This is a genomic window from Paenibacillus sp. FSL R7-0312 (assembly GCF_038004445.1).
In the GTDB taxonomy this organism is placed as follows: domain Bacteria; phylum Bacillota; class Bacilli; order Paenibacillales; family Paenibacillaceae; genus Paenibacillus_AQ.
On record NZ_JBBORE010000001.1, the window covers coordinates 2534231 to 2591901 of the forward strand.

Here is a 57671-nt window from a genome sequence, read left to right on the forward strand (position 1 = left end):
GAAGCGGGGATTATGCTGACTCATCTGATGCCGGCAAGACTGGCATTCCTGATTACATGTCTGGTGGTTGGAACTGCCGTGGTTATCATTTATCTGGTACTGTTGATTGTTCTGGGCGTACTGAGCAGCCAGGAAATCGCAGGTTACCCGCGTCCGCTGCGCAAACTGCTGAATCCTCTAATGAAGCTGCAGCCGGCGCATGTGCGTGCAAACGAATAAAGCTGTGATCATTGTCTTATTTTGTCTTTTTTATTTGACTTATTCCGTACATTTTGCTTCACTTAGAGAAGAGTCATGGGTAACGGTTAAATGAGAAAGGATGGTTAATAGATGGACAAAATTAGTTCTCCTGCTGAGTTTCAGGTGTCAATACAATCTCCGCGCTTAACGGTGGCGGTATTCAAGGCGGATTGGTGCTCGGATTGCAAATTCATGGATCCGTTTATGCCGGATGTGGAACTGAAATATAGTGACCGCCTCACACTCGTTGAAGTGGATGTCGATGCCGTAGGCGACGTCAGCCAGGAACAGAATATTCTGGGCATTCCGAGCTTTGTCGCGTATACCGATGGACGGGAACTGGTCAGATTCGTGAATAAGCTTCGTAAGTCCCGTGAGGAAATTGAGAATTTCCTGAATACGGCGCTGGATGTATACCTTAGCATCCACAAGTAATGAAGCAGCACCGCTTTCGCCCTACCCGAGCAGAAGCGGTGTTTTTTTTCTAGAATTGTCTGCGGGCGCTATCATTATACTAATTCATTCCTATAAAATGCGGGTGATAACATTGACGACCCTTCAATTAAAATGGCTTAGCTATATAACCTGCCTCGTTATGTTTCTGGCGCTGCTCGGCGGAGCGGTGGTTACTAAGACGGGTTCGGGGCTGGAATGCGGTAATGAATGGCCGCTGTGTCACGGAAAGCTGATTCCGGCTTATACCGTAGGCTCCCTGATTGAATATACCCATCGTCTGTTCAGCGGACTTGCGGGCCTAATGTCACTGGCTTCCATGTTTGCATTCTGGCGTTATGCCCGTAAGCGCAGGGATCTGCTTACCTATGCCTTGTTAACCCTTATATTCGTAGTGGTGCAAGGCGGAATGGGAGCGCTTGCGGTAATCAAGTCGCAGTCTGCTGGAGTGATGGCTTTACATATGGGATTCTCGCTGATTGCGTTCGCCAGCTCCCTGATGCTTGCGCTTGGAGCAGGGCGGATCTACCTTTCGGGGGAAGAAAATAGCACTGCAGAACCGAAAGTAAGCAGGGGCTTCCGTAACTTAACCTGGTTTACTGCGTTATATTCTTATATGGTCGTGTATATTGGGGCTTATGTAAGCCATACCGATTCGCAGGGGGGCTGTTCAGGCTGGCCGCTGTGCAATGGGGAATGGATTCCGGAGCTGTCTGGCGGGGTGGGCATTGTATTCATACACCGGCTTGCAGCGGCGCTGCTGTTCCTGCTGACTGCTATTCTGGGACATCTGGCTTTCTGGAAATACAAAGAGCTGACGGAGCTGAGGGCTCTGGGTGTTGCCGCAGTACTGCTCTGCCTGATGCAGGTATTCAGTGGAGCTGCTGTGGTTCATACGCTGTATAATGAACGACTGTACATCTTTACCGCGTTGTCGCATATTTTGCTGATTGCCGGCTTGTTTGGGGTTCTATGTTATATGAGTGTCCGTGTCTGGCAGTTAAGCGGAACAGGCAAGAAATTATAAGATTACCGTTAAGGGCATGGGTAAGGTTCGGGCCCGGTTCGAGGAGGAACGTTTAGTGGGATACGGTAATTTGCGACAATGGATCGAACAGCTCCGCAGGGACAAGGATCTTGCCGTGATTGATGCTCCGGTTGATCCGCATCTGGAGCTGGCCGAGATTCACCGCCGGGTAGCCGCTGAGGAAGGCCCGGCGCTGCTGTTTACAAATGTACAAGGAACGCCGTTCCCGGTTGCAACCAATCTGTTCGGTACTGTCCGCCGGGTGAATAAGGCCTTCGGGACCCGCCCGGAGCAGTTAGTGAAATCCATGACGGCAGCTATGGAGACGATGATTCCGCCATCAGCTGCCGGACTTTGGAGAGAAAAGGGCTTGCTGCTTGACCTGATCCGAGCAGGAACCAAAAATATACCGCAAGGTGAAGCACCGGTACTAGGCATCTGCCGCAGCAGTAATCCGCTACAGGAATTGCCCCGAATTACCAGCTGGCCTAAGGATGGAGGGCCGTTCATCACCCTTCCTGTGGTCTATACAGAGAGTATAACCAACCCCAAAGACCATAATCTCGGGATGTACCGGGTCCAGATTTATGATGACAGCACCACCGGCATTCATTGGCAAATTCATAAAGGAGGGGGCTTCCATCACCGTCAGGCTGAGCTGCTGGGGGAGACGATTCCGGTCTCTGTCTTTATCGGCGGGCCGCCTGCCCTGATTGCGGCCGCTGTTGCCCCGGTGTCAGAGCGCCTTCCGGAATTGATGCTGGCATCCCTTATGCAGGGCGGGAAGCTTCCTATGGTGCAGGACCCCCTAGGCGGTCACCGTATTCCATCAGAAGCCGAATTCTCCATCCGCGGGCGGGTGTCTCCGTTTGAGCGTAGACCGGAAGGCCCGTATGGCAGTCAATCCGGCTATTATTCGCTGCAGCATGATTTTCCCGTAATGCATGTGCAGCGGATGTGGCACCGCAAGGATGCGATTTTTCCGGCCACGATTACCGGCAAACCCCGACAGGAGGATTATTATCTGAAGGATTATCTGCAGCGGCTGCTGGCTCCGGCCTATCCGTTAATGATGCCTTCTGTAAAAGCACTGTGGGCGTACTCGGAATCCGGCTCGAACGCCTTGGCGTCTGCGGTGATGAGAGAGAGCTATCCGCGTGAGGGACTGGCTTCGGCCTTCCGTATCCTGGGGGAAGGCCAGCTCTCTTTAACGAAATTCCTGCTCCTGACGAATGAAGCGGTTGAGCTTACGGATTTCCCCAAACTGCTGGAAACCGTGCTTGAACGCTTTAATCCGGCATCAGATCTGGTGATCTTCGCTAACACCTCCATGGATACCCTTGACTATACCGGCCGCAAGCTGAATCATGGCAGTAAGGCTGTGATGATGGGCACCGGCAACCCGGTGCGTGAACTGCCTAGAACCTATACGGAGGGTCACCTTCCAGCAATCACCGACGCCGTGCCCTATTGCGGCGGATGTTTAGCCGTTTCCGGAGCATCCTATATAGAAGACCCTGAGCTTCCCGTCAGGCTGGCCGCTTCCTTCCAGGAGAAGGGCACAGCCTGGCCGCTGATTGTTCTGGTGGACGATGCTGCAGAAGCAGTGCGCACACAAACGTCCTTCCTGTGGACAGTGTTCAGCCGGTTTAATCCGGCGGATGATATTTATGCGGAGACCCATGTATTGCGTAACGCAATCAGCTATTCGCTGCCTATTGTAATAGATGCCCGGATGAAGCCGGGATACCCGGAGGAGCTGGTTCCTCATGAGGACACGGTTGAACTGGTGAACCGGAACTGGAATCGTTATTTCCCTCATTTTTAGATCTTAAGTATTCTGAGGAGGACAAATATGCTGCGGACATTACTGGGAGAGCCGCCCCGCGAGAATAGCGGGGTACTGGCCGAAGCCATGGACAACATGGCGAAGGTCGCCTCCATGCTGCGCAAGGAGATGAACGCACATGAAGACCGTGACCATGAATACCGCAAGCTGGAAATATGGACACGCGGTCTGATCTCATCGCTGGACGAGCTGGAACAGAGCTGGTTCGCCGCCGCCTTTTACCGGAGGTCGGTAGTTGCCGGTTATATGGATGATATGTCGCCCACGGAGCAGGGGGAGTACGCCAGGTATGTGTATTTTTATAAGGACGGCTTCATCCGGGTGTTCTCCCTGCTGGACAAGCTGGGTACGGTCCTGAACAGTCTGTATGATCTGAATACAGGGAAAGTCAAAGCACATTTCTCATACTTCACTGTGCTTCGCCAATTTCAGCTGCTTCAGGCGCACAACCCGCTGGCCAATGAGCTGGAGAGGATCAGGAACTCTTACCGCGAACCGATAGAGAATCTGCGCAAACGGCGCAATGCCGAGATTCACTACATGAACGCTGAGATGACGGATGATCTCTGGCAGCGCCATCAGGGGCTGCATGACAAAATCCAACTGGAGGATCTTGACAGCCATCTGGAGGATTTGAAGCAGAGCCTGGAGATGGTGTGCAAATCTTTGTCGGCTGCCTTCAGGTACAGCAATGAGCAGTGGCACAAGAATAAAGCTGCATCCAGCAAGCGTTCAGAGCACGTACAGCCGTAAAAACTTACCTTTGACAAAGAACCGGAAACTTAATATACTTATGCAAGTATTTACTTCTAACATGAAACGGCATATATAACTTCATACTATAATCTTATCGAGAGCGGCGGAGGGATAGGCCCGATGAAGCCCGGCAACCGATTTGTCACAGCATAGCTGCTGTTCTGCAAATGTCATGGTGCTAATTCCTACAATGCCGCTGAGTTTGCGGTCTTGGCAGATGAGACGGCATTGTTTACTTCACACACATGGCCTCTTCCGATCTGCACGGATCGTAAGAGGTCTTTTTTGTTATAAATTGCAGGGAAGAAGGAGGACGGGGCGATTGATAGAGCTGAAAGATTTGACGAAAGTATACGGTAAAGGAAGCAAGGCCGCGACGGCGCTTTCCGGACTAAGCCTGTCGATTAAGAAGGGGGAGATATTCGGTGTAATCGGTCACTCCGGTGCCGGCAAAAGCACGCTGATCCGCTGCATTAATCTGCTGGAGCGTCCGAGCGAGGGTGAAGTATGGGTAGATGGGGTGGAGTTGACGGCACTCAGCCAAGGACAGCTGCAGGAGCAGCGGCGCAAGATCGGGATGATCTTTCAGCATTTCAATCTGCTCTCCTCGGCAACTGTATATAACAATATCGCCTTTCCGCTGCGGCTGGCCGGAACCTCCAAGACGGAGATTGAGCGGAAGGTTCGGGATCTGCTGGCTCTAGTCGGACTTGAGGAGCACCGGAACAAATATCCGGCTCAGCTGTCCGGAGGCCAGAAACAGCGGGTCGGGATCGCCCGTGCTCTGGCGAGCGATCCTGATGTTCTGCTATGCGATGAAGCGACTTCAGCGCTGGACCCGCAGACAACGGATTCAATTCTGCGCCTGCTGCTGGATATTAACCGGAAATTTCACTTGACCATTGTGCTAATTACGCATGAGATGCATGTCATTCAGAGCATTTGTGACCGGGTGGCTGTCATTCATGGGGGTGGGATTGTGGAGCAGGGCGACGTTTCCCAGGTTTTTCTGAAACCAAGGCATGAGGTTACGAAAGAATTCATCCGCAGTGAAACTCAGGCAGACGGACCGCTGCGGCAAGCGATTGATGCTGTACATGCCGGATATACTAAGGCGGTCAAAATTACTTTTCTTGGGCAAAAGACGTACGAATCGACCCTTTCGCATGTGGCGCAGGGAACCGGAGTTAATTTCGCCATTCTCCAGGGAACCATTTCTACTATTAAGGATGTCCCTTATGGTCAGCTGATTGTGCGGTTTGAAGGGCCATCCGGTGCCGTGGAAGCAACACTTACCGAACTTGCGGCTCAAGGCCTTGATGTGGAGGTGATTTCTTAATGGGCGGACTGGATTTTAGCGCGATTAACTGGGAAGAAATGCTTGATGCCACGGTTGCAACAATGAAAATGTTAGCTTTTTCAGGAATATTCACAATTATCCTTGGTTTACCGCTCGGCATTGTGTTATATTTATGGGGCAGATCTAATAACACTATTATCAGGGCTGTTTACTCGGTATTATCGTTCGTCGTAAATATTCTGCGTTCAGTTCCCTTTATTATTCTGATGGTTGCCCTGATTCCGTTCAGCAAGTCGATTATGGGTACCTCGATAGGTGTACTTGGAACGATTCCGGCGCTGGTGATTGGCGCGGCTCCATTCTTCGCCAGACTGGTAGAGACCGCACTGCGGGAGGTTGACCGGGGGATCATCGAAGCGGCGCAGGGTATGGGAGCATCCACGCAGCAGATCGTTATGCGCGTATTGCTGCCGGAGGCCCGTCCGGGCCTGCTGGCCGGAGTAACCATAACCGTTGTTACGCTTGTCTCTTATACCGCAATGTCAGGGATGATAGGCGGCGGGGGTCTGGGTGACCTGGCGATCCGCTACGGCTATTACCGTTATGAGAAGGAAGTCATGATTATCTCGGTGGCCCTGATGGTCATTCTGGTGCAGCTGCTGCAAATGGCAGGCGACCGGCTGGTAAGACATTTTACACGGAAATAAGGTACGTCCATATAGCCTTATTCATACAAAACATACGGATTAGAGGGGGATTTACAAATGAAAAAAGTACTGCTCACATTCTTCAGCCTGACCATGATATTGGTGCTCGCGGCTTGCGGCAACAATAACACTGCGAATAATGCGGCAAACTCTGCGGCTACAACGGCGCCAACGGAAGCTGCTGCAGAACCGTCCACTGAACCTGCTGCAGAACCGGTAACCCTGGTCATTGGAGCTTCTCCTGTACCGCATGCGGAAATTCTGAAAGCTATTGCCCCGCTGCTTGAAGCACAAGGCATTACGCTTGAGATCAAAGAATTCACGGATTATGTCCTTCCGAATACACAGCTTGCCGAGAAGGGGCTGGATGCGAACTTCTTCCAGCACAAGCCTTACCTGGATGACCAGAATGCCAAGAACGGCACGGAGCTTGTATCTGTAACCGCGGTTCATGTTGAACCTTTCGGCGCTTACTCTAAGAAGATCAAATCGATCGACGAACTGGCTGATGGTGCCAAGGTTGCCATCCCGAATGATGCTACTAACGGCGGACGCGCATTGATCCTGCTGGCCAAGAATGGCCTGATTACACTAAAGGATGATACCAATATCGCTTCCACCAAAGCCGATATCACCGAGAACCCTAAGAAGCTTGAAATCATTGAGCTGGATGCAGCGATGCTGCCGCGTCAGCTGGACGAAGTAGATCTGTCGCTGATCAACACCAACTTCGCGCTGGAAGCGGGTCTGGTTCCAACGAAGGATGCTTTGTTCATCGAAGGAACGGATTCCCCTTATGCCAACCTGCTGGTAGCCCGTCCGGACAACAAAGATTCCGATGCGATCCAGAAGCTGGCTGCAGCCCTGAACTCTGCAGAAGCCAAAGCCTTCATCGATGAGAAATATGAAGGTGCAATTATCCCTGCATTCTAAGCTTGAATCTTAGCTGAATATCTAATAAGTGAAGACCGGAGGACGCCCGTAAGCCAGAAATGGCTGCGGAGCAGCTTCTGGTCTTTTTGCAAGCCGTATAGCAGAAACTGTTAATACATCTATTCTCTGCCTAGAGGTTGAACCTACATGAGAAATCCTCTATAATAAAAAAAATCCCGGCCTTCTCATCGGAGGCCGGGATGATCTATGATACGGGATTAGAATACTTGAATAACTTCTTCCACGCCTTCTACTTCTTCAACAAGAGCGCGTTCGATCCCGGCTTTCAGCGTGATCGTGGAGCTTGGGCAACTGCCGCAGGCACCCATAAGCTTCAACTTCACGATGCCGTCTTCTACATCGATCAGTTCGACGTCACCGCCATCGCGCTGCAGGAACGGACGAAGTTTATCGAGCACTTCCAATACTTCATCGTACATGGTTGCACTTTGTACATTCTCACTCATTTCTCAATCACTCCTTTCGTATGTTTATTATAGTACAAAAAGTTAAAAAATAAAATGGTTAGCGCAGAATAGGGAGATTATCATGAGACCAATTATAGAATTTTGTGCCAGTAATATCGGACATGGTACAGAAAAGCTCAAAAATAAGCTGGAGCAAAACCCCGAATACGATGTGGTGGAGTACGGCTGTCTGAACAACTGCGGACAATGTTATCTGCAGCCCTTCGCCATGGTCGACGGGGAGATTATTGAAGCCGAATCCGCCGACGGACTTGAAGAGGCGATTGAAGCAGCCATTAAAGAGGCTGAGGCATGGGATAGCCTTGAGATCGATTAAACCGCAGCCGTTTGTCCTACCCGAAATGACGCTTAGACATCCAGAGAACGCCGCTTTTGAGCAGGCGTGGAACACGGCCCATGACGGAGCGGCGGCCCATCAGGCCAAAGCCGGCATTTTTACCCAGTGAGCCGAGAGTGCCCTTAAGCTTGATCTTATGCAGCTTCGGGGTCTCACCACGCCATAGGGCCTGAATAATCTGTGCGACCTGTTCTCCTTGTGCACCTGCCGCCTGTGCGCTCGGTGCGAAGGGGAGACTGGCGCAATCTCCAATCACGTACACCTCCGGATAGTCGGCCACATTGTAATAATCGCCCACAATGATCCGTCCTCCACGGTCTTTGGGGAGTTCAAGCTGCTGGACCACCTGCACCGGCTGAATGCCGGCAGTCCAGACCGTAACATCAGCAGGAATTGCCTGGGTGCCATTGAAGATGGCATCCTTTTCTACATGGGAGACGGATACCCGTCCCATGGTCTCCACATGATGCTCATTGAACCACTCCTCCACATACTGTGACAGCTTGGCCGGGAAAGAAGACAATACCCGTTCCCCGCGGTCCAGAATGGAGATGTTCAGATCAGGCCGGCTCTCCCGCAGTTCTGAGGCAATCTCAACGCCGCTCAGTCCTCCGCCTACAATGTTGACCGTTCCGTAAGGCTTCACATCGTTCAGCCGGCGGTAGGTTTCGCGGGTCCCGGCAAAGCTCTGAATACTGCAGGCATAGTGCTCGGCTCCGGGGATGTTATGGAAATTATCGGTGCAGCCGAGCGCTATCGCCAGAATATCATAAGATATCGGCTCCCCGGTATCGAGGAATATCACCCGGCTCTCCAAATCGATGGAGCCCACCTGACCATAGCGGATCGTTAAGCGGGGATGAACCGGGAATTGAATCCGCAGATGATAATCCGTTACAGTTCCTGCGGCCAGTGCATAATATTCCGTCTTGATTCCCTGATACGGCATCCGGTCAACCAGGACGATTTCCACATCATGGGGGAGATGGTTGTTAAGAAGTTGCTGAATGAGGGCAAGACCGCCGTAGCCGCCGCCCAGGACAAGTAGAGTTCTCATGCGAACCGATCTTCCTTTCATGTATGGTGCGAGATGGGCAAGGCAGTTCCGCAGGGGTATAGGCTGGTGCGGTTAGTTGTTACTCGTATACTTTAATCTCGTTGTAGAAAGTATCCCGTTCAACCGGAATCCGACCGGCCCCTTTGACGAGCCAAATCAGCTCTTCACGTGTCAGACCTTCAGGGGTCAATGCGCCCGCGGCATGGCTGATCCGTTCTTTGAGAATCGTGCCATGCACATCTGAAGCTCCGAAGCTGAGGGCGACCTGGGTCAGCTGTGCCCCGATATTAATGAAGTAGGCTTTGATATGGTCAAAGTTGTCCAGCATCAGACGGCTTACTGCAATCGTCTTAAGATCCTCATAAGCAGAGTTCCGGCGCATAATGCCTGCATTCTTATTCTTAGGCTGCATGGAGAGCGGTATGAACACCATGAATCCGCCCGTTTCGTCCTGCAGGTCGCGGATTTGCAGCATATGGCGGATGCGGTCCTCGCGGGACTCAATGGAGCCGTACAGCATAGTCGTATGTGTTCTCATACCTATATTATGAGCAGTGCGGTGAACCTCCAGATATTCCTCGACATTGGCTTTGTCCACACGCATTTTTTTGCGGTACTGGTCGGATAGAATCTCCGCCCCTCCCCCGGTAAGTGTCTTCAGTCCGGCGGCGCGCAGCTGCTCCAGCACTTCACGGATGCTAAGGCCGCTGATGCGGGTGAAGAAGTCGATCTCTGCTGCGGTGTAGGCCTTGAGAGTGACGTCAGGGAAGTGCTCGTTCAAGGCCCGAAGCGAATCAACATAGTACTGGAAGGGCACGTTATCATTATGGCCTCCGACAATGTGGAACTCGCGTACGCCGGGATGGATATGCTGCTGCACATATTGCACCATTTCCTCGCCGGAAAGGGTATAAGCGCCGTCTTCTCCGTCATCCTTGCGGAAATTGCAGAATGCGCAGCGGGATTCGCAGACATTGGTGAAATATAGACTCATGTTTTCGATAAAATATACTTTATTCCCGTTTTTTCGCTGGTTAACCTCATTGGCTAATTGCCCAATCGTTAATAAATCATTGCTCTCATATAAATAAACGCCATCTTCCAAATTTAATCTTTCTCCGCCGCGGACCTTCTCAATGATGTTCGCCATCCGGGCATCCATGTGGGGTGTTATAAGGGTAGACATATAATTTCCTCCTGAAGGTTGGCGAGGCAGTTGCATCGCAGAATCGTGTGAATTGGGGTCAGAGACAACCTCGTGACAAATTTCCGAATTTTTACGTATATCGCTTTTCCTATTATAAACCTCTCCCGGAGGGTGAGCAACCGCCGAAAAACGCAGGCCATACGGTAGAAATTGCATCTTTGCGGAGTGCTTACGACTTGAGGGCAGAGGAATAGTGGAGTATACTTGATTTTATATAAGCAGTAAAATGATTTTCATCATATTGTTTTACCTTATATTACTCGTATTTTGCTCATTCCTTAAGGCCTGAAGGCTGGTTGATAAAAAAGCTTAAGCTTCCAAAGCGAGTTTCGTACGAAGTAATGCAAGGAAGCAGAAGCTAACAAAACTTTGGGGAGGTTAAAGTAATGATTAACATAAGTGAAACAGCAGCTGGCCAATTGAAGACCATGCTTGCTGAGCAGGAAATACCTAATATGTTTCTCCGTCTGGGCGTAACACCCGGAGGCTGCAGCGGTTTCTCTTACGCTATGGGCTTCGATGATAACGAAAGCGACCAGGATGTGTATATGGACATTGAGGGTCTAAAGGTGGTCGTAAGCAAAGACGATATCCGCTACCTCGACGGTCTGGAGATCGACTTCGAGGAATCCGGCATGACCGGAGGCTTCACCATCAACAACCCGAATGCCAGCGCTACCTGTGGATGTGGTTCATCCTTCCGCACGAAGGAAGAAGCAGGGAATCCGGCGGCGGAGCCTTGCTAAACGGCGCTGCATCAACGTTTTTACAACGCTGATCTGTACGGCAGCCGATGCGCCAGCCACCCGCGAACATGTTTGGAATTGCGGATTGAGCGGTGAAATTGAACGTTAACGACCCCGAAGGCCCGGAGTTAACAACCCGGAAAATGCCGTTTGTGGGTTGTGGATTACGACCTCTACCACGTTATTAGTCGCGGACTAATGCGTATTGGAGGTCGTTTTTGTAACGTTAAATAAACGTACGCGGCGCGTTCCCAAAGGAGCCCGCACGCTAAAGGAGTTTCCGAAGAAAATCAGCGGTCGGGCTAACCGATACAACGCCAACATACTGTTGCGGACGCTTAAGGGAAAAACCGAATACAATGTGCTGGCGCGAAGGTCATCGGGCCCAATGTATGCGAAAAACCACACACAATAGACTGGGGAACATTCATACTCCTCATGACTAACGCGGGAAGCCGTCAGAAAGCAGGCGGAGGGAGAAAAGTGAGGTATCGCTTAAGAGAGGCATAAGGGACCAACATCGTTCACCCGTCAGGGTGATTTATATTTGGCCCCGGGCGAGGGTACAAGCAAGCTCCTGTAATCATTGCAGGGGCTTTTTTTTATGCTCCAGGCACTCCTCCTGAGCACCCGAAATTGTCAGATTGGTGACTATATCCTATTCTCTCATAAAACATACTTGACTAGTGGGAATAATGGGATTATAGTATGAAAAAAGCTTGCTAAACAAAGAAAGATTTCCACAGAAATCTTTCATTTCATCCCGCATGGATCACATCAAACTGATCACTCCACACCGATCACCTATCACATCGCTAGATGTGAAGTGATTACATAATAATTGTATACAATTATACAATTGTCCGGGCGACCCGCAAATGAATGGCGAGGAGCAATGAACCTTATGGAAATGCGCTCACGAAGATTGTCTAAGGATAATACCTACTACGCACTCAAGCAAAAAATAATAGACAGCGAGCTGGAGCCGGACCAGGCGGTTAACGAAGAGAGTCTGGCGGCACTCCTCGGGATCAGCCGTACACCGCTAAGAGAAGCCATCCAGCGGCTGGAGAATGAGGATTTCCTGGTGCGCCAGCCAAACGGAAGGCTTCGTGTAGCTCCGTTAACGATTACGGAGGTTGAAGAAATCTTCCAGATCCGCAGCATGCTTGAAGGCCATATTGCCAGAAATGCAGCCAGGAACGCTACGGCTAAGGATATTCAGCGATTAACGCTGATTCTGGAGAAGCTGAAGCACTCCTTTCAGATGGGTGACAATCAGGATGTTGTTTCCTATGGTTTTGAATTCCATGATTATTTATCGGAAATAAGTGCTCTGAAGACCTTTGAGAAGGTGCTGAACCAATTAAGAGACCGTTCACTCCGTTATTGCCGTTATGTCTCGCTTCATGGGGACTGGAACACACAGGCGGATGAAGAGCATCTTGCGATTCTGCAAATGATCATAGCCCGGGATGAAGACGGTGCAGAGCAAGCCATGCGGGAGCATATCTTAAGCAGCCTGTCTGCTGCACTTGAACGGATTAGAGGAATTGAGCAAATGTAACGAAGGGAGAGTAGCAGACTTATGAAACCACTGCACGAGAGGGAAGAGGCTTTGGCAGCCCGGCTAACGGAAGTGCGGAGGAACCTCCACCGCGAACCGGAGCTTAGCTATCAGGAATTCAGAACCACAGAGAAGCTGCGCAAATGGCTGACCGAAGAGGGAATACATATCCTGGACCTTCCCTTGGAGACCGGACTTATAGCGGAGGTCGGACAAGGGGAAGGGAGCGTTGTGGCGATCCGCTGTGATATAGATGCGCTGCCGATTGAGGAGCAGACGGGGCTGCCGTTCGCCTCAGAGATTCCCGGAAAGATGCACGCCTGCGGTCATGACTTTCATACCGCAGTCATCCTGGGAGCCGCCATCCTGCTGAAGCAGCATGAGCATGAACTGCCGGGTAAGGTTAAAATTCTGTTCCAGCCCGCAGAAGAGACAGGTCACGGTGCAGAAGGCGTGCTGGCATCAGGGGGACTGGACGAGGTGGAAGCTATATTCGGCATACATAATTCACCGGAGCTGCCTACGGGAGCGTTCGGTACAAGAACGGGAGCCTTGACGGCAGGGGTAGACCGCTTTGAAATTACGGTAAAAGGTGTCGGTGCTCATGCCGCTACTCCGGAAAAGGGGGTAGATACCATAGTCACGGCTGCGCAGATTATTACCATGCTGCAGACTGTGGTCAGCCGCCAAAAGAATCCCCTGGAGCCTGTAGTGCTCAGTGTGACCCGAATCAACGGAGGCTTCACCTGGAATGTATTGCCGGAGAAGGTTGAGCTTGAGGGTACGGTACGCACCTACAATGAAGAAATCCGCAGCAGCATTCCGAACCAGATGACCCGGATCATTGAGGGAATTGCGGCAGCTGCCGGAGCAGAGGCGAAGCTGCATTGGTATCCCGGGCCGCCGGCTACGATCAATCACGGGGAATGGACAGACTTCACCAAAGAGGTCGCGGCCCATGCAGGCTATGATGTTCATGATATTCCGCCGCAAATGGGCGGGGAGGACTTCGCCTATTATTTGCAGAAGATACCGGGTGCTTTTGTGAACATCGGAGCCGGCCCGAACCATGCGCTGCATCATCCCGGGTTTGATGTAGATGAGGCGGCCATCCTGCCGGCTGCTAAGTATTTTGCTGCACTTGCGGAACAGGCCCTTGCGAAGCTGCAGGTACAAGCCCGAAGCCTGAATCCTAAATTAACAGATGATTGAGGGGAACAACCATGATTGAATTACGGGATGTGTACAAGACCTTCACCCGCAAAGAGGTGAAGATTGAAGCTCTGAAGGGGATCAGCCTGAAGGTAGACAAAGGGGATATCTTCGGTGTCATCGGCTACAGCGGTGCAGGTAAAAGCACATTGATCCGCCTGGTCAATTACCTGGAAAGACCGTCTGAGGGACAGGTGCTGGTGGACGGGCATGATCTGGGCGCGTACAGCGACAAAGAGCTGCGGGCTGCCAAGAAAAACATCGGCATGATTTTTCAGCATTTTAACCTTCTGGAGTCCAAAAAAGTGTTCGACAATGTGTCCATTCCGCTCGTGCTGCTCAAAAAGAACAAAGCTGAAATCCGCAAGCGGGTCGAGGAACTGCTTGAATTTGTTGGATTAAGCGACAAGGCCGGAAGCTATCCGAGTGAGCTGTCAGGCGGACAGAAGCAGCGGGTCGGGATTGCCCGGGCGCTTGCCTCGAATCCCTCTATTCTGCTCTGCGACGAAGCTACTTCTGCACTGGACCCGCAGACTACCAGATCTATTCTTCAGCTGCTCAAACGAATCAATGCGGAATACAACATTACAGTAATGATCATCACGCATGAGATGTCGGTGATTCAGGAGATCTGCAACAAGGTAGCCGTTATGGAAGAGGGACGGATTATCGAGCAGGGCAGCGTACTGGATGTATTCGGTCAGCCCAAGCATGAGACCACGCAGAATTTCGTGAAGACCGTCATTCAGAACAGCATGACTTCCAGCGTCCATAGAACACTCAGAGCAGAGCATGGAAGCCGGCTCTATAAACTGAATTTTGCCGGAGACAGCGCATCTGAGCCTGTTCTGTATGAGATCATCCGGGCCTATGGAGTCAAGGTCAATATTCTGTTTGCGAATACGACGGAGATTCAAGAAACGACGCTGGGTACGATTATCGTTCAGCTGCAGGGTGATCCGGCCCAGATTGAAGCGGCTCTGGATTACATGAAGCAGCATGAAGTGCGGATAGAGGAGGTGAAATCCCATGTTCTCGACATCGATCACAAGTGAGCAATTTCTTAAAGCCATTATCGAAACGATCCAGATGGTAGGCGTATCCCTTTTTGTAGGCTCGCTACTGGGCGTTCCTCTGGGCATCCTTCTGGTCATTACCCGTCCAGGCGGGGTACTGGAGAATAAAGCGCTCTATACCGGGCTTAATCCGGTGATCAACATCATCCGTTCGCTTCCGTTCATCATTTTGCTGGTAGCTATTATTCCGTTAACAAGGGCAATTGTTAATACATCCATAGGAACCAGTGCAGCCATTGTTCCGCTGATCATCTACATCGCACCTTATATCGCACGGCTGGTAGAGAATTCGCTGCTGGAAGTGAATCCGGGTATTCTTGAAGCAGCTGAAGCGATGGGAGCTACTCCGCTGCAAGTCATATGGTACTTCCTGCTGCCAGAAGCGATAGGGTCGTTAATCCTCTCCCTGACCACAGCAACGATCGGATTGATCGGGGCAACCGCGATGGCTGGAACAGTGGGCGGCGGCGGTGTCGGTGATTTAGCCATCGTGTATGGCTATCAACGTTTTGACAAGGTGGTCATGGTCGCTACCGTAATTATTCTCATCATTCTGGTGCAGGGCATTCAATCCTTGGGCAACACATTGGCCCGTAAAATTCGCCGTTACTAGATGTTACATATAGAAAAGGAGACTGGCAGATGAGTGTATGGAGTAAGCAGGACCGTTTTCAGGCGATATTATCCGGAGAGCTTGCGGATCGTCCGATTGTCAGCGGATGGCGTCACTTTATTGACAAGGAACAGAATGCAGAGGATTTGGCAGAGTCCACGATTTCTTTTACGGAGAAATTTGATTGGGACTGGGTGAAGATCAATCCGCGGGCGACCTATCTGGCGGAAGCCTGGGGGAATCAGTACGACTTCGCAGACTATAGGACTGTATTTCCGAGACAGCTGACTACGGTTATCCCGGAAGCCAAGAATCTCTGGGATCTGGATGTGAAAAAAGCAACCCGGACCGCTTCGCTGCTGGAGCATCTGGAGGCCGTCCGGAAGATCCGCCAGGGCTTGCCGGGTACCCCGCTGATCCAGACGGTATTCTCACCGCTCACGGTATTGCTGTTCATCGTGGGGCGTTCCGCTTATGTTACGACAACCGTATTCGGCATTGAGCAGCCGGTAACGCTGGAATCGCTCTTCAAGGAACACCGGGCAGCTGCGCACCACGCCCTGCATGCCATTGCCTTAACCTTAGCGGATTATGTCCAGGAGCTTAAGCACGCGGGTTCAGACGGCTTGTTCTACGCTGTGACAGGTACAGCACATCCCGGATTATTCGATGAAGCGATGTTCGACGAGCTGTCCAGACCCTATGATTCCATCGTCCTGGAGGCTGCCGGCGACGGCAAGAATATTCTGCATACCTGCGGTGCCTATTCCCAGCCGGAGAAATTCAATGATTACCGTATCGACGGGATTAGCTGGGATACGATAGCCGAAGGAAATCCCGGACTGGAAGCGAACCTCAAGGCCACGAAGGTGGGCGGAGTGGATCACGGGCTGTTTGCAGGGAACCATCTGGAACAGATTGGACTGCAGGCTGAGGAAGCCCTGAAGCAGATGAAGGATCAGCCGTTTAGTCTTTCGCCCAACTGTGCTATTCCGTTAACTGTAACAGACGAGGCGTTAGTGCATTTTAAAAACACAGTACTCAAATAGGAGATGAAGACAATGAAAAAATTACTGGTAGTGATGCTGATTAGTGCGATGGCGGTGCTGGCTGCCTGCGGCAATAATAAGGAAGCGGAAGGCTCCGGGGACAAGAAAGAGATTAAGGTCGGATTCGGTGTAGGTACTTATGAAGAGCAATTCCGTCAATCGATTCTGCCGATTCTGGAGGAGAAGGGCTATAAAGTAGACATCAAAACCTTCTCGCAGAATATGCAGGTTAACCCGGCGATGAAGGAGGGCTCGATTGACGCGAGTATTTTCCAGAGTACAGCCTATATGGAAGCTATCAATGAAGAAATCGGTGCAGATATGGTGGGGATTGCCTATGTTCCGGGTGCGCCTCAGGGTCTATATTCCGTAAATCATACAACGCTTGATGATGTGAAAGACGGCACTACCGTTGCTGTTCCGAACGATCCAGTCAATCAGGAGCGTGCGCTGCGTATCCTGGAGGAGCTGGGCTGGGTCAAAATCAAAGAGGGAGCCGGCGTAGCGGACTTCAATATTAACAGCATTGAGCCGGATAAGTTCAACATTGACATTAAAGTGCTGGACCCGGCGCAGATTCTGGTCTCGCTGCAGGATGTGGATTACGGCGTGGTTAACGGGAACTACATTGCCAATGCTCCGGACCGGAAGATTACAGATGCCCTTAAAATTGAGAATACGCCCATGCAGCACAGAATCATCGTATCGGTTAACAAAAAGGATACGGATACCCAGTGGGCCAAGGATCTGAAGGCTGCGTATGAATCCAAAGAATTCGAGGAATACATCCTGGGGCAAGAGAAATATGCCGGGTTCATTCTGCCGGAAGCCTGGGCAAATAATTAATCAGGGAGTGAGCCGAAGTGATTAAAGGAAAGATTCATTTCATTGGCGGCGGGCAGATGGCGGAAGCGATCATCCGCGCCTGCATCGCAGGCGGTACGCTGGCTGGGGATCAAATCAGTGTATCGGACATCAACGAGGGACGGCTTCAGCACTTGAAGTCTAAATACAGTGTAGACACGGAGAGTACGCAGGAACAAGGACTCCAGGCAGCAGAGCTGATCATCATTGCGGTTCGTCCGCAGGATGACCTGACCGCTCTTGGAGCCCAGGTCCGGCAATCCGCATCCCCTGCTGCCGCTATCATATCGATTGTGGCGGGGGTAACGATTGCCCGGCTGGGAGATTATTTCGGAGCGGAACGCCCGATTGTCCGGGTCATTCCGAATACTTTGACCGATACAGGCTACGGATATAGCGGTGTAGCTCTGAATACAGCCGCTTCCCTGGAGCAGGTGGAGGAATTCCTGCTTGGCTTCGGCAAGGTGCAGGTTCTGGAGGAGTCCTACATTGATATCTTCACCGGATTCGGGGTAGCCGGACCCAACTACATCTATTATTTCATAGAGTCGTTCACAGATGCCGGCGTTCTTGCCGGATTGCCGAGGGAACAGGCCTGGAAGGTAGCGCTGGAGAATATGCTGGGAGCGGTGGCGATGCTGCAGCAGACCGGACTGCATCCGAGACAGCTGCTGGATATCAACAATTCGCCTGGCGGGGTCGGCATGCACGGGTTATACGAGCTGAATAACAGTGATTTCGCGGCCGGACTGCAGCGGAGTGTGCTGGCAGCCGTGAAGCGGACCACAGAGCTGGGAGTGAAGAAATAATGGCGGTGCTGAAATGGGATCACCTGGTACACTATGTGAATGATCTGGATCAGCCGGTGCAGCTCTTCTCGGAGCATGGGCTGGTGGCCTTCCGGGGCGGCTCGCATAAGGCTTGGGGGACCTATAACGCCTTAAGCTACTTCGGGCTGACCTATCTGGAGTTCCTCGGAATCGAGAACCTGGAGCTCGCACGGGCGACTGAACATAATGTTGTCGTGCGGGATGCGGTTACCGTTCTGCCGGAGCATGAGGTCTTAAGCAGAGTGGTCCTGCGGACGGATGACATTGAAGCCGTTGAGGCCAGATTGAAAACAGCGGGGTTGATATTATCGCCCATCATTGACGGCCGGCGTCTCGATAACAAAGGCAGATTAATCGAGTGGCGGATGATGACCATTGACGGTGACTTCCAGGGACTGGTCTATCCGTTCATTATCCAGTGGAGCGGAACAGATGAAGAGCGGCTGGAGAGTCTGACCGCCGCCGGAATCAACCAGCCCCATCCTGCGGGTAATGTGGACATCGTGAGCGCGGTATTCCGTGTCAGCGATCCCGCTGCTGCAGCCAAGCATTGGAGTGAGCTGTTCAGCCTTCCCGTTACCGGACCTGTGGGCGGCAGCTTCATTCTTAAGGCGGGAGATCAGACCTTTGAATTCGTGCAGGGCGCGGAGAATCAATTCAGCCAGGTCATTCTCCGGACCGATTCGCCTCTGCTTAAGGGAAAGACCCTGCATGTGGGTGAAGGGGAATATGTGTTTGAATAGACGATTGCCAGAGTAATGATGGACAGATAAAACCTCTTGATTTGTGTAGGTGCTACACGTTTCAAGAGGTTTTTTTAAAAATATAAGAATTTATATGTTTCATACGATAACTTATCCTTCTATTTCTCGCTGAAACGGTACCATCCTTAAAAGGACGGCAAAGCCGTTTCTGCTTGCTTGCTCGCAGCATATTTGCTTATCTGATACGTCTTGAACCCACCTGTCAGATTCTTAACCTTGAAGCCCTTTTGCATTAGAATCCGGGATGCTGTGTAGCCTCTCAAGCCGACCTGGCAATAGACCCATATCTCCTTGCTGAGATCTAGTTCGTCCAGACGGGCACGCAGCTCATCAACAGGAAGGTTAATAGAACCCTCAATATGTCCATTCGCATGCTCTAGTTCACTACGTACATCCACCAGTATTGTGGTGTCCCTATTCCGGCCGGATAAATCCCCGGGTACAAAGACTTCAGTCAATCCGTTAATTACATTCTCGGCTGTATATCCGGCCATGTTAACCGGATCTTTGGCTGAGGAATAGGGGGGAGCATACGAGAGTTCCAGTTCAGTTAAATCCGTAACCGACCCCTTAAACCGGATTACTGTGGCAATATCGTCGATTCGTTTATCCACCCCGTCGTAGCCGACAGCTTGCGCACCCAAAACCCGGCCAGCTTCATTAAAAAGAAGTTTTAAGGATAGCGGAGTAGCCCCGGGATAATAGGAAGCATGGGAGCTTGGATGAACATAGACAACACGATACGGGATGCTAAGCCGCTGCAAGGTCTTTTCATTATTCCCGGTGGATGCACCAGTCAGGCCGAAGACCTTAATGATGGATGTGCCTTGAGTCCCTTTGTAAGTGGTACCTAATCCGCTGACATTATCCGCAGCAATGCGTCCTTGTTTGTTGGCAGGTCCAGCCAAAGGAACAGCTGTCTTATGGCCGTTAACCAAATCCACGATCTCTACAGCATCCCCTACGGCATAAACATCCTGCAGATTCGTTTCCATTCTCTCGTTGACCAGAATATGTCCTCTGGGTCCGAATTCAAGGCCGCTATCCTTCAGGAAGGAGGTGTCCGGTGAAACGCCGATGGCCAGCAGGACTAGTTCACTCCGCAGAACTGTGCCGCTTGCCAGGTGTACCTGAATTTGCTCACCGGCCTCCTCAAAGCTCTGCACCATGTCTGAAAAAACAAGCTTTACCCCGTGAGCCTCCAGCTCTTTGGACAACATGGCAGACATTTCGGAGTCGAAGGGGGCCAGCAGTTGAGGTCCTGCCTCAATTAATGTGACTTCCAGACCGGCTTCCTTCAGATTTTCTGCCATTTCCACGCCGATAAAGCCGCCGCCGATGACTACCGCCGAACGTGTGCCCTCTTCACTTACCTTCGTTTTGATTTTGTCTGTATCCGGAATATTCCGCAGCGTATGAATTTTAGAACTCTCTATTCCTGGCAGGGAAGGACGGATGGGTTTCGCACCCGGTGACAGAATGAGAGCATCATAGTTCTCCTCATATGAGCCAAGCTCCTTGCTTTGCACAACGACTTTTTTTGCAGCCGGGTCAATGGAGATTACTTCACTCTGGATGCGCACATCAATATTGAATCGCTTATGCATGGCTTCAGGTGTTTGTACCAGCAATTTTGCACGATCCTGAATAGAGCCTCCGATATAGTAGGGCAGACCGCAGTTAGCAAAAGAAATATACGGGTCACGCTCAAACATCACAATATGTGCTTCTTCATCCAATCTGCGTAATCGGGCTGCTGCGGATGCGCCTCCGGCAACTCCGCCGACAATCAGTACTTTTTTATTCATGTCTATTCCTCCATTAATATTTGTATCAGTTGTCTGGTTCTTTCGTCTTTAATAGAATAAATAATCTCAAGACCGTTTCTCTCAGTCTCTACAATACCGAATGCTCTGAGCTTCTGGAGATGCTGTGAAACCGTTGATTGTGGAAGCTCCAGACATTCCTGCATGTAGGTTACATTGCAGCTTCCTTTATCAATAATTCCTTTTACAATACATAATCTAACCGGATGGGCTAGAGCCTTTAGTAACTCAGCCGCCTGAGCATAAGCTTTAAATTGTTTGTCCATAGGATGAGCAATCACCTCGATTCGTTAAATCGTTATAACGTAATATTACGATATATAGATATATAATGCAATCATAAGATACGTGTAATACTGTTGACAACATAGAGCAACCGATCTATTATTATTCGTATACCCCTAGGGGTATAATGTTAAAGTCAATGCATGATCCAAATAACTATGATTTGGAGTGCAGGTTATAACGAATTTCAACTATATACAATTAAGGAGAGATTAACATGGCATTCAAAATTTCAAAAGAAATTACACCCCGGCAAGTAGCAGCGCAGCTCAAGAAGGGGGCGCCTCTTAATATGCTTGATGTTCGCGAGCTTGGAGAATGGGCGGAGGGACACATCGCCGGTGCTAAGCATATTCCTCTTGGACTGCTTATGGAACGGCAACATGAACTGGATCCTGCACAAGAAATCATTGTTATGTGCCGAAGCGGGAGCCGGAGCGGCCTGGCTTGCGAACTGCTGGGCGAAAAGGGGTTTACTGTTGTGAACATGACAGGTGGACTTAGTGCATGGACGGATGAATTGGTGCGTGACTAACCCCGCACAACTCCGCGCTGCAGCGCCTGGGTACGATCAGCTGCTGCAGCACTTTTGAAAGTACTGCAGAAAAGTACACATTGCACCAGCAAAAGGAGAGAGATATTGTGAACACAGGTTCAATCATTAATATTGTATTGATCGTATTGCTGCTCTGGTTTGTCTATTCCCGTATAAGACCGGCTAAAGGTTTAAAGGCACTGGGTCCACAGGATTTCCAAAACATGATGGAGAGCACGGATCAACGCTTCCTCGTAGATGTCAGGGAGCCGGGAGAATATAAGACCGGGTATATGAACGGTGCGAAGAATATCCCATTATCCCAGTTATCCGGTCGCCTAGGGGAAATAACCAAGGATAAAACGGTTTTTCTATACTGCCAAAGTGGAATGCGAAGCAAGAACGCAGCCAGAATTCTGCAGAAAAACGGTTATTCAGGACTAGTCCACCTGCAAGGCGGACTAAACGCATGGAGCGGTAAACTGAAGCAAGGATAAGGGGAGTATTGGATGAAAGCCCAACTTGATTTGGTGGATGACTTAGCTGAATATGTGAACCGAAAGCTCTGCAGTCTCTAGATACCATATAGAGAACCCCAAAAACCACTAGGGTTTTGGGGTTCTCCTTTTATTTTCGCATAAGAATCTGGTACATCAGCATGGCGGCTTCGTCACATGGACACTTGGTTGACGTTAATCACCGGCAGGAGTGGGGGGAGATATCGCGAATCATGAATAGTAGGCGTAATGAAATTTACGAGTATTGGAGGCAACGGCATGTTGAAGCTATTTCAGTATAATTGGCAAGTGCGCAAAGACTGGTTCGACTGGTGCGGTACGGTTGACGGGGGAGAGCTGATGAAATTACGCACCGGCGGTATAGGCTATATCCTCCCCACGTTATATCACATCGTGGCAGTGGAGTATGGCTGGATCTGTGGCGGAATACAAGAAAAAGAGATTGAGATTCCTTCATTCGAGGAAGTAGCCAGCTTGCAGCAGGTCAAGGATTTATCCGCGCGGTGTCATGAGGAGCTGGCTCCATTCGTGTACGGCTGGAATGACAGCATGGAAGACCGGATCATGATTGATATCACGGATGAAGGGGAACGCGAACTCCACAGATACGGCGAAGTTATGCGGCATCTGATTGCCCACGAGATCCATCACGCCGGTCAATTGTCTGTATGGTCACGGGAGATCGGGAAGCCGCCGGTTACGGCTAACTTTATTGGCAGAGGACTGTTTAACTAAATGCTGAAATTGACCCGAAAAATGAAGGTAATAGCTGCGTCGAGTATATTGTTCATAGCACTGCTGATGATCTCTTGGGGAGTCTATGCCAAGCCGATGCATGCGGCCTTGGTCAATTACTCTAACATGGTTGAAGTGGCACCGGATGTTTATATAGAGCCGGATATGTCAAAGGATCTGCAGGATCAGCTGCTATATTACGTTGCGCTTGCACAAGAGAAGGTCGCGGCTATTTTGGGTGAGCGAACTTCAACTCCGAATTTAATTGTGGCGTTAACTTCCAGGAGTCTGGGAAAATACACTGAGAATCCGACCGGACAAACCTATTACCTGCCCTGGAATAACTATATTGTGATCGGCCCGGACGGGTTTAATGAAAATGTGATTTCGCATGAATTCACCCACGCTGAATTGAGGGAAAGACTGCGCAACCGCAAGGTAGTGCCCGTATGGTTTGATGAAGGTCTGGCTTCGATGGTAGACGGGAGATTGTCTAATAGCACAGCACTATGGGAACAGGTAACCGATAAAGGGAAGAAGCCTGTGGATTACGGCCTTTTAGACTCGTATGATGCCTTCAGTTATGGAACTCCGGAAGCATGGAAGAATTACAATTTGGCTTGTTATGAAGTTACGCGGTGGTTCTCTAGTGCAGGAGAAGAGGGGCTCCTCAAGTTAATCCAAGCGTTGAACCAAGGGGAAGATTTCGCAGAGCAATATGCAAGAATTGAACTTGCTAAGCCATGAAGCCACCCCGGATTACAACAGTAAGCATAAGGATGTGACCAAGCATGCAATTTGAAACAAACCGGCTGCTGATCCGGGAATTCAGGTCTGAGGATGTCCAGCGGGTACATGAATATGCCTCCGATCCGGCAGTGGCCAAGTATATGATCTGGGGACCCAATTCCCTGGAGGATACCCGGAGCTATATCCGGCTGACCTTGGATATGCAACAGCAGGAGCCGCGCCAGGGGTTCGAGTACGCAGTCGTTCTGAAGCAGGGGAATGTACTGATAGGCGGCTGCGGGATACATATCAGCGGAGAAGGCCAGGGGGAGATCGGCTACTGCTATAACCGCTCCTATTGGGGTCAGGGTATTGCAAGTGAGGCTGCCGCCGTGCTGCTGGAATGGGGCTTCAATGACCTTAATCTTCACCGGATCTACGCGACCTGCCGCCCGGAGAATACCGGCTCTGCCAGAGTCATGCAACGAATAGGAATGGTATACGAAGGGCATCTGAGAGAACATATGCGCCATAAGGGGAAGTGGCTGGACTCTTACCAATACTCTATCCTGAAGGACGAGTATATGGCGGCACGCGGCTGAATTGGAACAACAGCCCGTTCGCGGAGCGTCCATTCATGTGCATACGTTGATCTTACGCAAAAAAAGAAGACGTCCCTGACGCCATTTTATGGCTTTGGGGACAGCTTCTTTTTGCTTTGCTTGCTGCACTGGATTGTTTATGGCTGCTCCGCATATCTCCACCAGGCAAATGTTCCGGCTATTCCGACTATTCCTGTATACGCAAGTATCAATATACTGCTGAGCTGTAAAGAACCGGTGCTTTGAAATACCGACGGGATGGTCCATGGGAAATAGGGTGCAAATCCAAAAGAGGAGAGCACATTGGAAAGAATGACGATGATCAGGATGAGCCCCAGGGGTGCCAGATAGCCCTTGGTCACGTTAGCCAAAAGAATGGTTGGTGCGGTCACAAAAATGAACAATAGAGAGGTGATTAGGAACTTAAAGAACAAGCTCGAAATGAAGGAAGCGGACCCGCCCTCAACTCCCATAATCGCCCCTACGGCAAAACCTACGGCAAACATATAGACGGAAAGTAACAGGCACCATGCTAAAATGACAAGGAATTTGGACAATACAATTTTCGCTCTGGACACGGGCTTTGCCAGCAAATCTTTAATGGTTCTATCCGCAAACTCCCGTCCGAATACCCATGCCGCAACAAAGGTATATCCGATAAGTCCCAGCGGGGCAAGTGTATCCAGCAATCCGGTTAAATACTGCTCCCAGTTGACACCGCCGGCGTCACTGGATAATACATTTCCGACGCCCATCATGATGGGCCCGAAGCCTAACACAAGAAACATGATCCAGAACACATTAGAGCGGATAATCTTGCGAATCTCACAATGTAAAACAGATAAAATATTCATTATTTAAACCCCCTGGTCATACCAATGGTGCGGAGAAAATAACCTTCCAAATCCTCCGTAATCACCCGGAGCGATGTTGGCGGCTGATTGCGCTGAACCAGCAGTTCGGCCAGCCGTTCAGGATGATCTGCCGCATGTTCGTTGGTTAGTTTAATAGAGCCGTCCGGGGTATCCTCAAAGGCATAGCCATGCTCTTCCAGCACCTTCTTTAAGGCAGGTTTGTTCAGTCCGTTCACGACCAGGCTTTTCTGTAAGGATTGCTCCAGCTTATCCATTGCGACTTCTTTAACAAGCTGGCCTCCGTGAATAATCCCAATGCGTGTGGACACTTTCGAGAGCTCCTCTAACAGATGGCTGGATATAAAAATAGTTATTCCGAAATTTGTTGCCAAATTATATAACATATTCCGTATCTCCGCCACGCCTGCGGGATCAAGACCGTTGATCGGCTCGTCCAAGATTAGAATTTCCGGATTGTGAATCATCGCTTTGGCGAGTCCCAGGCGCTGTTTGTTACCCAAAGAGAGATGTTTTGCTTTTTTCTTTTGGTGCGGCTCAAGTCCCAGCTTATAGATCACCTGATGTACGGCATCCTTGTCAGGTACCCCTTGCATGCGCCTTGCGATGTCAAGATTCTCAACTACAGTCAGATCAGGGTAAAAAGTAGCCTCCTCCAAATATCCAACCTTACTCCATAATTTATAGTTTCCGGCATCGACCTTTTCACCTAACATATAGAGCTTGCCGGAGTTTGGCTTCAGCATCGCTAGGAGCATCTTGATGGTCGTTGTCTTCCCGGCGCCATTCAGTCCCAGGAATCCGAAAATCTCACCGCGGCTCACCTCCAGCGAAAGATTGTTTAATATGGTATAGTCGCCAAACTTTTTGTGCACACCGTCAATTTGTATAGCGGGCGTGCTGCTGCTTTTTTTCTTTGATAAAATTTGCATAGCTCCTAACTCCTCCTATGACAATTCCTAAGATTGGCGGGGGCGGCTGGCCCAAGCCCAATAGAACAGAGCCAATTCAGCGCTACCTCATGCAGCACGTTGATGTTATCCACCTGACAGTGTTCTAATCCGCCAAGCCGTCTATCCTCTATCGCGAAGAATGTCTTGTTTGTCGAACCGGCCTGCTCGTAATTCTTCATGGCCTGTGTCAGCGGATTGGGCTGAACCAATATCTCCTCCGCTCCATGCATGACAAGCAGCGGACATTCGATCTGGTGGAGTACGCCTTCAAGATCATAGGCAAAACGCGGATTCTCCGCAAAATCCTCCAGGCTTTCCGCCCCCAGAATTCTCATGCCGTGTGCGGCCAGACTTGGCGGCATCCATGACAGCATGGCTTTCCAGTCGAAGGCATGCGTACCGCCGTCGGAGATCACGGCAGCAATCCTGTGATCGAACGAAGCGAACCGCAAGGAGTCGTAGGCTGCAAAACTCTCCCCGTGCACGATAATCTTATCAGGATCAACTTCCGGCCGTGTGAGAAGGAAGTCGATGGCCCGGGAATGAAAAGCCTCGCTGTCCGCCCGTCGCCCCTTTCCCTTCTCGTACATCGATAGACCGGTGCCGGGCTGGTCATAGACCAAAAAGTTATATCCGCACGAAAGGAAGGCAGGACCCAGCCAGAAATAATTCTCAATGGACCACTCGTCACCACCGTTAAGCGCAAATACGGTCGGTTTTGGGCCTTCGATCCAGGAAGGGGAGAAGAAGTATCCATCCAGCTTGACATCCTCGTAATCAACCTCAATCTTCTCCGGGGGGACATCGAAGTACTGTCCGGCGGCTTCGAAGAGTTCATTAACCTTTTTAAAGATACAGATTTTCTCGGCATCATCATCCATCACCGCATACTCTGCGATTCTGTAGTAATTGCAGGCACGAATGTAGCAGTTCCGCGCGGTATACCAGTTTCCGGCCGTTTCGGCCTCCTTGCCGTGTTTTTCCAATGCCTGAGCGGTGATGAGCCACTCCCTGTGCCACGTAGCTTTGTCATCGGGGTCGATTTTTTTGCAGGCCTCGTAGATTTCGGTGACATCCGTAGCGCCGAGGCTTGCCATACCCAAAGCTTTGGTAACCTGGTATGACATCATGTAATTATTGGGCCAGCGGCTGAACTCAATTGACATTTTAACATCCTCCTTGTCGGGTACCGGTGATTATCTTACTAGAAGTTATTTTTACATTCGAAGATGAAGCTTCGGTAAAAGAAAAATAAATGTTTATAAAGAGAATATAAAAAACTATAAACTGCTAAAAAAACAAAAAGGCTGTCGCCTGGGTGTCACACCCGACAACAGCCTTTAATCTTTTGTTGTTGAAGAAGAAGTGCGTAAATACAATCAGTGAAGTGAAGCCAGGGGGAGGCTGAATCTTATTCCCAAACCGCCATATTCGGAAGGGAAGGCCATAATCTCTCCCCCGTGATGCTCAATAATAGATTTACAGCTTGCCAGGCCCAGCCCAAGTCCGCCCTTTTGGATTTGCCGCGATTTATCCACCGTGAAAAATTTAAGGAACAGAGAAGAGAGATCCTTATCCGGTACGCCGATTCCGTTATCCTCAATCTGGAAATAGGCATGATGCTCCCGCAAATATCCGGTCATGTACACCTTCAGATCAGGCTTCCCTCCATACCTTACAGCATTGCTGAAGAGGTTGCCGAACACCCGGCGGATCATCGGTTCATTGACCGTCAGCCCGATGCTGTCCGTGAAGGAATGGCGGCAAGTCAGTTCAATATCAAGTCCCGCCAGCTCGTACTCATATTCAAAGGCGATGTCTGCAAATAATTCTGTTGCCTTTACACGTGTGGTCACCATGGATTCCAGCTCCAGTGTTTCTTTGGTGAAGCGGGAGAAATCATTGAGGAGCTCAACCATATAGGCTGACTTCTTTTGAATCAGTTCATAATATTCCTGCTTTTCAGTGTCGGGTAAGTCCTTATGTGTAGCCAGCAGTTCGGTGAAGCCGTTAATAGAGGTCAGGGGTGTCTTCAAATCGTGGGCGATGGCTGCAATCATATCAGTCTGTTCTCTGTGGGCGAGCTGAAGCCTGTGCTCCATCTTATTGAAGTGCTTATAAAGTTCTCCGATCTCGTCGTTACTCCTCGAAGCCAGCGGAGGCAGGGGATGGACCACATTGACTTCCCCCAGCCGGGTATTCAGCCGCCGGATGGGCTTCTCTATGCTTCTATAAATATAGATGATCAGAATGAAAAATATGCAACCCGCGATGGCAAATATGGGCAGCAGCAATGCTATATATCGTGAGTCCAGCAATGTGGTGCGTATAGGAGAATACACTGCAAAGATAAACTTCAGGTAGATTCCAATGGAAAACATAAGAATGAGAAGCATCAGCAGGAATAAGAGGGGAAGTTTTATTTTCAGTTTCATCCTATTGCTCTCTTTCCGTATATTTATAGCCTATACCCCAAATGGTTTTAATGAAGTTATGTTCAGGCCCCAGCTTCTTACGGATATTCTTGATATGAACCGTTACGGTATTGATTTCTCCGTACTCGTCTCCCCAGACCTTCTCATAGATCTGCTCACGGCTGAGTACCTGATTGGGATGACGCATAAGGATAGACAGAATTTGAAATTCTTTCGTGGATAAGTCGAGCTTCCGGCTATGCAGGAAGGCTTCAAACGTTTTATCGTTCAAAATAAGCGGAGCATCCGCCTTTTCTTTCCCGGGACTAAGCTCATCCCACTCTTTATGCAGCCTGTCCACTTTCCGGAAATGGGCCTTTATCCTGGAGGCCAGCTCCTGAATACTGAAAGGTTTGGTCATGTAATCGTCTGCTCCTATTTCGAGACCGACAATTTTATCAATGTCCTGATCACGCGCACTTAAAAAAAGGATGGGAACATTATAGGATGTCCGGATATTTCTGCAAACATCAAGTCCATTCATATCAGGCATCACTATATCCAGAACGATGAAGTCAATGTGATTATCATCCACTGCAGATAAGGCTTCTTCCCCGGAACGGGCTGTGATTACTGCAAATTGCTCGTACCTTAAACTTTTGGTGATGAGTTTTACGATTTCTTCATCATCGTCTACTACTAATATCGTTTTTGACATTTGACTACCTCCCAGACACAACCAGACCTGATATAAATAATAATTCGTTAATCTGGTTGATGCAATCTTCCACAGGAACGCCGATGAGCGTCCATTCAAGTGTACACGTTAATCTTTACACAAAAAAGAAGGCATCCCAGAAGCCATTTACGGCTTTGGGACAGCCTCTTTTTGCTGTTCTCTAGTCTGGGAATAGTATAGTTAGAGCGGCATACCTGCAACTTCGTTAATCTTGACTGCCTCTTCGGGATCAGCTGCAATCAGCTTGTCATACACTGCCTGATCCTGGGCACTCTGTGTTCTCTGCTGTACAGCGAGATACCAGCGGGCCGTTTCCCGGTTGACGGCATCGTTATAATCCTCATTCAGCCCTTGCTGCAGTGTGGCTGCGGCGGCTTGCCATTGTTTCGATAAATATTGGATCTTACCGGCGTTCAGCAGCATAACTGAAGTAATCATCGATCCCCGTCCCTGCTGATCTTCAGCCGGAAGGGTGCTGAACCATTCTTCATCCGCAGCCGCATGGGCATAAGCATCCAGTCCGGTTTTGAAATACCGCTCCTTATTAACCGTCTCCTGATCCCCCAGATCCGTCTGGCCCAGTGCATAAGCATCCAGTGCCCGCTTCAGAGCTGCGGCTCCTAACTCCTGGGAACGGCTGATCACTCCGTTGTACCAATCCGTAGTCCAGAGTGTACTGGTATCCGTCAAATCTTCGTAACCATTGATGAAGCCTTGCTTCACCGTTGCCTCAGCAGCTTCCCCGTCTCCGGACAGGGATTGGATTCGGCCTGCATTCAGGGCAATCGTTGAGGTAACGAAGAATTCACGGCCCTGAAGCTGCTCGGGTGGAAGAGTCTTCAAATGCTCAATGCCGTCCGTTACATGCTTGTAGGAAGCCAGGGCGCTATTGAAGTACTTCTGTTTCCCTGCCTCATCTTGCTTGGCATATGCCTGCAGCCCAAGGAGGGAGGCACGGCTGATCAGATGATCATACCAGTTAATATCCCACATGAACTTGTCTGCATTATCCTGATAGACCTGTAGAGACTCTTCACTCTGGCCCTTCAGGTCATAGTATTTCGCCAGCTGGGACAGCAGGTCTTTGTTATAGGGCTCACCTTCAAGTGCGCGGGTTAACACCGTATAGGATTCGTCCAGAAATTGTTCATTCTGCGTTTGTGTAAATACCTGCTGATCCAGCATGGACAGATATGCCGCCGATTCGGGATGATTCGGGCGGGTTTTGAGTGCTTTTACCAGAGGGGCTTTGATCTCATCATAAGATTGGCTGACGTTGACCAGCTTCTTGGCTGCATAGGCTTCAGAGCTGGAACTGATATACCCCAGAGACAGGAACAGCAGATACCCGGTGCCGATTCCCAGCAGCCCGAAATACCCGGCTCTGATCCAGAGCTTGTTCCACTTGAGACGGAGCGGTCTGCTCTCCATGACAACGGTCATCCCTCCCAGAGCGAGGAAGACCAGAATCCCCATGAACGCATAGCTCATATTGAAATCAAGCAGGCTGTGAACAAGAATCGACAACGCGATGATGAGATAGAAAAACCCGTTGTTATAATCGTCTTTGTCGCGCTTCAGGTATCCCCTGATATATTTATAGAAAATGAACAGGATGAAGCCCATGAACACGATAAAGCCGAGGATGCCCACTTCAATCAGGTACTGCAGGAAAAAGTTGTGGACCTGGCGGCTCAGGTAAGGGTTGTTCTGGTAATGCTCATAGAGTGATGCCCAGCCCCCGCCTCCGGTGCCAAGTACCGGATAATCTTTGACCACCTTCATGGCATCTATATAAAATGTGAAACGTTCGAGCACACTGTGCTGCTTGAAGTTGATATTCTCCAGCCGGGTACTGATATTCGCCGGCAGAATATTGCGCGCGCTGGTCCCGATGAACAGGAAGGCGAGAATCAACACACCGGCGACAGACACCACAGGAATCCATGCTCCGCTCCAGCGGCGTGATTCTATGCTGCCGAGCTTGCGGCCCAGCCAAGGTGCTAAGTAATGCTGGACAACCCAGCAGAGCGTGGCAGTAGAAGCGGACGCCCCCAGCAGATAACTCCAGCCATGCAGGGCTGCCGTGGAAGTGAAGGAGGTATTCAGCTCCAGGCCCAGTCCGGTCACCGGATTCGTGATCAGCAGAGACAATACGCCGGCAATGGCAAGATTGATAATCCAGAGTATCTGCTGCACAGGCTTCAGGAAAAGCAGCAGGATAATGAGTACCACAGGCAGCAGGACCAGACCGCCGCGGGACAAGGTAAGCAGCAGGGAGACGATGAAGGGAACCAGCATAAATCCGTGCATCAGCTGTCCGTACCATTTCCGGGAGCGGATCAGCGCGAATAAAGCGACGAACAGAAAAGCCATCAGGAACGCTGCATATGTATTGGCATACTGGAAAATGGAAGTCAGGCGAAGCCCGTTCGAATCGGTCATCACCGCTTCAGTGTACTTGCCGTTGACCACAGTATCCGAGAACCAGCCTACAAGACTGCCGGCAAGCTTCCAGCTTCCGAGCCAGTTCAATAGACCGAAACCGACGATCACATAAGCGATTGCGAGAGTACCCAGCTGAATAACATTATTGAGCTGCCTCTGGCGGAGCAGATACACACTGGTAATGAAGACCGCCACATAAGTGAATTGGGTGAACAGCATGTTCATCGCCATATAATGTGAAGCGGCCCCCCACAGGGACAAGGCGTAAGTTAACGGGAGCAGAATTGCGGCTAAGGTAAGCAGATCGCGCTGCCCATCCAGCCTGAAGGTCTTGAAGTACAGGACAGCACAGACCAGCAGGAGCAGACCGCTCAGCAAGGCAGCCATATAAATGGGCTTCTCAAATTCCACTCTCATTCCGTTGAACAATCCAACCTGGAAGGGGGTCCAGCCCAGGAACAGGATGAAGGCAATGCAGAGCGCCCATGCGGGTCCGGAATTCTTTTCGGTCATTTTGGAAGGAGCCGCTTGTTTGCCGTATACAGGTTTCGACACGTTAAATTCTCCTTTTTTCGAATATCCACGCTACTAATCTTAACATAGATCCATTTAAGGTATATTGTGTAAAATGATGATAATGTGAAATTATGGATGAAAATTTAAAAAGCCAGAATGGGATAAGCAGGGTTGGAGCCGCGAGGCATATTCATAGCGGGTCTGGGGATGGATTTAGTATTTGGAGAGCAGCCGGGTGTTAAGGGCAGGATAAGATTCAGCTAATGAAGCTGTCCATCGGCACAGGCCAACCCTTCACGGTTTAATAGAATATAGTATCTCAGGCAAATCTATGAAGCATGTATACTTGAGATTCCGCTCAAAGGCAGCAATGATAAAAGGCAGTCTGCACTACGGATGTCTTTTGCCATAGCTGCCGGGAGCTTTGGTTCAGGCCGGAAGTATGAATTTGAAATTAATCATGAACACGATCAGGGCAGCGGCCCCCAGGGAAAAGGCAATACAGCCGGCGCCCAGAACTCTGCGGCGGTCTTTGATGAATTTGAAGCCCAGCGCGAAGACGAGTATTGTGGTTCCTGCCAGTACAACAGACATGCCAATCATCGCAAACCAATATAGGATTTCAAAAAACTGTGCCATTAGGAAACCCTCCCCTCCAGGCTATAATACAACGAATTTTAAGAATATTCCAGCTCTGGAATAAACGGAACACCGGGACATACGGCCCTTGGGGCTATATGCCCTTTTTTGCTGTGAACTCCATTACCACGGACAATCATACAGGAGGGTGCGGTCTTTTGTGAGTAATCTATAGGGTAGGCTGGGAATTCGAAAGGAGAGGGCGAAAAAATGGCGGGGAGAGAACTGGCAAGCAAGTTGCTGAAGACCGCGGCGTTGCTTAGCGATTCACGGGTTGCCGGTTACATTCCGAGAACCCGGGAATATAGTGCTGCCGGATTGTTGGCGATGCTGGGAAGATACGGGAATGTTGTAATTAAGCCGGTTGTCGGTGGCGGAGGCTACGGGGTGATCAAGGTGTTCCGGGATCACCGGGGTTATGGCTTCACTTATATGCATAATACACGTATATATCGTGATTTCGCTTCGATGAGGTACGCGCTGGACCGGTTCAAGGTAAAGCGGAGATATTTGATCCAGCAAGGCATTTCACTTGCCCGGATTTCGGGGCGTCCGATTGATTACCGGGTCAAAGTGGTGAAGAACGGCGATCATTGGGAATTCCGCTCCATGGTAGGCAGGGTAGCCCGGCCGGGATTGTTCGTAACTAACCTCTGTAAAGGGGGAACAATGCTCAGCTGCCGCCATGGACTGAGAAGGTCGCTCCCCGGAATCCGGACCTCTGCGAAGAAAGCGGAGATGCGCCGGCTGACTTTAGTCTGCATTGAACTGCTGGAACGGCATTTCCCTGGTATCGGCGAGCTTGGTTTCGATTATGCTGTAGATCATCGGGGAAAAATATGGATTCTGGAAGTAAATACAAGACCAAAATAACCAAAAATTAATTAAGGAAATTTTAATAATTGACGATAAATATAGTAATGAGATAATATTGCGTTTAGTCATGTCAAATCCGAGGTAATATGAACATAAAAATCCCAGCCAATTATGAACATTCTAAAAATTATTTTTAAGGATAAGCGGGAGCTCTTCCCCTGTGCATAACTATTATCCCCATAGTCCACCGTGCAGCACCTGACATTGCAACCCTTACTAACATATTATGCACAGGATCTCCACAGTAGCTTGTGGATAATGAGAACGCTTGTTCGAATAATGATAGTTTGCTATGATAGATTCAGATCCAAATAAAGGAAAGGTAGGTGAACGTTATGGTTGAATTGTCGGATGAGATGCTGCTGGACTCTTATCATAGAGCGATAGAGCTGCAATTGGAGCATGATTTCATCGCTCTGTTACTCGCTGAAATTCGCAAACGGAACTTACACTCTCCAGTTCATGCGGTTCTTCACTAAAGATCAGAGCAAACTTTTACAGCACCCAGAATTAATCAAACCGCAAGTAACACAGAATAGGGTATCTTTTCAAGTTGAGGTGGAATCAACCTGAAAGGATACCCTTTTATTGTAGGTTTTAGGTTATACGCAATTCTAGAGTTTGAGATTACTGCTGTGTCCCGGGGACAGCTTCGCTTCCGGATCAATATATACCTTGGCGTTATTCACAGCAGTCGGCGCTTCTCCGAATCCAACAGCAATCAGCTTCAGCTTGCCTGGATAGGTAGTGATATCGCCTGCGGCAAAGATACCCGGAATGCAGGTCTCCATGCGTGAGTCTACCACAATGGAGTTGCCGTCAATCTCAATTCCCCATTCCGCAATCGGTCCCAGTGAGGAGACAAAGCCGAAATTGACAATTACACTGTCTACTTCGATTTCCTGAGTTTCTTTGGTCTTAATATGGGACAAGGTTACCTTGGTTATAAACTCATCACCGTGCAGCTCAGTGATCTCAGATGGCGTAATTACATTAACCTTGGAGGCCATCAGATTCTCTACACTGTGTTCATGTGCGCGGAATTTATCCCGGCGGTGAATCAGGGTTACCTGCTCCGCGATAGGCTCAAGCATAAGCGCCCAGTCCACGGCAGAATCGCCGCCGCCGCTGATCAGCACCTTCTTGCCTTTATATGCATTCAGATCGCTTACAAAATAATTCAGGTTGGCTTTCTCGAAACGCTGCGCATCAGGCACTTCTAGGCGCCGCGGCTCGAATGCCCCTACACCTGCTGTGATAATAATAGCTTTGCTGTGATATTCAGCTTTATCGGTGGTGACGACGAAGTGGCGCTCGTCCTGCTTCACAACAGATACTACCTTCTCCTCCAGACGGATATCAGACTGGAAGAGCTCCATTTGCCGTGAAAGGTTATCCACCAGCTCCTGTCCGGTGATCTTAGGAAAACCGGCCACGTCGTAAATATATTTTTCGGGATAAAGAGCAGCAAGCTGCCCCCCCAATTGGGGCATACTTTCAATAAGTGTTACCGAAGCCTGGCGCATACCGCCGTAAAAAGCGGCAAACATACCGGCTGGTCCCCCGCCTATGATGATCAGATCGCTCATAGGAACGGATTGCTCTAGTGTCACGTAATATTACACCTCCGAGTTGATAGTTTCAAATTGCCATACTAGCGTACCTACTCATTATAAACATTGTAGGACCCTGCTGCAAAGGCTTTGATTTCGCTGAAAAATGTGACATTTTGTTGTATGATTGTATTTGATTAAAACGATACTAAGGTTTACAATGGATATGGTTATTTTAGAAATCCTTTAAGTTTTATTGGAAATTCTTCTGAATTTAAGTGTATAAATTCACAAAAGAAACCTGATTTTTTTTACAAAAAATAACACATAGACAGATTCACCTGTTGGAAGGAGCCGGAACATGAGCAGTATTCCCAAAATCGTTATCCTAGGCGCGGGATATGGAGGTATTTTGACCGCCCAGCGGCTGCAGAAAGCTTTGAACTATAATGAAGCGGATGTAACTCTGGTCAACCGCCATGAATATCATTATTTCACGACCCATCTGCATATGCCAGCAGCAGGAACGGACAGCGTCGAGCATACACGCGTATCCATCTCCAAGCTTATCGATGAATTCAAAATCGATCTTGTTAAATCTTCCGTACAGGAGATCCGCACCCAGCAGAAGAAGGTTATTCTGGAAGATGGAACCCTCTCGTATGATTATCTCGTAATCGCACTTGGCGGCGAGCCTGAAACCTTCGGAATTCCGGGACTCGACAAATATGCGCTGACTATCCGCAGCATTAACTCCGTGCGGCTGATCCGTGAACATACCCAGTATCAATTTGCCAAATACAAGAATGAGAATAATGCACAGGAGCATATTAACTTTGTTGTGGGCGGCGCGGGCTTCAGCGGCATTGAGTTTGTGGCCGAACTGGCAGACCGGATTCCGGCGCTGTGCAAAGAATATGATGTCGATCCAAGCATGGTTAACATCTACAATATTGAGGCTGCCCCTACTGCGCTGCCGGGGTTCGCTCCGGAGCTTGTCGAGCATGCGATGACAGTGCTTACGAAGAAGGGGGTAACCTTCAAGTTCGGCGTGGCGATCAAGGAATGCCTGCCTGGCGGTGTTATTCTTGCAACCGGTGAAGAAATCAAGGCTTCCACTATCGTGTGGACCGGTGGTATCCGCGGCAACCGTCTGATTGAAGCTGCCGGCTTCGAAGCCATGCGCGGGCGTGTGAAGGTAGACGAATACCTGCGTGCTCCAGGACATGAGAATATCTTCATCATTGGTGACGGTTCCCTCATGATTAATCCGGAAGGACGTCCTTACCCTCCAACGGCACAGATTGCTATGCAGCAGGGAGAATGCTGTGCGCATAATCTTGTAGCGGCCATCCGCAGCCAGCAGCCGAAGAAGTTTACATTCAGCAACAAAGGCACCGTAGCCTCGCTGGGCAAAGGTCAGGGGATTGCAGTAGTGGGCGACAAGACCTATAAGGGCTGGACAGCGGCGCAGCTGAAGAAGGTTGTAGACATGCGCTACCTGCTCATTATCGGCGGCATTCCGCTGGTACTCAAAAAAGGAAGATTCCTCTAAGATGCGCCATTGCAGCGTACAAGTTCGCGGACTGCTCACGCGTGAGGAGCTGGACCGGTATAATGCTCTGATTGAGGTGGGTTCCTATCTTGAGGATCAGACACGGTATGATCTGGCTTACAACATCCAGAAGGAAATCGACATTCTCATTCTCCCGGCGATAGAGCGTCTGAAGGATAAAGGCCGCGCACGTGACCGGGCGACGGCTGAATATCTGGAGAGTCTGCGGGATGATGACGATGAGGACGATGAGGACGGTAAAGAACCTTCGGCATAAGTGATTTTAATAATTTGTAAACACGACAAACAGACCGCATACCTCTGCGAAGGGGCGGTCTATTTGCGTTTATTGGACAGCAGCGCTGCCATAAGCGAACCAAAAGTTAATAGGGCGGCCACTTGGAAAGACCAAATAAAAATAAGGCTTCCATCGAGGAAACCTTACCTTTACATAATTGTGGCTATTTCCCGCTTTTAGAGCTTCAGCATCTCTTCGAATGATTCCTCAGTCAGCAGATTGCCGACATAGAAGGGACCGAACTCGCCGTAGCGGGCACTCACTTCATCAAAGCGCATCTCATAGACCAGCTTCTTGAACTGCAGGGCATCTTCAGCGAACAGGGTCACGCCCCACTCCCAGTCATCGAATCCGACGGAGCCGGAGATGATCTGCTTCACCTTGCCGGCATATCCGCGGCCGATCAGGCCATGCGAATGCATCAGCTCACGGCGTTTGTCCATGTCGAGCATGTACCAGTTGTCCGCAAGCTCGCGTTTCTTATTCATCGGATAGAAGCAGATATGCTTCGCTTGCGGCAGAATAGGCTTCAGCCGGGTGGCAACATGCGGATTCAGCATCGGATCGCTGCCGTCTCCCGCAGTTCCTCCTGCGGCGTAGTTGCTGAGTTCAACAATACTTACATATGAATAGGCTTTGGTAGTATATTGGGCAAAGGCGATTTTGTTATAAGCAGTCTCAAGTGCATTCAATGCTTCCAGGCTTTCCCGCAGAAACATCATCACGAAATCAGCTTTCTGGCCAACGATGGAATACACGGTGGAGCTGCCTTCCTTGGCTTCTTCCACGGCCCCCCACTCCTGCATGAAAGCATGCAGCTCCTCCAGGGCAACAGCGCGTTCTTCATCATCGGCTGCCGTCCAGGCAGTCCAATTGAGAGAGCGGAAGTCATGCAGGGCATACCAGCCTTCCAGTGTCAAAGCGGCTTCGTTCATGTTCTCACTCCTTTAAAGTTTGCATACGTTTAATATGTATAAACATATTTTCGAAAAGAAACGTGCACCGTTCTTATGAAGACGCTGCAGCCGTTTCCATTTGCTATTTGCATTGTATCGCATGCGAACGGCCAAGAGCAAACTCTGCAGCCGCCGTTTGCGCTGATCACAAACCACTGGACGATAATGTTCATTGCTTCGCTACATTTTTTCTAGTAAACTTACTATTATATAAGGTTTGGTGTGCGGTTCTTTATAGAGAGAGGGGATGGCGGTACGATGGGATTTATTCCAGTGTTTGTTCTGGCCGTTTTGTTCTTTGTCATGATGTTTGGCATTGGCTTTATCCTTAACATGTTAATGAAGACTACGTGGTTTCCCGCATACCTGTTCATAATCGTTATTCTTCCCGTAGTGGTCTACTCCATCTGGGACCGGAGCTCCATGTCGTTATGGGAGCATCTCTCAACCTTTCATGTAGTCGACTATCTGACCGGTATAGCCGGCCTTGCCGGTGCTGTGCTGAGCGGCTGGACCATTCAGAAGCTGCGGCTGGGCGGATACAAAATGTTCTGAGGAAAGTGCAGAGCAGGCAAGACAACAAACGGCTGATCTCCTTCAAAACTAAGGGGAAGCCGTTTTTTTCTTATCTTTTCCGCTAGAATCAGCAACTGTTACCAAGCTGTCGATAATAGGGGGAAAAGCAGCTTTTTTGGGCCTTTTTTTACATTTCCGGCCGGGTGTTTTGTGATAGAATAGAAATCTATATGATTTCGTATAGAAGAGGGGGAGGTTTCCGCAGATGCGTATGAGCAACCTGCATCATTTCACCGAACATCATCGGTACTGCGTTTCCCGCGAATTCGGTCTAAGCCATGTGGATGGACGAATGCTCGGTTCGGTCTATCAGCCGATGGTCGGCGCTTTTGCCATCAGCCTGTACAGACTGCTGTTCGAGCATATACCGGCTGAATCCATCGGCTACTCCGGTGTGGAGCAGCAGCGCAGGCTCTTTATGACTCTGGGCGTAGAGCCTAATGAGAAGGGCCGCAAATATTTAGTTGACCAGGCTTCACGGCTGGAAGCGGTGGGGCTGCTGCAGACCTGCCGGATTTATGCCGCGGAGAACGATGACTATATGTATGAGTACGAATTAATGCCGCCGTTGTCGCCGTCGGAATTTTTTGCGACCCAGCATTTAACGCTGCTGCTAAGGGATAAAATCGGCAAATTTGCTGTATTGTCGCTGCGCGAGCAGTTCTGGAACCGGGAACCGGAAGAATGGAGCCGGCGGTCGATCGGTAAAGAGAATATTTCGCTGCCCTTTTATGATATTTTCGAGCTGAATACCCACGTAATTGATTACGAACTGGAGCAGGCGCTGGCCGAGGTAGCTACCGTGCGTCAGCCGGGAACAGTTGACGGCGGCGAGCCGAGTATCGGCTACAGCGACATCATTCTGCGGTTCCCGCGTGAGTCGCTCAACCGTGCGCATGTGGAGAAGCTGCGTTTCGATCATAACCAGATGGGTGTTATTAATTATGTGGCCCGCAAGTACGAGCTTGGCCCGCAGGATCTATGCCGCCTGCTGGACGAGGATGATGTCTTCACGCCGGATGGCGAGGTGATTCTGGATACACTGCAGTACAAGGCCAGCCAGCATTTCCGTCAGGATATGAAGCGCCAGGAGAAACGTGAGATCGCCGCTGCCAAGGTGGTATCGCTGCGCTCTGCTGCCGCTGATGAGAGTGATCCTTCCGGTGCGCCGGTGGAGCAGTCTGTCGAAATGGAGTTCTATGTAGAAGTGCCTCCGCAATTTATGTCCAAATGCGACATTCACCAATATAATATGATGCTGCGTAACGAACCTTATACACGTCTGCTGCAGACGTTTTTCCCCGGGGCTGTTCCTGGCCAGCTGATGGATATCTTCGAGAAGATCGATTTGAACTACAAGCTCAATGGTGAAGTTATCAATGTACTGATTCATTATTTGATGACAATGGTGGCCTCCGGCGGCGACCAGCGGATGAACCGCAATTTCGTGGAGGCCATTGCCTCCAACATGCTGGTTAAGCAGGTGAATACTTATGAGAAGGCTGTGCATTATATCCGCGACCAGTCCAAGGTGAAGGGCAAGGGGGCGGCTTCCGGCTCTGCCGGCACGGCTGCGGCGGGGACACGCCAGCGTTCATATACGAAGAACACCGGACGTTCCGGCAAGCCGGAGATCCCGATTGTGCTGGATGACGGCAGTGCCGGGACCGTATCGGATGAGGAATTCGCGGCGATGATGAAGAAAGCGGCCGAGATTAAGGCAAGTAAGAAAAAGGGCGTCCTGAGAACGCCCTAAAGAAAGAGAGGTGCGGCGATGGAGTCTATGGGCGAAGTGCTGCGTTCGATGAACAATTCCGCTCTGCGCCAGCGCTCCCGTGATCTGGAGCAGGGACTGTTTAATAATCCCCTGGTCAAGCAGCTTCAGGCTGATCATCCCGAGCTGGATGAGTCACGGCTGCGGCTGCACTTAAGCCGGCTCTACCAGTATGTCGAGGAGGACCGCCACTGCAAGAACTGTCCGGGCCTTGAGAACTGTCCGAATGATTTCCAGGGACATTACAGCAAGCTCACGGTGGAGACTGTTAACGGAATACCGGATTTGTATGAGCGCAAGACACCCTGCAAGCTGAAGATCGCGCAGGATAATCAGGATAACATCCGCAAGCGGATCCGCAGCTTCTATGTGGATGAGCGGGTGCTGAACGGCGGATATGACGAGATGGACATTATGGGCAAGGACCCCCGGCGGGCCAGTGCCGTGAATAAAATATTTGATTATATTGCGACTGTGCGGGCAGAGGGCCTGACTTCCCGGGGAATCTACCTGCAGGGGAGCTTCGGGACAGGCAAGACCTTCCTGATGTGCTATCTGCTCCATGAGCTAGCGATTGCCGGCCACAGCGGCGTGATTGTGTACATGCCGGACTTTATTGAAGAATTGAAGCTAATCATGATGGATAACCAGAAGCTTAAGGAAATGGTAGATACGATGAAAAACTGCGATCTGCTCATTTTTGACGATATTGGTGCCGAGAACCTGAATCCCTGGGCCCGTGATCATGTGCTGGGAGCGATTCTTAACTACCGGATGAACCGCAAGCCAACCTTCTATACCTCGAATTATCCGCTCGACGGTCTGGAGAAGCATCTCAGCATCACCAGCAAGGACGGCGAAGAGGTCTACAAGGGCCAGCGGCTGATGGACCGGATCGCCCCGTTTGTGGATGTCATTCCACTCCATGGGGACAATCAGCGGGGTACGGTAAGATAAATTCCGCTGCTTGATATATATTACTGGACGGATCATTTATAATCCCGCCGCTTACGGGCTGCGGAGGTTATGAGTGGTCTGTCTTTTGTTGCTTAAGAGGCCTAAATGTTGTAAGGAATGCAACTTGGAAGCATAAGAAACGGGGTGTTTGTGGGGAATGTTGTACAAAATACAGCAATTGTCGTGCTTAACTGCTCGGTGGGGGGAAATGCTGCTTTTCATACAACAATTCCCGATTTGGACCGCTTTAGCGAAGGAAATGTTGTATTTGGTGCAGGATTTTGCGTTACTCAACGATTCAAATCCGTGCCGCTCGCCGGCACACAAACAGCGGGAACCCCGGACATTGAAGTCCCTGGCCCCGCCGCTGTTTGGTATGAGTTCTCTGTATGCATCTAGCTTTTTGCGTAAACTTCGGTGTTGCTCTGCTGCCTGCAGCTTTATTCGGACATAATAAACTTGATGATAACCATCCCGAAGAAAACTACGGTCATAAATCCTGTCATTCCAAAAAAACCGGCCATTAGGTCGCCAAGGTCGTTACGGGGCTCTTCGTTGACATGCTCCCGCGGGTCACGGACTTGCGCGTTGACATCCATCGCTTCTTCCTCCTTGCTGTTGCATGACTGTGTGAGTTGAGTTACAGTTATACATGTGAGAGAAGTCATTGACAATTAATGCGCTTTCTTCAAGTATACGAAGTTGCCGGGAAGATGTAAAGATAAGATCGGCGCCTAGCCTTGTATGAGATGCAAAGAGGTGATTCGATGATAAGTATTAGACCTATGGAACCGCAGGAATACGATTTTCTAATGGATATGCATTATGAGTCAATCAATATAGTCCAAGGAAAGCCCTCCAGGAGTGAGCTGCTGAGTTCACCGGATATCGTGAAGTACAACGAGAATTGGGGAAAAGAAGGTGATAGGGCACTAATCGCTCTGATTGACAATCAGCCCGCAGGTGCAGCCTGGTACAGACTGTTTGAAGAGACGAACCAAGGCTATGGATTCGTGGATGCTGAAACCCCGGAATTAGGTGTCGCTATACGGCCCGGCTATAGAAAGCGGGGCTTGGGAATCAGACTTATGGAGGCCATCATCCAGCAAGCCGTATCCGATGGATACCCATCGGTTTCTCTTAGTGTAGATCCGGAGAATCAGGCGGCCGTCCGCTTATATGACAAGCTTGGATTCGAATATTTCGGGATATCCGGAACCTCCCGGACAATGAAGTTAAACCTTAGGCTAAATTGATTTTATACAATATAATTTTATAAAATATATAACAAATGCATTGCAATTATGTTATACTGTTAATGTGTCGGTAATAGGTAATCTGGTTATCATATTACATGCAGCATTTTATTTCGCTATATTCTCGGAGTAATTTTCGCGGACTTGGCTCAGGCTATAGAAGCGGATCTTATTTCGTACAACTTAAGCGCATGCTTCCGAAGTAGCTTTGCACGATCCTGTTTCAGGAAGCGGATGCTCACAAAACTTTTGAGGAGGAACAATATCATGGCTATCGTGAACGTGTCTGACCAATCCTTCGGTAATGAAGTAGAAGGTCAAGGTACTGTAGTAGTTGACTTCTGGGCACCTTGGTGCGGCCCTTGCAAAATGCTTGCCCCTATTCTGGAGGAATTGTCCACCGAGCTGGGAGACAGCGTAAAAATCGCCAAATTGAATGTGGATGAGAATCCGGAAACGGCTTCCCGCTTTGGAGTAATGAGTATTCCTACTCTGATCTTCTTCAAAGACGGTCAACCCGTGGACAAAGTCGTAGGACTGAACTCCAAGGATTCCCTTAAGAATATTGTAGCTAAGCATCAATAATTGATTATAATCTGCGGTATCCGGAGCCTCGCGGCTCCTTCAGACAAAGCGCCTTCGGTTTCTCCGAAGGCGCTTTGTCTGTCAAATAGAAACGGGTGTTCTATAGTAAGGCTTGAATCTGTAGTACATTCTATTCTAAACTTACCTTATAACAGTGTAGTAACAGGTGGGGGAGAACTCATGGATTATATGGATAATATCCGCAACAAACTGGCGCTGCTGCCTGATCTGCCCGGCTGCTATCTGATGAAGAATGATGAGGGTACGATTATTTATGTGGGCAAGGCCAAGGTGCTGAAGAACCGCGTGCGCTCTTATTTCACCGGCAGCCACAACGGCAAGACGCAGCGGCTTGTCGCCAATATTGTTGATTTCGAATATATCGTCACATCGAGCAATATGGAAGCACTCATTCTGGAGTGCAATCTGATCAAGAAGCATATGCCGCGTTACAACGTGCTGCTGAAGGATGATAAGACTTTTCCGTATTTGAAAATAACGAATGAAGCGCATCCGCGCCTTGAGGTCACGCGGCGGGTGCTGAAGGATAAAGCTAAATATTTCGGCCCGTATCCGAATAGCTATGCGGCCCAGCAGACCAAGAAGCTGCTGGACCGGATGTATCCGCTGCGCAAGTGCGGGGTGATGCCGAAGGAAGTCTGCCTGTATTATCACATGGGCCAGTGTCTGGCTCCCTGCGAGAAGGAAGTGCCGAAGTCGGCTTACGAGGAGATTACGCAGAGTATCTCGTCCTTCCTGAACGGGGGGCATGATGCGGTGAAGAAGGATCTGCAGAAGAAGATGCAGGAGGCCGCAGAAGAGCTGTATTTCGAGCGGGCCAAGGAGCTGCGGGACCAGATTATTCACATCGATGCCCTGATGGAGAAGCAGAAGATCAACACGGTTGATACCAAGGACCGGGACGTCTTCGGCTATGCAGTCGATAAGGGCTGGATGTGTGTGCAAATCCTGTATATGCGGCAGGGTAAAATGATTCAGCGCCACTCGTCGGCTTTTCCGTTCTACGGGGAAGCGTACAGTGATTTCATGTCCTATGTGACGCAGTATTACAGCGATAATCCAGCATTGCCGCAGGAGATCCTGCTGCCGGATATGCTGAGTGACGGAGCTGTCAAAGCGCTCACGCCAGAGACCGGTACAGGTGCTGCGGTAACGGGCTTGCAGACTGCTGCAGGCATGCTGGGCAGTAAGGAGATGCAGGCAGCGCTGGAAGCGGAGGATAGGGCGGAGGTTGCAGCGGAGCCGCAGTATCCGGCGGAACAGGAGACGGCTGCTGAAGGAACTGTGGATGCGGCCGGAGGGGCGGCAGCCCTGCAGGAATGGCTGGGCATCAAGGTACTTGTGCCGCAGCGCGGGCTCAAGAAGCAGATGGTCGGCATGGCCTGCCAGAATAGCCGGGTGGCGCTGGATGAGAAGTTCCGCCTGATTGAGCGGGATGAGGAGCGCACCTCCGGTGCGGCGAGCAGTCTGGGGCAGAGTCTGGGACTTGCTTCGCTGAACCGGATTGAAGCTTTCGATAACTCGAATATCCAAGGAACGAATCCGGTCTCGGCGATGGTTGTGTTCATTGACGGCAAGCCGGCCCGCAAAGAGTACCGTAAATATAAGGTCCGCACTGTGCAGGGGCCGGATGATTATGAGACGATGCGTGAGGTCATCCGCCGCCGGTATGAACGGGTGCTTAAGGAGAATCTGCCGCAGCCTGACCTGATCGTGGTCGATGGAGGCAAAGGCCAGATCTCCTCGGCCATCGATATTCTGCAGAATGAGCTGGGTCTGTTCATTCCGGTCTGCGGTATCGTCAAGGATGATAAGCACAGAACGGCGCAGCTGCTAGTCGGGGATTCCGCCGAACCGGTGTCGCTGGCCCGGGACAGCCAGGAGTTCTATCTCCTGCAGCGGATTCAGGATGAGGTTCACCGGTTCGCAATTACGTTCCACCGCGAACAGCGCGGCAAATCGATGGTCACCTCGAAGCTGGATTCGGTTCCGGGAATCGGGGAGAAGCGCCGGAAGTCGCTGCTGAAGCATTTCGGCTCGCTGAAGAAGATCAAGGAAGCTTCCGTGGAAGATTTCCGTGTTCTGTCTATTGGCGAGAAGCTGGCCCGGCAGATTCTGGATGCGCTCAAGGATGAGGAACCGTCATTATAAATAAGCTCAAACGGTAACGAAACATAGGCCGGCCCCATGGGGGCCGGTTTTTTGGTTGGTTGGGGACTGATAGTATCATCGGAAATCCCACTGATTCCCCCTGAAGACGGGCCAAAGGAGGGGGAGTGTAGGCGAAAAACCGAATACAATGAGCTACTGTGAGGGGTATCAGGCCAAATGTAGGCGAAAAACCGAATACAATAAGCTAGTGTGAGGGTCATCAGGCCAAATGTAGGCGAAAAACCGAATACAATGAGCTACTGTGGGGGGTATCAGGCCAGATGTATGTGGAGAATCGAACACAATGAGTAACTGTGGGTGATTTTGTACATAGATGATGAAGGTTCCGGGATATCTTTGCTGCGAAAATAAGTTAATCCTTACTTTCTGCATAAAATCGTTGATTTGTATAATTGCAACCGGTTTCGGTAAAAGGTACGCTTATCTTGAATCTATGAAAGCGCTTATATATGTAGTGATGTAGACTGCTTAAACCCAGGTAAAGGAGGCTGATGATCACACCGGGAAAGATTTTGTTTATGGGCTGGATGGCTGTATACCAATAGACATGAGGAGGATTAAGGGTAATGACATATTCCAAAAGGTTAAAACGCAAGAAAGGCATAAACGGCACCGCTTTGTTTCTGAGCATACTCATGCTGCTAAGTGTCGTAATGGTCATTCCGCCCGGCCGTGCGCATGCCGCTGGCTCTTATCTGCTCTCCCAGGACCGGCCTGCTTATGCGTCGGGCACAGAGGGCAACAATACCCCGGATCTGGCGGTGGACGGCAATACGGGTTCCCGCTGGAGCAGTGCATGGGGGGCAGATCCGAACTGGATTTATGTTGATCTCGGGGCATCTGCCGCAGTAGACCGCGTTGTCCTGCGCTGGGAAGGGGCATATGCCAAGTCCTACAAAATTCAGGTATCTCCGGATGAATTGAACTGGAGTGATGTCTATTCCACAACTACGGGAGATGGCAGTGTGGATGATCTCACACTCAGCGGCACCGGCCGTTATGTGCGGGTATTGGCAACCGCGCGCAGCCTGACGCAATACGGCATCTCCCTCTTCGAGTTCGAGGTTTACGGCACGGGCGGCGTTAATCCTCCTCCGGTAGTGCTGGGGCCGAATATGGCCTTGAACAAGCCGGCGACGGCGTCGTCTTATCAGGTGGCTGACTATCTCCCTGCTGGCTCCACATTGCCGGCACTGGCAGTGGACGGAAACTTGGCTACACGCTGGTCCTCTAACGCCACCGATAATGAATGGCTTAGCGTAGACCTTGGCAGCGTACGGACACTTGGCCGGGTCATCATCAATTGGGAGGCTGCCGCCGGACGGACCTATGATATCCAGGTTTCAAATAACGGCAGTTCATGGACTACAATCTACCGGGAGCTTCACGGCGACGGAGGCACGCTTAACCTTCCGGTCTATGCCAGCGGCCGCTATCTGCGGATGAACGGCATCAGCAGAGCGACCTCCTTCGGTTACTCGATCTTTGAATTCCAGGCGTATGATTATGTGACAGGCGACCCCAAGCCGGTCTATAACATTCCGGCACTGCCGGCGCTGACAACAGTGGCCGTAGGTCAAGGCAGCTATGCCGCGAATGACCTCTCGGTTCCCCAGCCCAAATATCCGCTGTATAAATCGGATGCACTGACTGCGCCGCTGCCTTCCAACGACTGGTGGCAGTCGATCATGATCAATCAGCTCGGCAACGGCATTATTACCCTTCCGCTCAAATCGAAATATACCAAGCAGGGACTAAGCGTTCTGAACCCGGGCGCAGGCTACTTAAGCGCCGATGGCAAGGCGCAGGAAGCCGCAGGCAGCCCGGATCTGTTCCTGATGGCCAGTAATATTAATACTTCAGGGATGTCGAACCGGATAACCGCTTACGGTGATTGGTCCGCAACTGCCGTATTAAGCGATGGTACTGCTGAGAAGATGAAGACGACCTTCGTCAAAGGCTCGCCTTATCTCTATTCACAATTCAGCGATCCGGCCAGTCCTGAACTGTACCTGCCGGCAACGGCCCGCTTCTTCGATGACAGCAATAATGCGATTCTGGCGGCTGACGGTGCCACGGTTACTGCAGACCATATCGGCATTGCGGTCACGAATTCCAATGGCGCCCCAACGCCCGTAATGGTTACCAGAAACTATGGGCTGTATGCACCGGCCGGTACAACCTTCAAGAAAGTCGGCGCCAAGCTCAAAATCCAGCTGGGCGGAGGCCAGAACTACCTGAGCTTATCGGCTCTTCCGGCACCCGCAAATCTGAATTACTTCTACCAGCACGGATATGCATTCGTGACGGATACGAAGGTGGCTTATACCTTCAATGAGACCACTTCGGATGTCACTACCACCTTCAATGCGACTACAGAACTCAAGCGTTCAGGCTTTCCGAATGTGGCGCTGATGGCGCAGCTTCCCCACCAGTGGAAGGTTACTACTACGCCGCTGACTGCTGTCTCCTTCCCGTCCATACGCGGAACGATGAAGGTTACGGAGGGTAATTCCTTTGCCACTGCCGATAAATTCTACGGCATTGTACCGCAGTTCACCGAGCCGGGTGATTCCGGCTACTCCCGTCAGGATCTGCTTAATTATCTGGCGCTGCTGGATACGGACACCGCCACCAATCTGATGCAAGCCGATGCTTACTGGCAGGGCAAGAAGCTGCATCCGCTGGCAATGGGTGTGCTGATCGCCGATCAAATCGGCAGCGAGAGCTATAAGAATCTGTTCCTCTCCCGGATGAAGACGGTACTTACAGACTGGTACACGTACACTTCAGGAGAAGCTAACTACTATTTCGATTACAACTCCGACTGGGGAACCCTGATCTATAAGAACAGCGAGTTCGGCGCGAACTCCGGTATAACGGACCATCATTTCACGTATGGCTATTATGTCTTTGCTTCCGCTGTACTGGCCACCTACGATACTGACTTCAGAAACAAATTCAGCGGGATGGTTGATGAGCTGATCCGTGACTATGCCAATCCCTCGAAGACCGATCCGAAATATCCGTACTTCCGCAACTTCGACCCGTATGAAGGACATTCATGGGCTGGCGGTTATGCCGACAATGACAGCGGCAATAACCAGGAAGCTGCAGGGGAATCCCTGTTCGGCTGGGTAGGCCAGTATATGTGGAGCACACTGACCGGCAACACAGCGTTCCGGGATGCGTCCATTATGGGCTTCACGACGGAGCTTAGAGCAGTGCAGCAGTACTGGTTCAACTACGACCAGGATAACTGGCTGCCGGGCTATACGCATAAATCTGTCGGGCAGATTTACGGAAGCTCGAACTTCTTCGGAACCTTTTTCAACGGCAATCCGGTGTATGTCTATGGTATTCACTGGCTGCCAACGGCTGAATATTTAACCAGCTACGGGTTCGACACAGCTAAGGCTGCCGGATTATACAGCGGCTTCGTAGCCGATAACAGCGGTCCGGAAACGGACTGGTACCATATCGTCTGGCCGATTCAAGCGCTGAGCGATCCGCAAGCTGTTCTGAATAAATGGAATCCGGCACTTCCGCAGCAGAATGAATTGTTCAATACGTACTGGTTCGTGCATAACATGGCAACTCTTGGATCACGCACCAAAGACATTTGGGCAGCGAACGGGTATAGTGCAACTGTGTATAAGAAAGGATCGGCATATAGTGCACTGGTCTGGAATCCGACGAATGCGGCAATTACCGTTACATTCCGCAATGCAGGAGGAATTACGGGCTCAGCTGTAGTTGAAGCCAAGAAGCTGGTGAAGGTTGACCCGACGAAGGTGAATTCGGGGACGCTGCTTACTCCGCCTGCCCTGATAGCGGATACAACGCAGAATGCAGCTGGCCAGCCGATTGAGCTGACATTCACGGATAATGCGGCCTGGAGAAGCGCGGCCAGTGCGGTGAAGGTGGATGGAACCTCAGCGGCGGCAGCGAATTATACCGTGGCAGCCGGTACAATCATGCTGAATACCGCGCTGTTCCCTGCGGCGAAGACCTACACGATTACAGTTTCGGCAACGGGCTATAACGATGCTTCAGTGCAGCAAGTGGTCACTGGCGGAGCAACCTCCGCGAACCTGGCCCTGAACAAGGCGGTTACCGCCTCGGAGAATCCGAAACAGCCTGCTGCGGGTGCAGTGGACGGAGATCCGGGTACCCGCTGGGAATCGGCCTTCAGCGATCCGCAGTGGATTCAGGTCGACCTCGGTTCTAATCAGACGGTCAGTCGTATCCTGCTGAACTGGGAGGGAGCGTATGCCAAGTCGTATACGATCGAGACTTCAGCAGATGGTGCGAACTGGGCACCAGCCTACTCTACGACAACCGGAGATGGGGCCATCGATGATGTCAGCTTCGCGCCGGTCAGCGCGCGTTATGTAAAGGTGAACGGCACGGAACGCGGCACACAGTACGGGTACTCCTTGTGGGAACTGGAGGTGTACGGCAGCGGCGGCACCGTGACGCCGCTTGCTCCTCTTGCCCTTGCAGCGGATACAACGCAGAATGCAGCCGGCCAGCCGGTTGAGCTGACATTCACGGATAATGCAGCCTGGAGGGGCGCAATCAGCGCGGTGAAGGTGGATGGAACTACAGCGGCGGCAGCGGATTATACTGTGACAGCCGGTAAAATTACGCTGAACACCGCACTGTTCCCTGCTGCGAAGACTTACACAATTATTGTAACGGCAGCAGGCTATGCGGATGCTTCCGTGCAGCAGGTAATTACCGGTGGAACACCATCCGTGAATCTCGCCTTGAATAAGGCAGTTACCGCTTCGGAGAATCCGAAACAGCCGGCAGCAGGTGCAGTGGACGGGGACCTTGGCACCCGCTGGGAATCGGCCTTCAGTGATCCGCAGTGGATTCAGGTCGACCTCGGCTCTGCTCAGACGGTCAGCCGCGTCCTGCTGAACTGGGAGGGAGCGTATGCCAAATCCTATACCATTGAGACTTCGGCAGATGGCACGGACTGGACAACGGCCTATTCGGCGACAACCGGGGACGGGGAACTGGACGATATCAGCTTCACCCCGGTCAGCGCGCGGTATGTGAAGGTGAACGGTACGGAGCGGGGCACACAGTACGGCTATTCTTTATGGGAAATGTCGGTCTATTAATCAGGGCGGCATTGGCGATAGAATAGAGGCATCAACGTAAAGAAATGGTGAGGATTATGCATAGGTCAATGTTATTGCGGTTCTTGCAGGAGGGGCAGAACCGGCCTGCCTGCAATGGGGTGAAAGGAGGCAAATTGCTGCAATTGCTGTTAGTCATGCTGGTTCTGGGTGGTCTTGCTGCCTGCTCAAACGGTAGCACTGGTAACGCCAATTCTATTGACAGGACTGGTAATGCTGATAACGCTAATCGCAGCAATTCCGGCAGTTCCGGTGATCCCGGCAATACGCTGCTTGCACTTCATCCGGCTACCGCCCTTTCAGCATTGGCTGCCAAGGTGAAGCCGGTCCAGTTCACCGTATTTGTGAACTATGACTGGTATACGGCGCCGACCTGGGAGGGCAGGCCGCATAGCCGGTGGATCACCGATAATCTGAAGGTTACGCTCACTCCGGTACAATCCAGCGGGGCTGCCGCCCAGAAGCTGAACGCGATGATTGTCTCGGATCAGCTTCCCGATGTGCTGGTCATGGACCGGGGCAAGGAAGTGGAGCGGCTGCAAAAAGCAGGCAAGCTGGTGGCACTCGACCCTTATCTGACGGAATATCCTGAATTTGTCCAGACCATAGGCGAGGATACATTGAACATGCTGCGCAGTGAAGACGGCAAGCTGTACCAGATTCCGAACTGGTATATTAACGGCAGCAACGGCAGCGGTAACGCCGGTTTCCTGGTTGAGAAGAAGATCTACCGGGCGCTTGGCTCTCCTAAGCTGGAGACATGGGATGATCTGGAGGCTTATCTGAAGCGGGTGCAGCAAAAGTATCCTGAACTCGTCCCGATTGACTTCGGGGAGACCCGGGACGGAGCGGATATACAGATGATCGGCATGCTGTACAGCGGTGCGGGGGATAACCGGACACCAAGCTTCATCTCTCCAGGTTCAGGACAAATCTTCGGCGTGCCCACCGGGTTCCGATTGACTTCTGTGTACCGGGATCCGGCATTCCTGGAGACGCTGCTGCTGGCTAACCGGCTCGTCCGTCAAGGGCTGACGTCTCCGGATCTATTAACCGAAACCCGGGATCAGGTACTGGAGAAGCTCAAAACCGGCCGGATCGCTGTATTCGGCGCGTATGACGCCATCGTGGAAGGGATCGGCCGTGAGGCGGATAATCAGCTCTCGGCCAAAGATCCGCAAGACGGATACGATATCATCTGGCCGGTGCACCGGACAGGCGTTGATCCAGATAAGGTGTACCCTTCCGGATACAATACACTGGGCTGGAATGTCAATGTGATTACAACCGGTGCCAGAGATCCGGAAGCCATTTTCTCCTATATGAACTGGGCGACGAGCCCGGAGGGACAGCGCATTATTTTCTTCGGGCCGCAGGGTATGTTTTATGATAAAGTGGAGGATGGAGTTCCTGTTCCAAATAATTCCTATATTGGCCGTGATTTGAAGCAGTACGATGATCTGAAGATTGGAGAATTCAACTGGTACGGTAATACCTCATATATTGATTCAGCCAAAGCCAGACGCGAGAAGCTGCTGCCTGCGGAGGCCCGGGACTGGACAACACTCGGGCAAGCGAATGTAACGTTCAGGACGGCGATGAACATCACCGAATTCTCCAATCTCGATCCGGCGCCTGCCTCCGAAGAGGGGATTATTCTGCAAAGACTGAAAGATCAGTATGCGCAGGTAATCCCCCGGATGATTTTTGCGGCAAGCGGGGAAGAGGTCAGGCAGCTGATGGAGGAAGCAGACAGGGAAGCAGCGGGTTTGGGGTATGACAGGCTGCTCGCCTGGAAAACCGGTGTATGGCGGAACAATCTTAAGAAGATCAAGGCCTATTCCCCGGAATACTAAACGTTTGGAAAGAAGAGGGATACGATACGTACCCTCTTTTCCGCATGAAGGAGTGCTGATTGCGATGTACAGAGCCGTCTTGGTGGACGATGAAAATTATGACTTGGAGGGTCTGCGCTGCCTGATTCCCTGGAGTGAGCTTGGCATTGAAGTGGTCTGCAGCGAGAGCAATCCGCTTGCCGCTCTTCAATATATCGAGAATCATGAGATTGACCTGCTGATTACGGACATCAGGATGCCCGTGGTTTCCGGCATGGAGCTGTCCCGCCTGGCGCTGGAGCTGAATCCGGTGCTGAAGATCGTGTTCATCAGCGGATACCAGGAATTTCACTATGCGAAGCAGGCGCTTGATTTAAAGGCGCATGCCTATATTCTGAAACCGGTTGATGATGAGGAGCTCATCGGCGTGCTGCGCACTGCGACGGCTGAACTGAATCTTGAGCGGAGCAAAGGTCCGGAAGACGGCGGCGTGATGGCGTCCTTTGATTTCATCAAAAATGATGTGCTGCAGCACTTGCTGGAGGGCAGTATTGACGGTGCGACACTGGGGGCCTTTCTGGCCCGGTATCCGCTGGATCTGGCCTTCTCCAGCGCCTCCGCGGTGCTGATTGAGGCAGATGATGTCCTCCGGCGGGTGCAGGAGCATCCGGAGGAGGTCTATGCCGGTCTGGACAGGCTGTTCCAATATATTGGGACAGAGATCGAATCCGCCGGTGCCGGGAAATGGTGCCGGCTGAACCGTTCGCAGCTTGGTTTCGTGTATACCGGGCAGCGTCTGGAGCTGGAGGAGTGGCTTCAGCAGCTGGTGCTGAAGGTTCGCGGGCACACTGCTTACACTATTACTGTGAGTTATGGAGCTGAGGTGTGTGCTCTGGAGGCGCTGACCTCATCTTTTTCCCAGGCCAAGGCATATATGAACGGCAAAATGTTCCTCGGCAAGAACAGAGTGATTCCCCCCGTAATGAACAAGCCGGGAATGACCCAGGATATTAAAGAGCTGAGCGTTGTGCTGGAGGGAATGTTCGGGGCTATGGCAGGCTACAGGCTGGCTGATATTTGCGACTGCATCGATGAGCTGTTCGCGATGGCGGCCCTGTTTGAGCATCCGGTGAAGGTCTATCATTTCTCCATTCATATTGTCACCCGGCTTGAAGCCTATCTGGGGACGCTGAACGAAACCTATGAGAGTCTGGAGCAAATGGACGCCATTCATCATCTGGAGACGGTGGATGATATTAAGCGCTGGCTGCGGTATACGCTGTTCCAGATTTCCGAGATCCTGTTCATGAAGAAGCAGCATAAGAACCGCCGGCTGATGGAGCAAATTGAGGTCTATATTCAGGAGCGGCTGACGGAGAATCTTACCTTACGGCTGGTGGCCAGCCATTTCGCCTATTCACCGAACCATCTCGGGGTCCTGTTCAAGGAGCACACCGGCGAGAGCTTCAATGAGTACCTTGTGCGGATTCGGATGGAGAAAGCGATTCTCCTGCTTGATCAGCATCAATACAAAATCTACGAAGTGGCTGATAAGGTGGGCTACAAGAATATTGCTTATTTCAGCAGGCAATTTCGTGAATATTTCAATATTACCGCAGCCGATTACAGAAAGCAGAGCTGATCCGGCATGCAGAAGAAGCGTGCGAAACCCGTATACATGCCCTTGGCCTACAAGCTGCTTATTTCCTATCTGCTGCTGGTGCTGACACCGGTTATCGGCATCGGAAGCTACGCCTATGTCTCCTCCGTGCGTTCCACTGAGGAGCACACCAGAAGCAATCTGGAGGTGGCTGTCAGGCAAATTGCCAGCAACGTCGATTACCGGCTGAAGGATGTTGTCCGCAGCACCGACGAGCTGTACGCGGATCAGACCCTCTCGCGTTATTTGACAGGTTATCATTCCGGCTGGGAGAAATATAGCATCATGTCGCAGTATATTCTTCCCAGGCTGGAGAATGCTGCGAATCTGCCGGACCCGGAGGTCAAGCTGTCCGTATATGTCAGCAACCCTAATGTCGGAGAATTCTATTACAACGAGAGTGCAGCGGGCGATGTCCGTAAGTACTCTCTATTTCACATGGACCGTATTAAGAATGAAGACTGGTATAGAGGGCTAAAGCTGCATTACGGCTCCTATGAATGGCGGCAGGTGGGCAATGACAGGATGGACGCGAGCATCTCCTACCTGCGTCCCCTGATCAATTACGATACACTGCAGCTGAACGGCCTGATCAAGATGACGGCGAATATGAAGTATATCTTCTCTGATGCCGGCTCCGGGCAGCTGGGCGAGGACAGCATCCTGTTCATCGTGGATAATGACAACCGTCTGCTCTTCATAAGCTCCCGCAACAAGGTTAAACCGGATTTGCTGCCCTCAGCCGCTTCAGGCTATATTCAGCAGCCGGAATCCTATATGCAAATTAGACAGCCCGTTACGAATATGCCCGCCAGCGTGGTGGCTTGGATTCCCTATTCTTCACTGCAGAAGAATTCACAGCAGGTCCGAAATGTGACCATCGGCATCTGTCTGATCACTCTGATCCTGCTCTTTCTGATCAGTCTGGTGATGTCCCAGTATTTTGCACGGAGCTTCCAGAAGCTGATCGCTTCCCTGAAGTCTTTTAAGGAAGGGGATTTCCACAAGCGGATGCCGGTGCAGGGCAATGATGAGTTTGCGGAAATCGGCAGTGCTTTTAACGACATGGCTTCAACTATACAGCGGTTAATCGACGAGGTCTATGTCGTCAACCTGGAGAAGAAAGAGACCGAGCTGCAGGTACTGCATTCCCAGATGAATCCGCATTTCCTGTATAACACCTTCTCTTCGATCAGCCGGATGGCCAAGCTGGGGGAGATCGATAAGCTGCATGAGGTCATCCGTTCGCTGGCCAGGTTCTACCGGCTGACGCTGCACCGCGGGGAGATGATTATTCCCGTGGAGCAGGAACTGCAGATTGCCGAGTCTTATCTGGATATTCAGCGGATTAAGAATGTGGACCGTATCCAGGTGGCTTATGATATTGCACCGGAGGTTCTGGAGAGCGAGAGCGTGAAGTTTATTCTGCAGCCGTTTGTGGAGAATGCGCTGGAGCATGCCTGGTACGATGATGAGATTTCGCTGATCATCCGGGCTTACCGGGAAGGTGCGGATATGATCTTCGAGGTGGAGGATAACGGGCTCGGGATGAAGGAAGAGCTAATCGGGCAGATTCTGGAGCCTGCGGGCCAAGGAATCGGCTATGGCATCCGCAATGTGGATCAGCGGATTCAGCTGCAGTACGGCAAGCAGTATGGCGTAGCCATTCACAGCTCGCTTGGTGAAGGGACATTGATCCGGCTCCGGTTTCCCTGCCGCCCGTATCAATCTGTGCAGGACGAGGCCTAGAAACGGTGTGCCTACCGGATTATGAGCAGAAGGGGCTGTCCCAAGCAGCCATTTCATGGCTTTGGGACAGCCCCATTAGGATATGCAGGGCGGATCAACGGGTTCCGTCTAAGTCTAAGTCAGAGGCTGGACCGGCTCTGCCTGCTCCGTATTGCGCGGAGGGTTGAAGCGGTACACGATGTAGCCGACGATGAACGGCAGGATGATCGTGACAATACCGGCGCCGATGTTCACCTTATCCTGCATGAAGATCAGCGTAGCCCCCATCAGGATGCTGTCAAACACCACATGGCTGAACATCACGGCGATGAAGCCATAGCGCAGGAAGATATAGCTGAACAGCAAACCTATTACCGTAAGCTCAATCGGCCGTGAGCTGACCGGATAGATCGGGTAGAGTGTATGTCCGAGCGCCCAGATCAGCGTAGTGATCAGTGCAGCGATGAAGGTATTCTTCACGAGCTTCTTGAGCATCCGGATACCGAACAACCGGTACACAGCCTCTTCAGAGAGACCGGCAAGCCAGGCGACAATCGGCAGCAGCCAGGCGTATTTCATATTGTAGGGAGACTGGCTGGCATCCGTGGTGGACCAGTTATCCAAGGCGAAAGACAGAATGATGAACATGAACGTCTGCACGCCGAGCAGGATGAATGCCCATACATAGCCGGCACGGATGCTGTCCAGTACATACTGGCCGTAACCGGGCTCTTTGGCGCGGGGCCAGGGATTAAGACCCTCCTTGCGCCACAGCCCATCGCCTCCGACCAGTGAGAAGTAGAGCAGCGATGACATCAGCAGGCTGTAGAGAACAAAGATGATGAACATCAGAGCGGCAGTGATACGCGCTGTGGCACTGTCTCCACCTGATTCAGGAAGTACATTGTAGCTGCTGACCATCATAATCAGGAAGTGGGCGGAGCTCAGGAAGATCCCGCGCCTCCAAGAGGTATGTTCCCGGCGTAGAATGCTGTAGATCAGCGCCAGAATCCCCAGAAGCAATGTAGGCAGACCATAGCCGAATAAGGTGAGCTTGTTGGCCAGAGAGGTCTGTTCGTCTACGTAAGCATCATGCCAGGCGGGAGCAGAGAATCCGGCACGGAAATAGGAGACCTCTCCGCCGGAGAAGTTGAAGTTATAGTGCAACGTAGATTCTCCGACCTTCACCGAGCTCTCCGTATAGACAAGCCCGTATTCAGCACTGTTAGCTTCTATCTGCAGCTTGGCGGGGTTTGCTCCCCATAACTGCAGCCATGGGCGGGCCAGATTCTCTTTTCGCTCAAGGGGAAGATCCGCTTCACTGCTTACAGTGTTTGCTGTTGAAGCAGGGTTAGTTACAACTTTTGCAGGCACTTCCCCGTAATCTAGTCCTGCAGCAGCATCGGCATCGGCTCCCCGGGCAAAAGCCACTACCTCTCCTGTATACATATTGACATCCACCGAGAGCAGGGCATCCGCCTCCCCTGCAGTATAGAGAGCCGCATGGTAGACATCATACGGGTACCGCTGATCCAGCTTGTTCTTGGTGTAATCCTCAAGCAGCTTCTCCCGGGACATATAGCCGTAGAAAGAGGCATCTGTCTTGTATAGGACAATCCATTCATCCTTGACCCCAGCTTCGTGGCCGAGCTGCTGTGCTGCGAATGCGGCGGCTTTGTCTTGAACTTCGCTTTTGCTGATCATTGCTGTGTCCTCACCGGAGCCCTGGATGAGCTGGGGGGCGACCTGGAACATGACAAACACAATAAGTCCAAGAATTCCAGCAAGGATAAGTTTGGTGGTGAGGGGCCGCTGCTGTAGGGGCTGGCC

52 protein-coding genes, 1 pseudogene and 1 riboswitch (2 of these 54 running past the window's edge) are annotated in these 57671 nt (G+C 50.9%); of the genes and pseudogenes, 37 read left to right on the top strand and 16 right to left on the bottom strand.

The genetic code is table 11. The features are described from left to right. The 8 genes from MKX70_RS11175 to MKX70_RS11210 all read left to right on the top strand — a co-directional run. A protein-coding gene (locus MKX70_RS11175) for a putative polysaccharide biosynthesis protein (RefSeq protein ID WP_340840021.1) crosses the window boundary here: on the top strand, positions 1–219 show its final stretch. Its footprint begins 1410 nt before the window's first position; the window shows 219 of its 1629 coding nt (coding positions 1411–1629); its start codon lies beyond the left edge, outside the window; it ends in the stop codon at positions 217–219. A gap of 111 nt (positions 220–330) precedes the next feature. After that, a complete protein-coding gene (locus tag MKX70_RS11180) occupies positions 331–675 on the top strand; it encodes a thioredoxin family protein (RefSeq protein ID WP_042239463.1) in 345 nt (114 codons plus the stop codon). A 112-nt stretch (positions 676–787) separates the two neighbouring features. After that, positions 788–1720 carry a COX15/CtaA family protein gene (locus MKX70_RS11185; RefSeq protein ID WP_340840022.1) on the top strand — a complete coding sequence of 311 codons (933 nt, stop codon included), beginning with the start codon at positions 788–790 and terminating at the stop codon, positions 1718–1720. Positions 1721–1775: 55 nt separating this feature from the next. Further along, entirely contained in the window at positions 1776–3548 is a 1773-nt protein-coding gene (locus MKX70_RS11190; RefSeq protein WP_340840023.1) for a UbiD family decarboxylase, read from the top strand. 27 nt (positions 3549–3575) lie between these two features. Then, the gene (locus MKX70_RS11195; protein WP_340840025.1) at positions 3576–4322 is read left to right on the top strand and encodes a Cthe_2314 family HEPN domain-containing protein; all 747 of its coding nucleotides are present in this window, start codon (positions 3576–3578) and stop codon (positions 4320–4322) included. Positions 4323–4413: 91 nt separating this feature from the next. Continuing rightward, a riboswitch (SAM riboswitch) is annotated at positions 4414–4549 on the top strand. 98 nt (positions 4550–4647) lie between these two features. Further along, the gene (locus MKX70_RS11200) at positions 4648–5664 is read left to right on the top strand and encodes a methionine ABC transporter ATP-binding protein (RefSeq protein WP_042239458.1); all 1017 of its coding nucleotides are present in this window, start codon (positions 4648–4650) and stop codon (positions 5662–5664) included. Beyond that, positions 5664–6332, top strand: a complete 669-nt coding sequence (locus MKX70_RS11205) for a methionine ABC transporter permease (RefSeq protein WP_042239456.1) — start codon at positions 5664–5666, stop codon at positions 6330–6332. Before MKX70_RS11200 ends, MKX70_RS11205 begins: the two co-directional genes overlap by 1 nt. A 57-nt stretch (positions 6333–6389) precedes the next feature. Further along, a complete protein-coding gene (locus tag MKX70_RS11210; RefSeq protein ID WP_340782691.1) occupies positions 6390–7265 on the top strand; it encodes a MetQ/NlpA family ABC transporter substrate-binding protein in 876 nt (291 codons plus the stop codon). 218 nt (positions 7266–7483) lie between these two features. Here MKX70_RS11210 and MKX70_RS11215 read toward each other — a convergent pair whose 3' ends face one another. Then, positions 7484–7732, bottom strand: a complete 249-nt coding sequence (locus MKX70_RS11215; RefSeq protein ID WP_039307240.1) for a NifU family protein — start codon at positions 7730–7732, stop codon at positions 7484–7486. 82 nt (positions 7733–7814) lie between these two features. On the opposite strand from MKX70_RS11215, the gene MKX70_RS11220 reads away from it, so the two are divergent. Then, positions 7815–8069 carry a YuzB family protein gene (locus MKX70_RS11220; RefSeq protein WP_039307242.1) on the top strand — a complete coding sequence of 85 codons (255 nt, stop codon included), beginning with the start codon at positions 7815–7817 and terminating at the stop codon, positions 8067–8069. Positions 8070–8085: 16 nt separating this feature from the next. Here MKX70_RS11220 and MKX70_RS11225 read toward each other — a convergent pair whose 3' ends face one another. Together MKX70_RS11225 and mqnE are read right to left on the bottom strand one after the other, a co-directional pair. Then, positions 8086–9147, bottom strand: a complete 1062-nt coding sequence (locus MKX70_RS11225) for an NAD(P)/FAD-dependent oxidoreductase (protein ID WP_042239450.1) — start codon at positions 9145–9147, stop codon at positions 8086–8088. A gap of 79 nt (positions 9148–9226) precedes the next feature. Further along, entirely contained in the window at positions 9227–10333 is a 1107-nt protein-coding gene (mqnE, locus tag MKX70_RS11230) for an aminofutalosine synthase MqnE (protein WP_340840027.1), read from the bottom strand. Between the two features lie 407 nt (positions 10334–10740). Between mqnE and MKX70_RS11235 the strand changes: the two genes are divergently transcribed. From MKX70_RS11235 to MKX70_RS11275, 9 genes are all read left to right on the top strand, one after another. Then, complete coding sequence (locus MKX70_RS11235; RefSeq protein ID WP_042239447.1) at positions 10741–11100, top strand: HesB/IscA family protein; 360 nt, start codon at positions 10741–10743, stop codon at positions 11098–11100. Between the two features lie 904 nt (positions 11101–12004). Continuing rightward, entirely contained in the window at positions 12005–12667 is a 663-nt protein-coding gene (locus tag MKX70_RS11240) for a GntR family transcriptional regulator (RefSeq protein ID WP_042239446.1), read from the top strand. A gap of 21 nt (positions 12668–12688) precedes the next feature. Further along, complete coding sequence (locus tag MKX70_RS11245; RefSeq protein WP_340840028.1) at positions 12689–13879, top strand: amidohydrolase; 1191 nt, start codon at positions 12689–12691, stop codon at positions 13877–13879. Between the two features lie 11 nt (positions 13880–13890). Continuing rightward, entirely contained in the window at positions 13891–14934 is a 1044-nt protein-coding gene (locus tag MKX70_RS11250) for a methionine ABC transporter ATP-binding protein (protein ID WP_340840029.1), read from the top strand. Further along, positions 14909–15568 carry a methionine ABC transporter permease gene (locus MKX70_RS11255; RefSeq protein WP_340840031.1) on the top strand — a complete coding sequence of 220 codons (660 nt, stop codon included), beginning with the start codon at positions 14909–14911 and terminating at the stop codon, positions 15566–15568. Before MKX70_RS11250 ends, MKX70_RS11255 begins: the two co-directional genes overlap by 26 nt. 29 nt (positions 15569–15597) lie before the next feature. Beyond that, entirely contained in the window at positions 15598–16617 is a 1020-nt protein-coding gene (locus MKX70_RS11260; RefSeq protein WP_042239436.1) for a uroporphyrinogen decarboxylase family protein, read from the top strand. A gap of 12 nt (positions 16618–16629) precedes the next feature. Then, positions 16630–17463 carry a MetQ/NlpA family ABC transporter substrate-binding protein gene (locus MKX70_RS11265; protein WP_042239434.1) on the top strand — a complete coding sequence of 278 codons (834 nt, stop codon included), beginning with the start codon at positions 16630–16632 and terminating at the stop codon, positions 17461–17463. A 17-nt stretch (positions 17464–17480) separates the two neighbouring features. After that, positions 17481–18290 (top strand): pyrroline-5-carboxylate reductase, encoded by an 810-nt coding sequence (gene proC, locus MKX70_RS11270; protein ID WP_081956684.1) that lies wholly within the window; start codon positions 17481–17483, stop codon positions 18288–18290. After that, positions 18290–19054, top strand: coding sequence for a VOC family protein (locus MKX70_RS11275; protein WP_042239430.1), 765 nt, complete (start codon positions 18290–18292; stop codon positions 19052–19054). The genes proC and MKX70_RS11275 overlap by 1 nt, the downstream gene beginning before the upstream one ends. A gap of 176 nt (positions 19055–19230) precedes the next feature. Here the strand turns inward: MKX70_RS11275 and MKX70_RS11280 are convergent. Together MKX70_RS11280 and MKX70_RS11285 are read right to left on the bottom strand one after the other, a co-directional pair. Beyond that, a pseudogene (locus MKX70_RS11280) lies at positions 19231–20883 on the bottom strand (FAD-dependent oxidoreductase); the annotation flags it as partial. A 2-nt stretch (positions 20884–20885) separates the two neighbouring features. Then, positions 20886–21167 (bottom strand): ArsR/SmtB family transcription factor, encoded by a 282-nt coding sequence (locus tag MKX70_RS11285; protein ID WP_042239425.1) that lies wholly within the window; start codon positions 21165–21167, stop codon positions 20886–20888. Positions 21168–21403: 236 nt separating this feature from the next. On the opposite strand from MKX70_RS11285, the gene MKX70_RS11290 reads away from it, so the two are divergent. The 5 genes from MKX70_RS11290 to MKX70_RS11310 all read left to right on the top strand — a co-directional run bounded on the left by MKX70_RS11290 (position 21404) and on the right by MKX70_RS11310 (position 24305). Next, the gene (locus MKX70_RS11290; protein WP_042239422.1) at positions 21404–21721 is read left to right on the top strand and encodes a rhodanese-like domain-containing protein; all 318 of its coding nucleotides are present in this window, start codon (positions 21404–21406) and stop codon (positions 21719–21721) included. Positions 21722–21828: 107 nt separating this feature from the next. After that, on the top strand, positions 21829–22218 hold the full coding sequence (locus MKX70_RS11295; protein ID WP_042239419.1) for a rhodanese-like domain-containing protein: 390 nt from the start codon (positions 21829–21831) through the stop codon (positions 22216–22218). A 279-nt stretch (positions 22219–22497) separates the two neighbouring features. Beyond that, entirely contained in the window at positions 22498–22974 is a 477-nt protein-coding gene (locus MKX70_RS11300; protein WP_042239417.1) for a DinB family protein, read from the top strand. Beyond that, on the top strand, positions 22975–23721 hold the full coding sequence (locus MKX70_RS11305; protein ID WP_042239414.1) for a hypothetical protein: 747 nt from the start codon (positions 22975–22977) through the stop codon (positions 23719–23721). It begins immediately after the preceding gene. Between the two features lie 44 nt (positions 23722–23765). Beyond that, positions 23766–24305, top strand: a complete 540-nt coding sequence (locus MKX70_RS11310; protein ID WP_042239411.1) for a GNAT family N-acetyltransferase — start codon at positions 23766–23768, stop codon at positions 24303–24305. Positions 24306–24442: 137 nt separating this feature from the next. Here MKX70_RS11310 and MKX70_RS11315 read toward each other — a convergent pair whose 3' ends face one another. The 7 genes from MKX70_RS11315 to MKX70_RS11345 form a co-directional block, all read right to left on the bottom strand. Beyond that, positions 24443–25159 carry an ABC transporter permease gene (locus MKX70_RS11315; RefSeq protein WP_042239408.1) on the bottom strand — a complete coding sequence of 239 codons (717 nt, stop codon included), beginning with the start codon at positions 25157–25159 and terminating at the stop codon, positions 24443–24445. Continuing rightward, positions 25159–26109: an ABC transporter ATP-binding protein gene (locus tag MKX70_RS11320; protein WP_042239404.1), complete on the bottom strand. Its 951-nt coding sequence runs from the start codon at positions 26107–26109 to the stop codon at positions 25159–25161. Before MKX70_RS11320 ends, MKX70_RS11315 begins: the two co-directional genes overlap by 1 nt. A gap of 5 nt (positions 26110–26114) precedes the next feature. Then, a complete protein-coding gene (locus MKX70_RS11325; protein WP_340840034.1) occupies positions 26115–27296 on the bottom strand; it encodes an alpha/beta hydrolase family protein in 1182 nt (393 codons plus the stop codon). A 213-nt stretch (positions 27297–27509) separates the two neighbouring features. Continuing rightward, positions 27510–28565, bottom strand: coding sequence for a HAMP domain-containing sensor histidine kinase (locus MKX70_RS11330; RefSeq protein ID WP_042239400.1), 1056 nt, complete (start codon positions 28563–28565; stop codon positions 27510–27512). A 1-nt stretch (position 28566) separates the two neighbouring features. Next, a complete protein-coding gene (locus tag MKX70_RS11335; protein ID WP_042239397.1) occupies positions 28567–29262 on the bottom strand; it encodes a response regulator transcription factor in 696 nt (231 codons plus the stop codon). 201 nt (positions 29263–29463) lie between these two features. Beyond that, complete coding sequence (locus tag MKX70_RS11340) at positions 29464–32286, bottom strand: O-antigen ligase family protein (protein ID WP_340840035.1); 2823 nt, start codon at positions 32284–32286, stop codon at positions 29464–29466. A 390-nt stretch (positions 32287–32676) separates the two neighbouring features. Further along, a complete protein-coding gene (locus tag MKX70_RS11345) occupies positions 32677–32886 on the bottom strand; it encodes a hypothetical protein (RefSeq protein WP_042239391.1) in 210 nt (69 codons plus the stop codon). A 210-nt stretch (positions 32887–33096) separates the two neighbouring features. On the opposite strand from MKX70_RS11345, the gene MKX70_RS11350 reads away from it, so the two are divergent. Together MKX70_RS11350 and MKX70_RS11355 are read left to right on the top strand one after the other, a co-directional pair. Further along, the gene (locus MKX70_RS11350; RefSeq protein ID WP_042239388.1) at positions 33097–33759 is read left to right on the top strand and encodes a YheC/YheD family protein; all 663 of its coding nucleotides are present in this window, start codon (positions 33097–33099) and stop codon (positions 33757–33759) included. A gap of 338 nt (positions 33760–34097) precedes the next feature. Beyond that, on the top strand, positions 34098–34241 hold the full coding sequence (locus MKX70_RS11355; RefSeq protein ID WP_042217282.1) for a sporulation histidine kinase inhibitor Sda: 144 nt from the start codon (positions 34098–34100) through the stop codon (positions 34239–34241). A 135-nt stretch (positions 34242–34376) separates the two neighbouring features. On the opposite strand, the gene MKX70_RS11360 is transcribed toward MKX70_RS11355, so the two are convergent. Continuing rightward, a complete protein-coding gene (locus MKX70_RS11360; RefSeq protein ID WP_340790124.1) occupies positions 34377–35351 on the bottom strand; it encodes an NAD(P)/FAD-dependent oxidoreductase in 975 nt (324 codons plus the stop codon). Between the two features lie 325 nt (positions 35352–35676). Between MKX70_RS11360 and MKX70_RS11365 the strand changes: the two genes are divergently transcribed. Further along, complete coding sequence (locus MKX70_RS11365; protein WP_042239383.1) at positions 35677–36870, top strand: NAD(P)/FAD-dependent oxidoreductase; 1194 nt, start codon at positions 35677–35679, stop codon at positions 36868–36870. Position 36871: 1 nt separating this feature from the next. Next, complete coding sequence (locus tag MKX70_RS11370) at positions 36872–37147, top strand: hypothetical protein (protein ID WP_042239380.1); 276 nt, start codon at positions 36872–36874, stop codon at positions 37145–37147. Between the two features lie 197 nt (positions 37148–37344). On the opposite strand, the gene hemQ is transcribed toward MKX70_RS11370, so the two are convergent. Then, positions 37345–38103: a hydrogen peroxide-dependent heme synthase gene (hemQ, locus tag MKX70_RS11375; RefSeq protein ID WP_340840036.1), complete on the bottom strand. Its 759-nt coding sequence runs from the start codon at positions 38101–38103 to the stop codon at positions 37345–37347. Positions 38104–38382: 279 nt separating this feature from the next. Here hemQ and MKX70_RS11380 point away from each other — a divergent pair, with 279 nt between their 5' ends. The 3 genes from MKX70_RS11380 to dnaI all read left to right on the top strand — a co-directional run bounded on the left by MKX70_RS11380 (position 38383) and on the right by dnaI (position 41431). Beyond that, complete coding sequence (locus tag MKX70_RS11380; RefSeq protein ID WP_042239374.1) at positions 38383–38679, top strand: YuiB family protein; 297 nt, start codon at positions 38383–38385, stop codon at positions 38677–38679. Between the two features lie 226 nt (positions 38680–38905). Beyond that, on the top strand, positions 38906–40456 hold the full coding sequence (locus MKX70_RS11385) for a helicase DnaB (RefSeq protein WP_042239373.1): 1551 nt from the start codon (positions 38906–38908) through the stop codon (positions 40454–40456). A gap of 18 nt (positions 40457–40474) precedes the next feature. Further along, a complete protein-coding gene (dnaI, locus tag MKX70_RS11390; RefSeq protein WP_340782747.1) occupies positions 40475–41431 on the top strand; it encodes a primosomal protein DnaI in 957 nt (318 codons plus the stop codon). A gap of 440 nt (positions 41432–41871) precedes the next feature. On the opposite strand, the gene MKX70_RS11395 is transcribed toward dnaI, so the two are convergent. Next, positions 41872–42030, bottom strand: a complete 159-nt coding sequence (locus MKX70_RS11395; RefSeq protein WP_144026185.1) for a YqzM family protein — start codon at positions 42028–42030, stop codon at positions 41872–41874. A gap of 168 nt (positions 42031–42198) precedes the next feature. Here MKX70_RS11395 and MKX70_RS11400 point away from each other — a divergent pair, with 168 nt between their 5' ends. The 7 genes from MKX70_RS11400 (at position 42199) to MKX70_RS11430 (ending at position 55862) form a co-directional block, all read left to right on the top strand. Further along, positions 42199–42687 carry a GNAT family N-acetyltransferase gene (locus tag MKX70_RS11400; protein WP_042239368.1) on the top strand — a complete coding sequence of 163 codons (489 nt, stop codon included), beginning with the start codon at positions 42199–42201 and terminating at the stop codon, positions 42685–42687. Positions 42688–42954: 267 nt separating this feature from the next. Continuing rightward, complete coding sequence (gene trxA, locus MKX70_RS11405; RefSeq protein WP_042239365.1) at positions 42955–43272, top strand: thioredoxin; 318 nt, start codon at positions 42955–42957, stop codon at positions 43270–43272. Between the two features lie 180 nt (positions 43273–43452). Beyond that, positions 43453–45444: an excinuclease ABC subunit UvrC gene (gene uvrC, locus MKX70_RS11410; RefSeq protein WP_042239361.1), complete on the top strand. Its 1992-nt coding sequence runs from the start codon at positions 43453–43455 to the stop codon at positions 45442–45444. A gap of 587 nt (positions 45445–46031) precedes the next feature. Further along, the gene (locus MKX70_RS11415) at positions 46032–50600 is read left to right on the top strand and encodes a galactose-binding domain-containing protein (protein WP_340840037.1); all 4569 of its coding nucleotides are present in this window, start codon (positions 46032–46034) and stop codon (positions 50598–50600) included. A gap of 134 nt (positions 50601–50734) precedes the next feature. Further along, complete coding sequence (locus MKX70_RS11420; protein ID WP_231637723.1) at positions 50735–52474, top strand: extracellular solute-binding protein; 1740 nt, start codon at positions 50735–50737, stop codon at positions 52472–52474. Between the two features lie 64 nt (positions 52475–52538). Then, entirely contained in the window at positions 52539–54095 is a 1557-nt protein-coding gene (locus MKX70_RS11425) for a response regulator (RefSeq protein WP_042239356.1), read from the top strand. Between the two features lie 6 nt (positions 54096–54101). Next, positions 54102–55862 (top strand): sensor histidine kinase, encoded by a 1761-nt coding sequence (locus tag MKX70_RS11430; protein ID WP_042239355.1) that lies wholly within the window; start codon positions 54102–54104, stop codon positions 55860–55862. 114 nt (positions 55863–55976) lie between these two features. Here the strand turns inward: MKX70_RS11430 and MKX70_RS11435 are convergent, their stop codons facing one another. Then, positions 55977–57671: the 3' portion of a CPBP family intramembrane glutamic endopeptidase gene (locus MKX70_RS11435; protein ID WP_042239353.1), read on the bottom strand. Its footprint extends 12 nt past the window's final position; 1695 of the gene's 1707 nt are visible here — the last part of the coding sequence; its start codon lies off the right edge, out of view; it ends in the stop codon at positions 55977–55979.

Bases quoted from the DNA above. Each gene is read 5' to 3' on its own strand.
- MKX70_RS11400 (WP_042239368.1), top strand. From the start codon at position 42,199: ATGATAAGTATTAGACCTATGGAACCGCAGGAATACGATTTTCTAATG.
- uvrC (WP_042239361.1), top strand. From the start codon at position 43,453: ATGGATTATATGGATAATATCCGCAACAAACTGGCGCTGCTGCCTGAT.
- MKX70_RS11325 (WP_340840034.1), bottom strand. From the start codon at position 27,296: ATGTCAATTGAGTTCAGCCGCTGGCCCAATAATTACATGATGTCATAC.
- MKX70_RS11310 (WP_042239411.1), top strand. From the start codon at position 23,766: ATGCAATTTGAAACAAACCGGCTGCTGATCCGGGAATTCAGGTCTGAG.
- MKX70_RS11240 (WP_042239446.1), top strand. From the start codon at position 12,005: ATGGAAATGCGCTCACGAAGATTGTCTAAGGATAATACCTACTACGCA.
- MKX70_RS11205 (WP_042239456.1), top strand. From the start codon at position 5,664: ATGGGCGGACTGGATTTTAGCGCGATTAACTGGGAAGAAATGCTTGAT.
- MKX70_RS11365 (WP_042239383.1), top strand. From the start codon at position 35,677: ATGAGCAGTATTCCCAAAATCGTTATCCTAGGCGCGGGATATGGAGGT.
- MKX70_RS11345 (WP_042239391.1), bottom strand. From the start codon at position 32,886: ATGGCACAGTTTTTTGAAATCCTATATTGGTTTGCGATGATTGGCATG.
- MKX70_RS11220 (WP_039307242.1), top strand. From the start codon at position 7,815: ATGAGACCAATTATAGAATTTTGTGCCAGTAATATCGGACATGGTACA.
- MKX70_RS11430 (WP_042239355.1), top strand. From the start codon at position 54,102: ATGCAGAAGAAGCGTGCGAAACCCGTATACATGCCCTTGGCCTACAAG.
- MKX70_RS11330 (WP_042239400.1), bottom strand. From the start codon at position 28,565: ATGAAACTGAAAATAAAACTTCCCCTCTTATTCCTGCTGATGCTTCTC.
- mqnE (WP_340840027.1), bottom strand. From the start codon at position 10,333: ATGTCTACCCTTATAACACCCCACATGGATGCCCGGATGGCGAACATC.
- MKX70_RS11395 (WP_144026185.1), bottom strand. From the start codon at position 42,030: ATGGATGTCAACGCGCAAGTCCGTGACCCGCGGGAGCATGTCAACGAA.
- MKX70_RS11260 (WP_042239436.1), top strand. From the start codon at position 15,598: ATGAGTGTATGGAGTAAGCAGGACCGTTTTCAGGCGATATTATCCGGA.
- MKX70_RS11305 (WP_042239414.1), top strand. From the start codon at position 22,975: ATGCTGAAATTGACCCGAAAAATGAAGGTAATAGCTGCGTCGAGTATA.
- dnaI (WP_340782747.1), top strand. From the start codon at position 40,475: ATGGAGTCTATGGGCGAAGTGCTGCGTTCGATGAACAATTCCGCTCTG.
- trxA (WP_042239365.1), top strand. From the start codon at position 42,955: ATGGCTATCGTGAACGTGTCTGACCAATCCTTCGGTAATGAAGTAGAA.
- MKX70_RS11265 (WP_042239434.1), top strand. From the start codon at position 16,630: ATGAAAAAATTACTGGTAGTGATGCTGATTAGTGCGATGGCGGTGCTG.
- MKX70_RS11225 (WP_042239450.1), bottom strand. From the start codon at position 9,147: ATGAGAACTCTACTTGTCCTGGGCGGCGGCTACGGCGGTCTTGCCCTC.
- MKX70_RS11335 (WP_042239397.1), bottom strand. From the start codon at position 29,262: ATGTCAAAAACGATATTAGTAGTAGACGATGATGAAGAAATCGTAAAA.
- MKX70_RS11215 (WP_039307240.1), bottom strand. From the start codon at position 7,732: ATGAGTGAGAATGTACAAAGTGCAACCATGTACGATGAAGTATTGGAA.
- MKX70_RS11350 (WP_042239388.1), top strand. From the start codon at position 33,097: ATGGCGGGGAGAGAACTGGCAAGCAAGTTGCTGAAGACCGCGGCGTTG.
- MKX70_RS11320 (WP_042239404.1), bottom strand. From the start codon at position 26,109: ATGCAAATTTTATCAAAGAAAAAAAGCAGCAGCACGCCCGCTATACAA.
- MKX70_RS11360 (WP_340790124.1), bottom strand. From the start codon at position 35,351: ATGAGCGATCTGATCATCATAGGCGGGGGACCAGCCGGTATGTTTGCC.
- MKX70_RS11245 (WP_340840028.1), top strand. From the start codon at position 12,689: ATGAAACCACTGCACGAGAGGGAAGAGGCTTTGGCAGCCCGGCTAACG.
- MKX70_RS11255 (WP_340840031.1), top strand. From the start codon at position 14,909: ATGTTCTCGACATCGATCACAAGTGAGCAATTTCTTAAAGCCATTATC.
- MKX70_RS11290 (WP_042239422.1), top strand. From the start codon at position 21,404: ATGGCATTCAAAATTTCAAAAGAAATTACACCCCGGCAAGTAGCAGCG.
- MKX70_RS11315 (WP_042239408.1), bottom strand. From the start codon at position 25,159: ATGAATATTTTATCTGTTTTACATTGTGAGATTCGCAAGATTATCCGC.
- MKX70_RS11210 (WP_340782691.1), top strand. From the start codon at position 6,390: ATGAAAAAAGTACTGCTCACATTCTTCAGCCTGACCATGATATTGGTG.
- MKX70_RS11250 (WP_340840029.1), top strand. From the start codon at position 13,891: ATGATTGAATTACGGGATGTGTACAAGACCTTCACCCGCAAAGAGGTG.
- MKX70_RS11370 (WP_042239380.1), top strand. From the start codon at position 36,872: ATGCGCCATTGCAGCGTACAAGTTCGCGGACTGCTCACGCGTGAGGAG.
- MKX70_RS11195 (WP_340840025.1), top strand. From the start codon at position 3,576: ATGCTGCGGACATTACTGGGAGAGCCGCCCCGCGAGAATAGCGGGGTA.
- MKX70_RS11425 (WP_042239356.1), top strand. From the start codon at position 52,539: ATGTACAGAGCCGTCTTGGTGGACGATGAAAATTATGACTTGGAGGGT.
- MKX70_RS11355 (WP_042217282.1), top strand. From the start codon at position 34,098: ATGGTTGAATTGTCGGATGAGATGCTGCTGGACTCTTATCATAGAGCG.
- MKX70_RS11285 (WP_042239425.1), bottom strand. From the start codon at position 21,167: ATGGACAAACAATTTAAAGCTTATGCTCAGGCGGCTGAGTTACTAAAG.
- MKX70_RS11275 (WP_042239430.1), top strand. From the start codon at position 18,290: ATGGCGGTGCTGAAATGGGATCACCTGGTACACTATGTGAATGATCTG.
- MKX70_RS11180 (WP_042239463.1), top strand. From the start codon at position 331: ATGGACAAAATTAGTTCTCCTGCTGAGTTTCAGGTGTCAATACAATCT.
- MKX70_RS11415 (WP_340840037.1), top strand. From the start codon at position 46,032: ATGACATATTCCAAAAGGTTAAAACGCAAGAAAGGCATAAACGGCACC.
- MKX70_RS11380 (WP_042239374.1), top strand. From the start codon at position 38,383: ATGGGATTTATTCCAGTGTTTGTTCTGGCCGTTTTGTTCTTTGTCATG.
- MKX70_RS11385 (WP_042239373.1), top strand. From the start codon at position 38,906: ATGCGTATGAGCAACCTGCATCATTTCACCGAACATCATCGGTACTGC.
- MKX70_RS11235 (WP_042239447.1), top strand. From the start codon at position 10,741: ATGATTAACATAAGTGAAACAGCAGCTGGCCAATTGAAGACCATGCTT.
- MKX70_RS11300 (WP_042239417.1), top strand. From the start codon at position 22,498: ATGTTGAAGCTATTTCAGTATAATTGGCAAGTGCGCAAAGACTGGTTC.
- hemQ (WP_340840036.1), bottom strand. From the start codon at position 38,103: ATGAACGAAGCCGCTTTGACACTGGAAGGCTGGTATGCCCTGCATGAC.